This window comes from Natronospirillum sp. (assembly GCF_022565775.1).
GTDB lineage: Bacteria > Pseudomonadota > Gammaproteobacteria > Pseudomonadales > Natronospirillaceae > Natronospirillum.
Map to the genome: position 1 here is coordinate 1 of NZ_JAIUMC010000013.1, position 53,937 is coordinate 53,937.

The window sequence follows — 53,937 nt, forward strand, 5'->3', positions numbered from 1 at the left end:
TGGGCCGGGGTGACGGCCCGGTGGATGCCTGGACCACTGCCATAGCCCAGCATGTCGGCTTTGCGCTGGAAGTGGATGACTATGCCGAGCACACCCTGGGCACCGGCTCTGATGCCAGGGCCGTGGCCTACGTGAAACTGCGCACCGGAAAGCGCACCTGGTGGGGTGTCGGCACCGGTGGCGACATCGCGCGGGCCGCTCTCGATGCGGTCAGCGCCGCGGTCAATCGTGAGCTGGCAGCGCGCAAGGCGGAAGTGCAAGTCGCCTGAACAGACTGAGGCAGATTGCACATTCTGTCATAACTTAAGCTTGATAAAGACTATAAAACTCGCGGTGCAAAGGTCGTAAATAGGATAACCTGTTGCAGGTAGCAGGGCCGCCTTCGGCCCGCCTGAGACAATTTGCCCGTAAGGAAAGGAGCCAATAATGAACAATCACCTCCCCTGGAAGTCAGCCTGTCTGACTGCCGTGCTGGCACTGGGAGTCAGTGCCGGTGCACTGGCTGACAGCCACAGTGCCGATCTCGACCACCTGGCAGACGAAGTGCTGGCGGGTGGATGTGCCGGCTGTCACGGCACTGACGGCGCACTGTCTGGCCTTGTGCCGGCGATTGCAGGACGTCCGGCCGAGGAGCTGGAAGCGCTGTTGCTGCAATACAAGAACGGGGAAGGTAACCCCACTGTAATGGACCGCATTGCAGGTGGATTTACCGATGAAGAACTGACCCGACTGGCTGAATTTTTTGCCAATCGCTGAGCATCTGCAGGGAGTTGATCAATGAGTAATGACAAGAAGAATCTTGGCGCGGTGTCGCGCCGCAGCCTGATCAAGGGCTTGGGGGCGGCCAGTGTGCTGCCCATGGTCAGTGCCTGTGGAACCATGACAGGTCGCGGCAGTGCGGATGCCCGCGTGGTCGTTATTGGCGGTGGTTTTGGCGGGGCTACGGCGGCCAAGTACCTGAAACGGGGTAATCCGAATCTGGATGTGACGCTCGTCGAGCCGGCGGAAGTGTTTTATACCTGCCCGTTCAGCAATCTCTATCTCGGCGGCATCCGGGAAATGAATGAAATTGCCCACAACTATGATGAACTGAAAGACGTCTATGGCGTTCAGGTGATTCACCAATTGGCGCAGGATGTAGACCCTGTTGCTCATACTGTCACGCTGGGTGATGGCACCACGCTGATTTACGACAAGCTGGTGATGTCTCCCGGTATAGATTTCCGCTGGAACGAGATCGAAGGCTACGATCAGGCAGCGCCTCAATATGCACCGCATGCCTGGCAGGCAGGCGAGCAGACTCGGCTGCTGCGCCGCCAGTTGGAAGGCATGGATGATGGCGGTGTTTTTGTGCTGGTGGCCCCCGATAACCCGTTCCGCTGTCCTCCCGGACCCTACGAGCGGGCCAGCATGGTGGCGCACTATTTCAGCCAGCATAAGCCCAACTCCAAAGTGCTGATTCTGGATGCCAAGGACAACTTCTCCAAGCAGGGTCTGTTTACCGCGGGCTGGAACGAGTTCTATGGTAACCGTATCGAGTGGGTCGGGCTGTCCGGTGATGGCCGCGTCATGCGTGTCGATGCGGTGCGTCGTGAAGTGGAAACCGAATTCGGCACCTTGCATCAGGCAGACGTGCTGAACGTGGTACCGCCGCAAAAGGCCGGAATGATCGCCGAGCGAGCCGGAGTAACGGATGACAGCGGCTGGGTGCCGGTCAATCCGGCGACCTTTGCCGCCACCATGGCCGATGACATCTATGTGGTCGGCGATGCCACCATTGCCGCTCCCATGCCAAAATCCGGTTTTTCCGCCAGCTCTCAGGGCAAGGTGGCTGCGGCCGCCATCATTGCCGAAGTGGCTGGTGAAACGCCGCCGCCAGCCTATTTCACCAACACCTGCTACAGCTTGATTGCGCCGGATTACGGTATTTCCGTGGCGGCCATCTACAAGACTGACAGCAGTGGTGAAGTCGAGGTGACCAGCAGTGGCCTTAGCCCGGCCGAGGCTGATCGCAGCACACGGGCGCTGGAAGCCCAGTATGCGCGTGGCTGGTATGAAGCCATTGCTCAGGATACCTGGGGCACGCGTTACTGATGCCTCATACAGAGTGGGTGCTGATCGCTGGTTTGATTCTGGGGCTGTTGTTCGGCGCTGTCGGTCAGCAGACCGGTTTCTGTCTGCTGCGCGGCCTGAAAAACCGGTGGGTCGAGGGTGACGGCCGCAAGTTGCGGGCGTTCGCACTGGCCATGGCGGTCGCTCTGCTGGGTACTCAGGCACTCGCCGTGCTGGCCCCCATCGACCTGGGGGCCTCTGTGCATCCGCAGCGGACTCTTTCGCTGCTGATTCCGATTGGGGGCGTCCTGTTTGGGTTGGGTATGGTGATGGCCAATGGCTGCGGTGCCCGCTCTCTGGTTTTGCTGGGTACCGGCAATCTGCGCTCACTGGTGGTCTTGCTGTGTCTGGGTATCGCGGCCTACATGACCATGTCCGGGGTGCTGGCCAATGGTCGGCTGGCAGTTGAAGGTGCCGTTCAGTTCCGCCTGCCTGCCGCTACCTGGTGGCAGTGGCTGGCCAGTCTCGGCATGGATGGCCAACTGGCCCGCTGGCTGGTTACCGTGGTGCTGGTGGTTCTGTTGTCGGCCTACGCGCTCGCCAATTCGGCGTTCCGCCGCTCCGGTCGTGACCTCGCAGGCGGGCTGCTGATCGGCCTGCTGATTCCGGCTGGCTGGTGGATTACGGGCGTACTCGGTGATGATGTTTTCGATCCGGTCCGCCTGGCGTCGCTGAGCTTCGTCGCACCAATCGGTGACTCCTTGCAGTACCTGATGATTTCAACTGGTATCAGCCTCACGTTTCCGGTTGCCGTGGTTGCCGGTATCGTGGCGGGCAGCTTCGCCCTGTCCCTGATTACTGGCGGTCTGCACTGGCAGGGGTTTGATTCCCCGCGCCATATTCGTCGCTCTGTGCTGGGCGGTGTGCTGATGGGTATTGGCGGCGTGATGGCTCTGGGCTGTTCAATCGGTCAGGGTCTGACCGGCTTCTCGACCCTGGCGATTAGCGCCTGGCTGGCCTTGGGTGGTATCGTTCTGGGTGCCTGGCTGGGTGTCAGACCATTGAAAAGCTGGGTTTCGCCCTGATCTGAAATACAGAACAGCAATCGGTTTGTAGCTAAACTGCGTACTAGAAAGCGCGAATCAAGCATGCCGGGGACCATCCGAGGGGTAACATTAATGCGTAAAATCCAGTTCGCCTTATTGTTTGCACTGTCAGTTCTTCTGGCTGGTGCTGCTGTGGCTGACGGCTCAGGCTGGGATCGGCACGATGCCGTGCGTGAAGCTGTCGGGGATGCCACACCGCAACTCGGCCAACTGCGCATGCAGATGCCCAGTGTGTCGGAAGACGGGTCTGCAGTACCACTGGAAATCAGTATTGATCACCCCATGACGGATGGCGACTACATCGAGAGTATCCGGGTGTTTGCTACGGCCAACCCGAATCCGGAAGTGGTGGACTTCTATCTGACCCCGTTGATGGGGCGGGCAGAAGTGTCTTCTCGTGTCAGAGTCAACGAAAGCCAGACTCTGTATGCCGTTGCGCACAGCAGCAGTGGCGACGTATTCGTGGCCAGTTCAGATGTGCGGGTGACGGTCGGTGGCTGCCTGATGACCAGTGATGACGATATCGCCGAGTTTGGTCAGCCCCGCGTCGCCCCGCCCAGAAACCTTGCGGCCGGGCAGCCCGGAGAAGTTCGTACTCTGGTGACGCACCCGATGGAAACCGGGCTGCGTGAGGGGCCTGATGGCGAGTTGCTGCCGCGGCGCATGATCGATACCCTGATCGTGGAATTTGAAGGTGACACCGTCCTGACGGTCAAGATGCACACGGCCGTCTCGGAAAACCCCTACATGCGCTTCTTCATGGCGCCGGAAACAAGCGGCAATGCCGTGTTCCGCTGGACCGAAGAAGAGAGTGGCGACACCGTTGAAGAACAGATGGCCTTCAATCTGTCATAAGCGCCTTCAGGAAGCGTTCGCGGAATTCGTCAACCGGCATCGGGTGCCCGAACCAGTATCCCTGAAAGCGGGTGCAGCCCGACTGCAGCAAGAACTCGTAGATGTCTTCTGTTTCGACACCCTCGGCCATGACCTCGATATCGAGGTTCTGGCCGAGGCCAATGATGGAGCGCGCGATGGCGGCGTCATTGGCATCAGTGATCAGGTCGAGAACAAACGACTTGTCGATCTTGAGCTGTGACAGGGGCAGCCTCTTGAGATAGGACAGAGACGAGTAGCCGGTACCGAAATCATCCAGGGCAAAGTTGATACCCGTGGATTGCAGCAGCATCATCTCGCGGGCGGTTTCCTCCAGGTGTTCCAGCAGGGCGGTTTCGGTCAGTTCGAACACGATCTGCTGTGGCCGCACTGAATACTGATCCAGCAGTCGGCCGACCTGACGGGTGAAGTCGTGATACAGGAATTGTCGCGGGCTGATATTGATCGACAGCGCAAAGTCTTTCGGCAGGCCACGGGCTGACCACTGCTCCAGATCGGTGAAGGCCTGGCCCAGTACCCAGTGCCCCAGACTGTCAATCAACCCGCTGTTTTCCGCGACCGGAATGAACTGGTCCGGTGGTACCATGCCCAACTCATCGTCATGCCAGCGCAGCAGTGCTTCTGCGCCCACTACCTGTCCCTTGTCGTCAAACTGCGGCTGATACCAGAGTGCCAGCTTGTCGTCCCGGATGGCGGTGCGCAGCGCCTGCTCCATGCCGGTTCTGCGATCCGTTTCGGCCTGCATGTCAGGATCGAAAAAGCGCAGGGTATTGCCGCCACGTTCCTTCGACTTGTACAGGGCCAGTTCTGCCTGGCGCAGGCTTTCTTCGACATTGAATTGCTGACCGTCCAGCAATGCGATACCCAGGCTGGGCGTACAGTGATATTCGAAATTACCCTGCACATACGGCAACCCGAGGCTGCGCCGCACACGTTCCGCCTGATTGGCGGCATGGGCCCGTTTTTGCTGCAGGTCATGGCCGCTGATGTCGCTGAGCACGGCAAATTCATCCCCACCGAGTCGGGCCACGGTATCGCCGGCCTGAGTGCTGTCCAGCAAGCGCGCAGCCACCTTCTGCAGCAGCCAGTCGCCGGCGTCGTGCCCCCGGGAGTCATTGATGTCCTTGAACCGGTCGAGATCGATCAGGGTCAGACAGAACTGGTGCTCTCCCTGTTCGGCCAGGTCCTGCGCGGCGCGCAACCGGTCGATCAGGTATTGGCGATTGGGTAATTGGGTCAGGGCGTCAAAATAAGCCAGCTCATAGGCTTCTTCATTGCGCGCTGTGAGTTCGGTGCGAGCCTTACGGATGCGGCTGAGAATGCGTCGATACTGCACGGCACTGATGCTGAGCAGCACAATGATAACAAGGGCAACCAGCATGCCGCCAAGCGCCATTGCTTGAATGCGCTGGTTTGCGGCCTCAAGTTCAGAAGTGCGCTGCAGGACCAGATCTGCCAGACCTGCCTCATAGGTTTCCAGCGACCGTTCGGCAAGCCGCTGTTCGGTGATGTCCTGAATAACGGAAAACAGGTAGGTCTGGCCATCCAGAGTGATCGGATTGCTGTGCACCTCCACCGTGCGCACCTCGCCGCTGGCCAGGCGGTGCGCAAAAATGAAGTAGTTGCGCTCCTCCTGTGCGGCCCGCTGACGCTCGGCCTGAACCTGAGCGTCCGACAACAGATTGATGTCATCAATGCGCAGTTGTCTCAGGTTGTCCGCTGTATAGCCGTAGAACTCCGCGGCCGCGCGATTGGCACTGATGATCTGGCCGTCTTCCGCTCTGATCAGCAACATCACGGCACTGTGTCCGCTGATCAAGTCATCGAACACCTGCTGCTGCGCCAGGCCGCCACCGGACACGAGGCCGAGAACGACCACCACACAGCAGCGCATCAGGGTTCGTCTGATTCGGTTCAAGGCAACAGATCTCCGCTGAACCCTGCCCTGCAGTAGTACTTCTCAGGCATTGGAGTTGGCCTTTGTCTTGTGTCGGTCACTTGAATTCTTGTCTCTCATGTATACTGAATAGCACTACAGATTACAAACCTGACCGCAGGATACACAGGTGCTCCAACAATGCAGCAAGCGATCTTCAAAATTGAGGCCCGGTACCACAATATGGCAGGGGTTCCGGTACAGCGCATTTTACCCTCCCGGACCTGCCGCGCCATTGGTCCCTTTGTATTTCTCGACCACATGGGCCCTACTGATGAACCCGCACAGGTCGCACCTCACCCCCATATTGGCCTGAGTACGCTGACCTGGCTGTTCAGCGGTGAAATGCGCCACCGGGACAGCCTGGGCAATGACCAGATCATTCGCCCCGGTGAGGTGAACTGGATGACAGCCGGACGCGGTATCGTGCACTCCGAACGCGCCGATTCCGGTGCGCCGCCATTGCATGGCTTGCAATGCTGGGTAGCGCAGTGCCGGGATGAAGAGCAGGGTGAGCCCTCGTTCCAGCATTTGGGAGCGCCCCAATTGCCACGGTTTTCGGATGACGGAGTCGACTGGACGCTGATTGCCGGGCATTGGATGGAGCAACATTCTCCGTTGGCAATCCAGTGGCCCGCTTTCTTTGTCGAAGGGCGCGTGCGAGCGCCGGGCAGTTGGCACTGGCATTATCCGGGGTGTCACGCGCTCGGTATCTATCTGGTGACCGGGCATTTGAGTGTGCGCTGGCATGACGGGCAGTCACTGTCACTGGAAGCCGGTGAGCTGGGCGTATTCCCTCCGTTGCGTGAGGGCGCAGCGCCTGAAATCACCGCCGACAGTCAGACCTGCTTCGTGTGCCTGGGTGGTGAGCCATTTCCCGAAGAGCGGTTTTTCGACTGGAACTTTGTCGCCAGTGACAAGGCGTTGCTGGCGCAGGCCCGCGCGGACTGGATAGCCGGTCGTTTTCCCTCTGTGCCGGGGGACGACAGCCGGATTCCGCATCCTGCGGAATCTTCATAAAGCAGCCACAGATCTGTCACATATCAGTCACATTGTCTCTCTATAGTCACTCTCGCAACAGGGAAATCCCTGACCTGCCTGAATTCGACAATGGAGACAGACACAATGAAAATGAACAAGTTGCTGCTGACTGGCGTGATTGCCGGTATGGCCTCTCTGGGTGGCAATGCCCTGGCCCAGGATGTAGACCCCAACCTGCCGGTTTACGAGCGTGCTTCTGGCGTGTCCGGTAACATCAGTTCTATCGGTTCCGATACGCTGAACAACCTGATGACACTGTGGGCCGAAGAGTTCAACCGCTTCTACCCGAACGTCAATGTACAGATTCAGGGCGCTGGTTCTGGTACTGCACCGCCTGCGGTTACTGAAGGTACTGCGACTTTCGGTCCGATGAGCCGCGGCATGCGCGATTCCGAAATCGAAGCGTTTGAAGAGCGTCACGGCTATGAGCCCTACGCGCTGCCGGTCGCCATCGACACGCTGGCGGTTTACGTGAACCGCGACAATCCGATCGAAGGCCTGTCGCTGCCGCAGGTTGATGCCATCTTCTCTTCCACTCGCTTCAGCGACCATCCGGAAGACATTACCCGTTGGGGCCAGGTTGGCCTGGAAGGTGCCTGGGAGAACCGCGACATCCCGCTGTACAGCCGTAACGCGGTATCCGGTACCTACGGTTATTTCCGTGACAATGCTCTGTTTGGTGGTGATTTCAAGGCCTCTATCAATGAGCAGCCCGGTTCTTCTTCCGTAGTTCAAGGTGTGGCTGAAACCATCAATGGTATTGGTTACTCCGGTATCGGATACATCACCTCTGGTGTGCGCGCCATTCCCTTGGCACGTGAGCACGGTGGTGAGATGTTCGAGCCGAACGCAGAAAACGCGGTCACGGGCGATTACCCGCTGGCGCGTTTCCTCTACGTCTACGTGAACAAGCATCCGAACGAGCCGCTGGAGCCTTCAGTTGCCGAGTTCGTGAAGATGATCTACTCACAGGTTGGCCAGGAAGTTGTCGTACGTGACGGCTTCGTACCCTTGCCCGCCAGCGCTGCAGAAAACGTCCTGCGCGATCTGGACCTGATGTAAACGCTTGACCCTCGATTGATTCAGGGAGCCTTTGGGCTCCCTTTTTTTGTCTGGCGTCCGGGTTGGGGTGCCCCTGTAGGCTGTGGCCGTTGGCCACGCATGCATGGCCGAAGGCCCCTTTCAAGCGCAGCCAAGGCAGCGCCTACAACAGTGGCTTTGCTGTAGGCGCGTGCCTTGGCCGCGCTCAACGAAGAGTAAGTCGTCCGTGACAAAACTGTCATCAAACCGTCATGAATGGCCCTTATGCTCCCCGCCATGACTCCTCCATGTCTTGCAACCGAGTAGCCACCATGACTGATCTGGTTCGTACCGAGGGCGACAACCTGCCCCCTGCACGCTCTCTGCTTCCTGACGCCGAAACCCGCATGCGACGCCGTAAGTGGCGCATGGTTCGGGATGGCATTTCTCGCTGGGGGATTACCGCCGCCGGCTTCGGCGTCATCTTTTCCCTGACGTTGATTTTCGCCTACCTCTTCTACGAAGTCGCGCCGATTCTGCGCGGTGCGCAGGTCAGCCCGCAGATCGAGTATGACATGCCCGGCCTGGCTGAAGGCGCCACTGTCAGCCACCTCGTCATGGAGCGCTACCGAACTCTTGGCGCTATGTATGCCGACGATGGCATGGTTACATTTTTTGAAATGACGGATGGCACAGTTCGGACTGCATTTCCTACCGAGTTTCCCGTAGGCACTCAGTCGACTTCGTTTGCCGCAGCCGAGCCCACACTGAATATCACGGCTTACGGTCTTAGCAACGGCCAGGCTATGGTACTGCAGCACGACTACGAGATCAGCTTTCCGGAAGGCAACGTTCGACATATTGAGCCGCAGATACTGTATCCCTTTGGTGAAGATCCGATCACTCTGGACGAGCAAGGCCAACCGCTGGAGCTCTTGGCGGTGCAGAAAACAGACCGCGGTGCGTCACGCCTTGGCCTGGCCGGGGTGACGGCGGATGAACGCCTTTTGCTGGCCATTCTCTCCACGCAGGAAAACATGATGACCGGCGAGGTCACCGTGAGCAGCAACCGTTTTACGTTGCCTGAAATCCCCGGCACGCCCGTCAAGTTGTTGCTCGACAAGGGCCTGCGCAACCTGTTTGTCGCCACAGACGATGGCATGCTGCACTATTACGACGTCAGCTCGCCAGCTCAGGCGCGACTGGTCAACAGCCTTGATGTGGGCGAGGGTGAAGCCATCACTGCGATGGATTTCCTGGTCGGCTCCATATCGGTCATTACAGGTACCGCCGACGGCCGGCTGATGCAATCTTTCGTGGTCCGGGATGCGGCCAACGAGCGCACGCTCAGGTCTGTACGCACTTTTGACCAGCATCCCGGTGCCATACGGGTGATTACCCCTGAGTACACGCGCAAGGGCTTCATCGTCGGCGACGAGACCGGCACCCTGGGCATTCATTACGGCACCTCGTCACGCACACTGCTCAAGAAGTCGATGTACGAGAATGCGGTCGAGAATATTGCCATTGATCCGCGGGTACGTGCACTGCTGACCGTTGGTGAGACCGGACGCGTGCAGGTCTCTACGCTTTGGAACCAGCACCCTCAGTTGTCGTTCAAGGCACTGTGGAACCGGGTCTGGTATGAAGGTCAGGCCGAGCCGGAGTTCACTTGGCAGTCATCGGCAGCGCGTGACGAGGTAGAGTCCAAGTTCAGCCTGGCACCTCTGACCCTGGGTACCATCAAGGCTGCCTTCTACGCCATGCTCTTTGCCATGCCGCTGGGTTTGCTCGGTGCCATCTATACGGCCTACTTCATGACGCCTAAGCTGCGCGGTGCGGTCAAGCCGGTGATCGAGGTCATGGAGGCGCTGCCTACCGTCATCCTGGGCTTTCTGGCCGGCCTCTGGCTGGCGCCCTTCCTCGAAAGCCATTTGCCGGCAGTGTTTGCCATACTGATCTTTATGCCTCTGTCGATGATCGGCATGGCGGCCCTGTGGAAGTTTGCTCCCGGGCCACTGAAGCGTATTTTCCCGGCAGGCTGGGAGTTTGTGGTGGTGATCCCGATCATCCTGCTGATCGGCTGGCTGTCCGTCTACACCAGTCCGTTTGTCGAGATTGCCTTCTTTGACGGCAGCATGCGTCAGTGGCTGACCGACAACGACATCACCTATGACCAGCGCAACGCCCTCGTGGTCGGAATCGCCATGGGCTTCGCCGTCATCCCGACCATCTACTCGATTGCCGAGGACGCGGTATTCAATGTGCCCAAGCACCTGACTCAGGGGTCGCTGGCTCTGGGGGCCACTTCCTGGCAGACCGTGGTCGGCGTGGTTATCCCCACGGCCAGCCCGGGCATGTTCTCGGCCATCATGATTGGCATGGGCCGGGCCGTCGGTGAAACCATGATCGTGCTGATGGCCACCGGCAACAGCCCCATCATGAATTTCAATATCTTCGAGGGCATGCGCACCCTGTCGGCCAATATCGCCGTCGAGCTACCGGAAACGGCAGTGGGCAGTTCCCACTTCCGCATCTTGTTCCTGGCCGCTTTGGTGCTGTTTGTGCTCACCTTCGTCCTCAATACCGCCGCAGAAATCGTGCGGCAGCGCCTGCGTCGCAAGTACAGCAGCCTTTAAGGAGCATAACGAATCATGAAGAACTGGTTTCGTAGTGGCACCCCCTGGATCTGGCTGACCGGCGGCGCAGTGGCGCTCAGTCTGGTCATGGTCATCGGCGTTGTGGGTCTGATCGCCGTGCGCGGGTTGTCCCACTTCTGGCCCGCGCCAGTAATCGCCGTTGAAATAGAAAATCTGCAGACCGGAGAAATGCGACGCGTTCTGGGTCAGATCTCGCGCTCTGAGACAGTGCCCGCTCAGGTGGCTGCGGATGCAGGCAACTATATCCCCGAAGATCGATTTGACACCCTGGTCACACGCTATCTGTTCAAGGTCGGCAACCGGGATCAGATGGGTGCCGACTTTGTCTGGCATACCGATCTGGGCATGGGTGAGTTTGCCTATCCGGATCAGGCCCTGGTACTGGAGCGCAGGGAGTGGGGTGACTTTTTCGGTTATCCCGAGGCGTTGCTGGTGGATGGCGAGGAAGTATTGACCGCTGACGATCCGGATTTTCTGTCTGAATTACAGGACCTGGTCGAGCGGAGTCTGACGCTGCATGATGATATCCGCCGGATAGAGCGGGGCGAAGTCGGTGAAATCAATCGCCAGTTGGAGCAATTGCGCCGGGATCTGCGCCGCCTTGACATCAACAATGTGACGGGCAATGCCCGCGCCGAGGAAGAGGCCCGGGTGGCCGCCGAGCGGGCGCGGCTCGACGCCGAGTATGATGTGTTGCGGGCCGAGCTGGACGTTCTGTATGCGAGTACCCGCCGCGATACGCTGCGCATGCGCATGAGTGACGATCGCACGGTATCCATACCGCTGGCGCAGATCATGCGCGTGACTCAGCCCAACAATATGTCGGTACCGGCCAAAATGGCCGAATACGCGGACCGTTTCTGGACCTTTGTCTCCAGCGAACCACGCGAGGCCAATACCGAGGGGGGCATCTTCCCGGCCCTGTTCGGAACCGTGACTATGGTGATGGTGATGTCGGTCATGGTGACGCCGTTCGGCGTGCTGGCGGCCATCTACCTGCGGGAATATGCCAAGCAGGGGCCAATTACCCGTGCCATTCGTATCTCGGTTTACAATCTGGCCGGTGTGCCTTCGATTGTATTCGGGGTTTTCGGTCTCGGTTTCTTCGTCTACTTTCTGGGCGGCAATATCGACCAGTTGTTTTTCCCCGAAGCGCTGCCGCGGCCAACCTTTGGTTCGCCGGGTCTGTTCTGGGCGTCTCTGACCCTGGCGCTGCTCACGCTGCCGGTGGTCATCGTGTCGACCGAAGAGGGCCTGGCACGGATCCCCAGCACCATCCGTCAGGGCTCGCTGGCCCTGGGGGCTACCAAGTCGGAAACCCTGTGGAAGGTGGTGGTGCCGCTGTCCACGCCGGCCATGATGACCGGCCTGATTCTGGCCATTGCCCGGGCAGCCGGCGAAGTGGCACCGCTGATGCTGGTGGGTGTAGTCAAGCTGGCGCCGTCGCTTCCCATCGATGGCAACTTCCCCTACATCCATCTGGAACGCCAGTTCATGCACCTCGGGTTCCACATCTATGACGTCGGCTTCCAAAGCCCCAATGTCGAGGCAGCGCGGCCGCTGGTCTATGCCACGGCACTGGTACTGATCCTGCTGATCATCGTGCTCAACCTGACGGCCATCAGCATCCGAAATCACCTGCGCGAAAAATATCGCAGCGAAACTGATTAACGGTTCGACTTCAACGAATTGAGAGATATGACCATGACTGAGAATACGACACCAACCCCCCGTGGGGCTTTTGTGAAGGCTGAAGAACTCAGCAAGCCGCGTGAGAAGCTGAACCTGTCGCGGGAAAAAATCAAGCTGGACGTTCAGGACCTGCGCCTGCAGTACGGCAAGGACGAAGCCTTGAAGGGCATCACCCTGGGCATTCCCGAAAAGCGGGTGACGGCTTTTATCGGGCCTTCCGGTTGCGGCAAGTCGACCTTGCTGCGCTGCTTCAATCGCATGAACGACCTGGTGGATATCTGCCGCATTCAGGGCAAGATCCTGATGGATGGCAACAATATCTATGAGCCTGACGTGGATGTGGCAGAGCTGCGGCGCCAGATCGGGATGGTGTTCCAGAAGCCGAACCCGTTTCCCAAGACCATCTACGAAAACGTCGCCTACGGTCTGCGCCTGCAGGGTGTCAACGACCGGCGCACGCTGGACGAGGTGGTCGAGAACAGCCTGCGTGGTGCAGCACTCTGGGATGAGGTGAAAGACCGCCTGCAGGACAACGCATTCGGGTTGTCAGGTGGTCAGCAGCAGCGCCTGGTGATTGCCCGCGCCATTGCCATAGAGCCGGAGGTGCTGCTGCTCGATGAGCCAGCGTCGGCCCTCGACCCGATCTCAACACTGAAGATCGAGGAGCTGATCAACCAGCTCAAGACCCGGTACACCATCGTCATCGTGACCCACAACATGCAGCAGGCGGCGCGGGTGTCCGACTACACCGCCTTCATGTATATGGGCGACATGGTGGAGTACGGGGTCACCAACGACATGTTCACCAACCCGAAAGAAAAGCAGACCAACGATTACATTACCGGGAGGTTTGGCTGATGGACGCAATGAACCTGAGCACGCACATTTCCTCGAAATTCAACGAGGAGCTGGAGCTGGTCCGCAACGAAGTCCTGGCCATGGGTGGCATGGTCGAACAGCAGGTACGGGACGCGCTGACGGCTGCGGTCGAGTCGGACAACAAGCTGGCGCAGGCAGTACTGTCTTCGGATGCGCGCATCAATGAAATCGAAATGCGCATTGATGAAGATTGCGCACGCATTATCGCCAAGCGACAGCCCACGGCCGGTGACCTTCGCCTGATGCTGGTGATCATGAAGGCTATTGGTGATCTGGAGCGCATCGGTGACGAGGCTGAGCGCATTGCCAAGGTGGCTCTGGAGTCCTTCAGCAACAAACAGCAGAAAGATCTGCTGGGCAATGTCGATAATCTGGGTCGGCTCGTACTGGCCATGCTGCGCGACACGCTGGACGCCTTTGCCCGCATGGATGTGGAAGCCGCCCTGAAAGTGCATCAGGAAGATCAGCGGGTCGACCGTGAATACGAGGCGCTGATGCGTTTGCTGATGACCTACATGATGGAGGATTCCCGGTCGATCCCGAAGATCCTGAACGTCATGTGGGCAGTGCGCTCGCTGGAGCGCATCGGCGACCGTTGCCAGAATGTCTGCGAATATATCATGTACCTGGTCAAGGGTACGGATGTACGCCACATCGAATACGAAGAAATGGAAGAAAAAATGCGCGGAGACGAGGAGGAGTAACCTCCCGGGCCTGTAGGCTGTGAGGTAAGCCACGCGCTGCGTGTGTGATAGGCCAGGGATGTCTCCGGGTTCAGGGCCCGACCGGTCAGCAACCCGCGAACAGTGGTGCCTCGTTCTGTAGGCCAACGACGTCAGTCGTGCCCGGCGCCGTCAGGCGCCCTGTCGGGCACATAGCGTGGCTTACGCCACTGGCCTACAACGCTCAGACATCTGTTCCGCTGATCCTCCGTGGCCTAGCGCGGCCAAGGCACGCGCCTACAAGGTGGCATTGTTGTAGGCGCGTGCCTTGGCCGCGCTCGGCGGCGACAGCCGCCCAAAGGGTGCAAGTGACTCTGAAGGTGCGGCCTGTCTCAGAAAGTTGGCCTTCAGCCTTTGGCGACAACCTGACCACAGCAGATGACATTCCAGTGACGGCCTGTCACATTACTGTCATTAATCTGCGCTTCAATAGACAAAAGAATCCCTCACTGAGGATTGCCCAATGTCTGATCGAACCATACTGGTCGTTGACGACGAACAGCCCATCCGCGAGATGATAGCCTCGGCACTCGAGATGGCAGGCTATGTAGCCCTTGAGGCGGCAGACGCCAAAACCGCTCACAGCCTGATTGTCGACCAGAAGCCGGACCTGATTTTGCTCGACTGGATGCTGCCCAACACCAGCGGCATAGAGTTGGCACGGCGTCTCAAGAAAGACGAACTGACGTCCGAAATCCCCATTATCATGCTCACCGCCAAAGGCGAAGAAGACCACAAGGTCCAGGGCCTGGAAGCCGGTGCGGACGACTACATCACCAAGCCCTTTTCACCCCGGGAACTGGTGGCTCGCCTGAAAGCCGTGCTGCGCCGCACCACACCGGCCGGGGTAGAACAACCGGTAGAGATTCAGGGCCTGCGCCTCGACCCGGTCAGCCACCGGGTCACGTCCAATGGGCGCCATGTGGCCATGGGCCCGACTGAATTCCGCCTGCTGCAATTTTTCATGACGCATCTCGAGCGGGCCTATTCTCGCTCTCAGTTGCTTGATCAGGTGTGGGGCGGTAATGTCTACGTGGACGAGCGTACCGTTGATGTTCATATCCGGCGGTTGCGCAAGGCCCTGGGTGAAGAGCACAGCCGCATGATCCAGACCGTGCGGGGTACCGGTTACCGCTTTTCGGAGCATGTTGAAAACCTGAATGCAGAATGACCGACGCAAGCGCCTGTACCGGCGCCTTATCCTGTTCTATCTGGCAGTACTGGTAACCGGCTACTGGACAGGGTATTTCTGGCCGCTCCTGGCCTGTGTTTTGGGGCTTCATCTCTTCTGGTATATGGTCCAGATCCACTGGCTGCTGGATTGGCTGCACGAGTTCGAAACCACCGAGCCGCATCGAGGGCATGGTGTCTGGGGCGACATTCTCGATTATCTTTGGCGCTTTCGGCGCAGTCAGCGAACCGAATTGCGACGCTTGGAAAAGAACCTGCAGCGGGTCGAAAAAACCGTCGAGAGTCTATCTGACGGACTCATCGTCATTACCCGCCAGGGCGAGCTGCAATGGTGGAATGTCGCGGCCCAGCAGATGCTGGGATTTCGTGGTGACGATATCGGCCAGGCCCTGACCAATCTGGTGCGAGACCCGCGCTTTGTAAACTGGTTCCATCAGAACCGGCGCCATCAAACCTATGTGATGACGCACCCACGGTCGTTGCGGGTGCTGCAGTTTACCAACAACCGCCATGCGGCCGGCAATCGCCTGTTGCTGGTGCAGGATATCACCCGCCTGCGCCAACTGGAGCAGATGCGTCAGGACTTCGTGGCCAATGCGTCACATGAGCTGCGTACGCCCTTGACTGTACTCCAGGGTTATCTGGAGGGCTTCTCCGACAACCGTGAGAGCCTGCCGCCCAGAACCCATCGCGCCATAGACCAGATGCAGAGCCAGACCCGGCGCATGGTCAATCTGGTCAATGATCTGATGCTGCTCACCCGACTCGACAACGCAGATGACCAAGTACCACAGGAAGTGGTGGATGTACCGGAGTTGCTGGAGCAGATCGCCGGCGATGCGCGTGAGCTGTCAGGCGAGAAGGCCCATGAAATTCGCCTGGATTGTGCGACGAAAGCACGTGTGCGCGGCAGCGAGAATGAATTGCGCTCGGCTTTCTCCAATCTGGTGTTCAACGCGGTCAACTATACTCAGCCTGGTGGCGAAATCGTGTTGTCCTGGCGTCAGGAGGGGACCAAGGCCTGCCTGGCGGTCTCCGACAATGGCATTGGCATCGCACCACAGGACATCCCGCGGCTGACCGAGCGCTTCTACCGGGCGGATCCGGGCCGATCTTCAGAAACAGGAGGCACCGGCCTTGGTCTGGCGATCGTCAAGAACACTCTGGCGCGCCACGATGCCAGCCTGGAGATCAAAAGTACCCCGGGGAAGGGCAGCACCTTTACCTGCTACTTTCCGGCAAGTCGCCTGGTGAAAACCGGCCCCATGCCCCAGTATCGCTGAATCGCGTCTGGTGGTCAGGCTGCTCTGGTCTCTTTGCTTTTTTGCCCCTCCTTCATGAAGGTGCGCACTTCCTGCAGCGGTATATGATCGCTGACATTCTGCGCGTACCAGACTCGTCGAATCAGGCCCTGCTCATCAATCAGAAAGTCGGCTGGGACCAGTTTTATGTGGGGGTTGTTGGAAGGCCTGCCGCCAGTGGCCAGGCCCTTGATAAAGGTCGGAAAGCGAAACAGCAGGGCCTTGAGCAGGGCTGAGCCAGAATGCTCGATACCATATTGGTTGTAGATGTCGAGATTGGGGTCAGCGAGCATGGTAAAGGGTCTTGGGTGGCGAGCAACAAATCGCCGCACCTGCTCATCGGTATCACTGAAAACCGCGATAATATCCAGATTCTGCGCTTTCCACTTGGGGTACTGTTGGGTCAGTTCATAGATTCGGAAGTTGCAGAACGGGCATCCGGCATCGCGAAAGAAGGACAGCATGACCCGTCTCCCTGCGTGATCGCTGAGGCGGAACGGGTTGCCGTAAATGTCTGTGGTATGGAAGTCAGTTGCCTGACAGGGGGCCTTCAATTTCATCAATCATTGTCCCTGAATTGTTTTTGCACTGTCTCGTCGTCTACGCATCAGTGGGTGAAGTCGATGATCCGGCTGTGTTAATCAGGTCGAAAGTGTGATCTGAGTCGCACATAAAGCACTCTGCGAACGCGGCAAACCAGTTCACCCTGCTCATCACGCACATAGACCACGAACTCGGGGAAATGTTTCTCGCCACTCGCCGTTGCTTTGCGAATAGAGTGTAAATCCTCGTCCTCGATATGGAACTCGGCAGTCAGGCGCCCCTTGCCGGGGGCTATGTAGTCGATGTCAGCAAACTTGTCCCAGATCAGATAGCGGTCCCAGCCAAGACAGCCGAAGAGCAGCAAGGCAAACATTGGGTCCGTCATCGAAAACAGGCTGCCCCCATATTGGGAATTGTTGACATTGCGGGTCCAGGGGCGCCATTTGAGCTCTACCCGAGCATAGCGAAAGTCGTGGCTCAGCTCGGCAATGCGAATGCCACAGAAGAAAAAGGGGGGCCACAGATTCATGATCAGACGGAACAGAAACGGGTGACGAAAAAACAGACTCTTCATGTGCCGGGCCTCAACCCTCTGTGCTGAATGTGGCTGTGCAGTATAGAGAATGCTGGGCCTGAAGGTCATGCTAAAGCCAGGTGGGTCTGTTCAATCATGAAACCGGGTCATCAATCAGATCTAGTGGTCCCTGACCAGTCTCGCGTAAATCCGGTTGTCGGTGGCAAACCAGATCTTGAAGCCATAGCGGAAATTGACATACCAGGCATAACCGTTGCGGCCGTCAAACTGATTCGATGACCAGAAATGCCCATCCGGAGTCTCCGGGAAGGCATTGAGGTTGATCGTGGGTTTGACACGACAACTTTCCACCAGTGTCAGCAATTCTTCGGTCGAAGGCAGACGCCAGCCATTCAACTGACTGGCCGCCATGGCGGCCTCTTCCCACCTCATTTCGGCAGGATTACCGACACAACTGCGTCCATTCCATTGCTGGCCCAGTGAGCAGCGCTGCCAGACCAGGCCGGTTTGCAGATCTCGGACCATGCTCTGGTCGCCCGCTGCCCTGAAGCGATCAGACGGGGTTGACTCCAGAATGCCAGTGATACATTGGTCAGACGAATCTTCGATGCCAACGGTTTGTGCCATCAAAGAAGCTGCGCACATCAGCGAAAGGCCGAATACAAGGGCTCTGGACTTATTCATACTGCACAAACCCGGATTTTATTGTTTTGCTGGGTTAGAGTTTTGGCGAGATGCCAAGGACTTACAGGCTGTTTTTATAACAGGCGCATTCGGTAAATGCAAATAATGGATAATTGGTATGACCAATAAAGGGCTGGGCGGAATGGTAATGCCTCGGCGCTGTGAGGCTCTTCACCCCGTCCATCTATAGACGGGGTGAGGGAGCTTGATTGCGCGCTATTGCGGGATCAGGTCAACCGCTCCTTGGCGCTGCTTTCTGTCTGGTGTTCAGCCACAGTCTGGCGCATCTCCCGGCGTCTGGCCCAGATGCGCAACTGACCGACAATACCGGAGGGGAAGAAATAGACGCTGGCGACAAACAGCAGGCCAAACCAGAGCAACCAGTGTGAGGGTTCAATCAGTGACCCGACAAAACCGCCGACATTGACAGCTTCACTGAGGGCGCCGAGCACGTCCTGCAGATAGTTCTGCGCCACCACGAACACCACGGCACCGATAATGGCGCCATACAGCGTGCCCATGCCGCCGAGTACACACATCAGCAAGATGAAGATCATCAGCTCGAAATTGAGCGTGTTCTCCGGGTTCACATAGCGATTGAACAGCGCGAACAGGGCCCCGGCAAAGGTGGTCAAAAGGGCGGACAAAATGACCACGGCGGTGCGATAGAACACGGTCCGGTAACCCAGCGCCTGAGCGCGGAATTCGTTCTCGCGAATGGCCTGCAATACCCGGCCGAAGGGAGAATTCACCAGTCGCAGCAGGAACAGGAAGATCACCCCGGCGAACAGGAACAGCGCATAGTACATCAGGGTGCGGCCGGTGAAACGGACAGTAAAGAACGCATCTCGGAAACCGTCCACCAGATTCCAGGGTTGCGTGAAGAGCACACCCAGAAAGCCGAACAGATCAAAGCCGGTGACGCTGTCCAGAGGGCGGAACGCCGGGCCCAGTTCGCGTGGCACCCGAACCCGCAGGCCGTCCTCACCCCCGGTGATGTGATACATCTGTGTCACCACACTGAGAAAGGCAAAGGCCACGGCCAGTGTCACCAGAGCGAAGAAGATCGCCTTGACGCGCAGCGACAGCAGGCCGAGCAACAGGGCCAGGGCCGCGCTGAGCAGCAGCGCGCCCAGAATGCCGATAAAGATGGCGCCGAACCCGGAGCCGAAATGGCCGATGCCCAGAGCTACGCCGTAGGCCCCTATGCCGAAGAACATGGTGTGGGCAAAGGACACGATATGGGTATAGCCCAGCATCAGGTCATAGGCCGCGACCACAATAATGAACACACAGATCATGCCCAGAGTGGCAAACGCGCGGGTACCCGGAAACAGGAACGGACCCAGGGCCAGCGCGATCAGAATGGCGATCAGTGCCACCGACAGCACTCGGCTGCGGGGCAGGTCGCCGGACAGTATGGATTGCAGCATGATGTCCTCTCCTTAAACCTTGATCACCGGAATCAGACCCTGCGGGCGCCACATCAGCACACCCACCATCAGGCCCACTGTGGCGACAGCCGCCAGCCGGGGTTCGATATAGCCGATATAGAGGTTGATCAGGCCGACCAGCAGGGCGCCATAGAAGCAACCGCGAATGGAGCCCAGGCCGCCCAGAATGATGATGACGATGACGGAGATCATCAGCTCTTCACCCATGTGCGCTGTGATGATCTCCCGATACATGCCCCACATGGCGCCACCCAGGCCGGCCAGCGCCGAACCGGCAATAAACACCCCGAGGAACAGCAGGCCGATGCGATAGCCCTGGATTTCGACCATTTCGCGGTTTTCCACGCCGGCACGCACCAGAATACCGAGGCGCGTACGATCGATTACCCAGAGCATCAGGCCATAGACGGTCAGGCCCAGGATCAGTGCGACCATGCGGAACTTTTCCATCACCAGGCCGCCGATCAGCGGCACCCAGTCCTCGATGACAAAGGCACCGCGCAGGGCGCCGGGGCGGGGTACCGGTATCTCGTTGGCGCCCCAGGTCACTTCAATCAACTGGATCAGCACGATGGAACCGCCGACCGTTACCAGAATCTGTTTCAGATGGTCGCCGTACACCGGCTTGATCACGATCACCTCGAATAGCCAGCCGACCACCCCGGCTACCGCCATGGCGGCGAACAGCGCCGGCAGAATGGCCAGCAGATTCCAGCCCAGCGAGGGCGACACTGTATAGACCCCGAGAGCTCCGGTCAGCATAACCGCCCCGACAAAGGCCCCCAGCGATATGAAGGCCCCGTGCGCCAGATTGAGCACACTCATCAGGCCGAAGGTCAGCGTCATCCCGGAAGCCATCAGAAACAGCATGGTACCCATGGCCATGCCGCTGATGGTCAGCACAAACCAGGTGGCCGGGTCCATGGCCAGAAAGGCCAGAAAAAGCATCAGCCCGAGCAGCACCAGGTGCGGCTTGTCGGACTGCAGTTTCAGCAGCCGGTCGCGCCACAGCGCCCATTGACCGACTGAGGGATTGGCTTGCGACATGATCGAAGCTCCTTATTGATGTGCGCCGAGGCCAAGGCCCAGCAGATCCTGCTGGAGTGCCGAGTCCTGCGCCAGTTCGGCCATGGTGCCGCTGTGCACCACCTGGCCATCATTCATCACCGCCACGGTCTGACCGAGACGGCGGGAAAAGCTGAAGTTCTGCTCCACCAGCAGAATGGACACCTCACGCGCCTTGAGTTCTTCGAACGCAGTCGCCAGATCATCGATGATGGCGGGCGCCAGGCCCTTGGTGGGTTCGTCCACCAGCAGCAGATCTCTCGGCTCGACCATGGCGCGCGCTATGGCCAGCATCTGCTTCTGACCGCCGGACAGGTTACCGGCCGGCCGGTCCCAGAATTTCTTCAGCGGCGGAAACAGATCGAACAGCCAGTCCAGTCGAGCCTGATCCAGTGGCCCGTGGGTGCCGGCCAATACCAGGTTTTCACGCACCGTCAGCTGGCCGAAAATACCCATGTTCTCCGGCACGAAGGCAATGCCGGCGCGCGCGATGCGGGACGTGGACCAACTGGTGATGTCCTTGCCGTTGAAGGTGACCGAGCCGCGGGGGACTTTCGTCAGGCCCATGATGGTGCGCAGCGTGGTGCTCTTGCCGGCGCCATTGCGGCCCAGCAGTACGGTCAGTTCACCACGCGGCACCTGCAGCTCTATGCCGTGCAGAATATGGTACTGGTCAATGTCGGCATGGACGCCAGTCAGGGTGAGTATGGGCTCACTCATGCGGAGGCCTCCTCGGTCGGGGCGCCGGCGCTGGTGCCCAGATAGGCTTCCTGCACCACCGGCGACGCGATGATTTCAGCCGGCTCACCGTCGGCGACGAGCTGGCCGTGATGCAGCACCACGATGCGATCCGAAAGCGAACGCACCACATCCATCTTGTGCTCCACCAGCAGAATCAGTTTGTCGTCCTGCTTCTTGAGGTTCGCAATCAGGTCCAGAATCACCGGCACCTCATCCACGCTCATGCCGGCGGTGGGTTCATCAAACATGAAGACGTGTGGCTCCAGCGCCATCAGCAGAGCAACTTCGAGTTTGCGCTGGTCACCATGCGGCAAATAGGACACGGGAGTGTCGGCGCGATGGCCCAGGCGCACGAAATCCAGATAGTGTCGCGCGCGGTCTTCGATGTCCCGGCGCAGGCTAGCGCGCTGCCAGAAAATATGGCCAATGCGGTAGCTCGAGGCGACCGCCAGACGCACATTTTCCAGTGCGCTGAGATTGGGAAACAGATTGGTCAACTGAAAGGCACGCCCCAGCCCCTTGTCGGTTCTGGCTTCGGTCGAGAGGTTGCTAATGTCCTCGCCCGCCAGCAGAACCTGACCGCTGCTGGGCGTCAGTTGGCCCGAGATCAGATTGAACCAGGTGGTCTTGCCGGCCCCGTTGGGCCCGATAATGGTCGTAAGTGTGCCCGCCTGAAAGGCGCAGCTCACTTCATCGACGGCCACATGGCCCCCGAACTGTATGGTCAGGGACCGGGTTTCAAGTACGGCTTGTTGGTCTGCCATGATGTGCTCCTGCCCGATACTGCGGGGCCTGCCACAACCGTGGTCAGACCCCGATACGAAATGGACGAACCGGATTACTGATTCAGAACCGGAATATCCATGTCTTCGAGCTCGATCACACCGCGCAGGTGCGGCACGCCGGCGGTAACCGTGCGATCAGAGAACCAGTCGGAGCGTTCTTCAACCACATTCTCGAAGTGATACATGGCCTGCAGCGCCTGATGGTCTTCAGCCCGCATGTGCATGCGGCCCTTGGGCGTCTCGAAGTCCAGACCGCGCATCGCGTCGATCAGGTCTTCCACATCAGTAGAGCCCCCGGACTTCTCGATGGCGGCGGTGATGGCCATGGCCTGGGCGAACCCCTGAGCGGTAAAGAAGTCGGGTGCTTCGTTGTACTGCTCGAAGTGCTGCTCCACGAACCAGTCGTTCACCTCGTTGTCAGGCAGTTCGTAGTAGTAGAAAGTCGCGCCCTGCATGCCGGGGAAGTCGGCGTAGTTCACCAGGGCCGGCAGGATGTTCCCGCCGCTGGTCAGTTGAATGCCATAGCGTTCCGGCTGCAGATCCTGAATGCGGCCCAGCGGGTTGGCGGCACCGGCCCAGATGGAGAAGATATACTTGCCTTCCTCGCAGCCTTCGCGACCTTCAAGCGAGTTGAACAGACGTTGGGCGGCGGCGGTAAAGTCGGTAGCATCGGTGGGCAGGTATTCTTCGTGTACGATCTCGCCACCCTCAGCCTCCATGGCCTGCTTGTAGGCGGCAACGCCATCACGGCCGAACGCGTAATCCTGGGCAATAGTCGAGACACAGACGCCCGGCTGACCGATGGCCACCGCGTTGGAGATGGCATCCTGCGACGAGTTGCGACCGACACGGAAGATGTAGCGATTCCACTCGGCGCCGGTGATGGCATCAGCGACACCTTCCGGCATCATGATACGCTCGTATTCTTCAGCAATGGGCAGCATGGCCAAAGCCACACCGGAAGCCACTGTTCCGACAACGATGTGCGCATCATCCTCGGCATAAGCCTCTTCTGCCAGGGCGCGGGCCCGGGCGGGATCATTCTGGGTGTCCTTGCGCAGCAGTTCCAGGTCCCGCCCCTGAATCTGCATGGTGCCTTCAGTGGCGTATTCGAAGCCGAGGCGCAGTCCTGCATTGAGCTGTTCGCCATAGGCGGCCAGCGGGCCGGAAAACTGGGATACGTGGGCAACGCGGATGCTGTCGGCCTGGGCAGAAAGACCCAGTGTCAGTGCGGTACTGCCGGCGGCGAGTGCGGTGAGAAGCCTCTTCATGGTGGTGCTCCTTGTCGTGTTGTCTATTTGTTGTTGTCACGGGTTGGCAACCGGTCTGTCGAGTTGTGTTTGTTGGCTTGACAGGTTCGGTACAGCGCCATAACCTATGTGAATGATGATTCATGTTTCATAAAAATACAACCACGGGAATCATTTTTTTATGACTGCCAATGAACAAGGTGCCGGGGAAACAGCGATCCAGGGGCCCCGCAAACCCAAGACCGCACGCGGCAAAAAGACCCGTGCCAAAATCCTGCGGGCTGCCGAGGAGTGCTTTGGTACCCTGGGCTATCACCAGGCCGGCATTACCGACATCACGCGCTATGCCGGGGTCGCCCTGGGCTCCTTCTATTCGTATTTTTCTGGCAAGGAGGATGCGATGCGCGAGCTGGTGCGCGAGATGGGTCACAACCTGCGCGCGCACCTGGCGCAGAATGTCGCCGGAGCGACCGATCGGGTGGATGCCGAGGTACGCGGGCTGCGGGCCTTCCTTGAATACATACGTGACCACCCGTGGATGTACCGGATTCTGCAGGAAGTCCAGTTTGTGGATGAGGCGGTCTACCGCGAATACTACGACACCTTCAGTGAGCACTATGCGAGGCTGCTCAGCGAGGCCACTCAGGCCGGCGAGCTGCGCCCCGGCAACAATCAGGTGCGCAACTGGGCGCTGATGGGTATGGGGCACTTTCTCGGCATGCGCTTTGCCCTGTGGGACGAGGATGTGCCCATGGATGAAATCATCAAGACCATGGATGATCTGCTGCGTCATGGTTTGGCCAGGTCCGATCAATGAGCATCGGTCAGGCAGACAAGGGGCTGGTTTACAGCGAGTTGCAAGGCGATACGTTGCGCCTGACGCTGAACCGGCCGCAGCGCCACAATGCACTGGTTCCGGAGCTGCTCAAAGCGCTCAATCAACACCTGCAGGAGGCACAGCGGTTGCAGCCACGTTGTCTGGTGCTGGCAGCGGCGGGTCGCACCTTTTCGACCGGCGGCGATGTTCAGGCGTTTTACGAGGTGCCGCGAAGCCAGCGGCCCGCCTATGCGCGAGCCTTGGTGGGCGACCTGCATGAGGCCATGCTGCGCCTGATTCAGTTGCCCTGTCCGGTGGTGGCGCGAGTGCAGGGTATGGTTACCGGCGGCAGCTGCGGCTTTCTGCTGGCTTCCGATCTGGTGGCCATGCATCAGGATGCTCATTTGGCGCCCTGGTATACGGTGGTCGGCTTTACCCCGGATGGAGGCTGGTCGACCCTGATGGCCGACTGTATAGGACGCCACCGCACCCTGGCCGTGCACCTGCTCAACCGGCCCATTACGGCGCAGGAAGCCGTGAACTGGGGGCTGGCAGACGCCGCACTGCCGAGTACAGAGGCACTGGACAAGACCCTTGCCGACTGGACGGCTCAGTTGGTCGTGCGCGCGGGTACCGCCACGCAGACGACACTGACACGGTTGCGTCCTTCGGCCGAGCAGGTCCGAGAATGGCTCGATACAGAGCTCGAAGACTTCGTCGCCCAGATTGGCACGGCAGAGGCCGAACGCAGGATGCAGCGCTTTCTGGGCAAAACCACCGCTCACCCCGACGAGGCAGACCATGGAACAGTTTGATCTGACGGCACACCGGGCGCGCATCGCCCCGGAGGCCACTGCATTGGAAGATCTGGCCAGTGGTCAGGTCTACAGTTATGGCGCGCTGAACGAGCGCGCAGCCCGTGTGGCTGCGGCCGCGATCGAGCATTGGGGCCTGCAGCCGGGTGACCGGCTGGCGTATCTGGGTCACAGCAGTGCCGAGTTTTTTGCCCTGCTGTTCGGCTGCGCCAAGGCAGGTCTGATACTGGTGCCGTTGAACTGGCGCCTGGCCGTACCTGAACTCGAAGGGTTGCTGGAAGACGCCCGGCCGGGGGCGCTGCTCTATACCGCCGATTTTGCCGAGCCCGTCCGCACGCTGCAGCCGCAGTTTGCCGATATGGTTGCCGTGGCTATGGAACCTGAACAAACGAATGGCGGCGCGATACGCCCGCGCCGTTATGAGGCAGACCTGGAGGCTGTAACGCCGCACCTGCGGCCGCATCCGCCGTGCGACCCGGACACACCCTGGTATCTGCTCTACACATCGGGCACGACCGGGCGCCCCAAAGGCGTGATCCAGACTTTTCGTATGATGCTGGCCAACTTCTACAACATTGGCCTGAGCATCGAGGTTCGCCAGTCCGATGTGCTGCTGAATGTCCTGCCCATGTTCCATACGGCAGGCATCAATCTGTATTCCACCTGTGTGCTGTTGGTCGGCGGTACCGTGCTGGTCGCACCGGGCTTTGATGCGGCACAGGCGCTGCGGGTACTGGAAGAGCGCGCCACGCTCTTTTTCGGTGTACCTGCCGTCTACCAGGCGCTGCTGGATCAGCCGAAACTGGATGGTCGGCGCCTGCAGCGGGTTCGTTCCTGGGGCTGTGGTGGCGCGCCTTTGGCACTGCCGGTGGCAGAGCGGTTTGTCGATATGGGCATACGGGTACGCACCGGCTACGGCATGACGGAAACCGGCCCTGGGGTCTTCCTGCTGGAAGAGTCCCAGGTGCTGGACCGTCTCGGCTCGGTCGGCCGCCCATTGCTGCTGGCCGAGGTGCGAGTCGTGAATGCCGCGGGTGAGGATTTGCCGGCCGATCAGCCGGGTGAACTCTGGATTCGCGGCCCCGGCGTAACGCCCGGTTACTGGCAGCAGCCGGAAGTCACCCGTCAGGCCATCAGCGAAGAGGGCTGGCTGCGCACCGGAGATGTCGCCTGTTATGACGCCGAAGGCTATTACCGCATCGTGGACCGCTGGAAGGATATGTTCATTTCCGGCGGTGAAAACATCTATCCGGCCGAAGTAGAGCGGGCGCTGGAAACCCATGACGCGGTCAGCGAAGTGGCCGTGGTGGGCGTGCCTGACGAGCGCTGGGGCGAAGTGGGGCGTGCCTTCATCGTGCTGGCGGAAACCCAGCCGACACCGCCAAAGGAGGCCCTGCAGGCCTGGTGTCGAGAGCGTCTGGCCGGCTACAAGGTGCCGCACCATATCGACTATGTGGATGCGCTGCCGCGCAATGCTCTGGGCAAAATCACCAAACAGGAGTTGCGCCGATGACCGCTGCCGACCGAGCTGACCCGATTGTCGAGCAGTTTTTGCTGTCGCAATCCGACTTTGATGCGTTCGCCGAACTGAGCGGCGATGCCAATCCCATTCACGTGGACCCGACGTTTGCAGCCGACACGGTTTTCGGCGCCACGGTGTCTCACGGGATGCTGCTGTTCAGTCGGCTGCGCGGCGCGTTGGAGCGCCACTATCCTGGCTGCCGATTGATCGGTCAGGAACTGGTATTCCGCCACCCGGCCTTTGCGGACAGCCCGCTGAGACTGGTGCTGACGCCTCGTGCTGTCCCCGCCGGGGAGCCACTGTTGACCCTGGGTGCAGAGATCATTCGGGATGACGGTCAGCCTTGCCTCGAGGGCGACTGCCGCCTGGTTCGTCAGCGTCTTGCCAGCCCGGTGCAGCCTGGTGAGGAGATCAGATCATGAATACTCAGTCTGCCAGCCTGTTTGATCGGTTGTCGCTGGAGCAGGCGGCGCATCTGCAGCGCACCTTCTTTTCGGAGCAGGTGGCCCAGTGGTGCCGGCTGGCCGGCGTGGAGCGCTGGCCCGACGAGGTGCCCGAGCCGCTGATTGCCGGACTCTTTTCCTGCCTGCTGGGCATGGAGCTGCCGGGTCCGGGCACCATGTACCTGAAACAGCGCCTGGATTATATGCAACCCGCCCGGTTGGGCGAGCCGTTGATGGCCAGTGTGACCATTACCCAACTTCGACCGGATAAATCACTGGTCGATCTGGACACCCTCTGTACCGGCGCCACGGGGCAGATTATCTGCCGCGGTCAGGCTCTGGTGTTGTTCCGACGTTGAAGGGAAGGCGGGGAAAAGAATTATGACATCACTCAATGCCCAGCTGGAAGACTGGCTGTTGCGCCTCAACCGCCTGGTGGCACAGCAGCGGGCCCAGGGGTCGACCCCGACGGCGGTGAATGCGCGCGAGGGCCTGGCCAATATGACGGCTACTCTGGTTACCGACCGTCCGGAGCTACCCCGGGTCGTCGATGCACTGGTAGAGGGAGGCGATTATCCTGTACCGGTGCGCATCTATGATCCGTCACCCGAGCAGACCAAGTCCGTGTGCCTCTATATCCACGGCGGTGGACACACCGCCGGCGGGATTACGGTTTATGATCCTATCTGCCGCAAACTGGCGGCGGCCAGTCAGCGTCTGGTGGTTTCGGTGGAGTATCGGCTGGCCCCGGAATGCCCCTATCCCATGGGGCTGGAAGACTGCCTCAATGTGGTACGCCATCTGTGGCCCACTCTGGACGAGAAGGGCTGTCGTTACCGACCCGAGCTCGCCGTGGCCGGTGATTCTGGCGGCGGGGCAATGACGGCAACGCTGACGGCAATGCTGCAGGACGAGCCGGAGCCGCCCATTCACCAGCAGATACTGATCTACCCGAATCTGGATTACACCCTGTCGTTCCCGTCGATTCACGAGCTGGCGAGTGGGTATCTGCTGGAGCGTGAGCGTATCCGCTGGTATTACGACCAGTATTTTCAGCAAGGAGAAGATCGGGCCGCGGCCTCACCGTTGCGCATGCCGATCACCCGTGGACTGCCGGAGACACTGATCATCACCGCCGGCTACTGTCCACTCAAGGATGAAGGGATTGCCTATCGCGATGCACTGCAGCAAGCAGGGGTATCATGCGAGCATCGGCATTTTCCGGCGCTGCTGCACGCCTTCCTGAATATGGAGGATCTGGTGGTGGGTGAATGCGCCGAAGCCTATCTGGCAATGGCTGATTTCATGCGGCGCAGTGTTCGCGACGGATCAGAGGGTCTTTAAAGCAGACCAAACGGCTGCTGAGATGTCAGGCTGGCCAGCAACAGGCTGCTGCCGAGCAGCAACAGGATTACCCCGCCGACGCCGGCCAGACCCAGCCCCAGCCCGGACAGAAGCCGGTCGTTCAATCCGAGAAAGCGGGTCGCCGTGGCGCGTGCAGTGACCGCCAGAGTGGCCAGTATGGAGACGGTAAGCGCGGTGCCAAGTGACATGGCGATCACCCCCAGTACGCCCGCCCACCAGAGGCCCAGCAGATTGGCGACCACGAGAATAAGCACAGCACCCGTGCAGGGGCGGGCGCCAATGGACATGACCAGACCGAGGTTCTGAAAGGCAGAGTTGCCGGCCAGTTGATCCGGTGCGATATGATGTTGTTTGCCGCAGGTGGGGCAGGATTCGCCCGGTGCATGGGCATGTGCCGCAAGAATCCCGGTTGCGGGTGTCTGGGCCGCTTGGCCCTCAGGGATACTGAACTGCAGGGTCAATGCAGAGCCCGGTTTTACTGGCGCTGCCGAGGACCGGTTGGCACGGTGCTGTTGATAGGTGCTCCACAGTGGCGAGCCTGCCCGCCACAGCAATACCAGTCCCAGGCCGGCGATCAGGGCAAAACTGACCCGCTCGATCACCTGAACGCTGGATACCGCCTCGCGCGCCAGCATGCCCAGTCCGAACACCACCACCAACACCAGAACAATGGCCGTTATCCCCTGCATCAGCGCCGCCGCCAGAGACAGCAGCAGGCCTCGCTTGAGGTCGGTAGGCTGGGTCAGCATATAGGTCGTTATAACGGCTTTGCCGTGCCCCGGCCCTGCCGCATGGAACACGCCGTAAAGAAAGCTCAGCATGATCAGTGACCAGAACTGCAACAGACTGCTCTCGCGATCAAGGTTCTCCATGCTGGCGGACAGGGCGCGATGCAGGCTGCGCTGATGTGCCATGACCCAGAAGCTGAATTGCTGCAGGGGGCTGGGGATTGCTCTGGAAGCAGACTCGGTGGGTTCGGTGACAGGCTCGACAATCGGTTCCGGCAGTGATTCGGACTCAGTGCTTTCGGATGCCCCCGGGTCAGAGGTCAGGCCGGGCAGGGATGTCGCCGACGCGCCGGTGCCCAGGATCAGGCCCAGCAGGACAAGGAGAGTAAAAAAGGCGTGGCGTGTTATCGGCATTGTATGGATACAGTTTCTGCAAAGTGTTGGCCCAGTGTCGGGTCTTCCGGGACCCCATCCAGGTCTACTTCCGATGCACGACGCAACTGCTCCGCCGTAGGCTCAGGGGTTTCAATGGAATAGTCGCAATCCAGATCGCCGTGGTTCAGCACAATGCCCTCGGCTTCGTCATGCAGCATTTCCATATAGTATGTCGGCTCGAACACCTGATAGCTGAAACCACTGGCGTGCAGGCGTTCAGCCGTAACGACTTCGTCCAGCGGCAGGAAAAAGCTGAATTCCACTCGCCGGCCGTCGGCTTCAAGACGGTGGTCTCCCACGTCACTCAGAGACAAGCGTTCACCATTGACCCTGACCCGAGTGTAGAAATCGTGCTTGCTCAGATTGGCCACAATGTCTTCGATCAGGCGGGCTTTTGCCTCTTCGTCACCGGCGTCCATTTCTTCTATCAGGACTACGCTGTAAAACGTATCAAATTGCCAGCTCTGATGAAAACCCGTGAGCTGGCCGGCCTCGTCGAAGTGCGGGGTGACTTTCATGTCTACCCAGACATGAGGATGCCCCTGGGCGCTGGCCGAGAATCCGGTCAATACGGCAAACAGCAGCAAACTGCCGCCAGTCTGGCTGATAAGTGATGACCAAAGCCTGTTCATGAACCCGCTAGTCTCCCCACAAAAAGGCGCTGGCCCTGAGCCGCAGGCTATTTAATCATTCATCTGCCACTGCCCCAAGGCCGTGCCTGTAAAGTTTCTGATTATACGCTTTGGGGATTCTGATTGCAGGACACGGGTTGGATACTACTGATAGCGGTCCTTGATGGCGTTCAGCGTACCGTCGCTGACCAGATCGGCAATGGCTGCGTCCAGACGCTGCACAAGGTCCGAAGACAAGGCCGGATTGCAGGCCAGCCAGAGTTCCAGCCCCTCGTCGGCAATATAGGCGGGTCGGACTTCCGCGCCCTCCGAAGCAGCCATGAAAGGGCCGCCGATGTGCCCGGCGATCCAGAGGTCAATGCGACCACGCACCAGGCGCTCGACATTGGAACCATCACCCGACATGGCATCTACCTCCAAGCCCTGATCGACCATCCATTGGGTGTAATAATCCCGCTGTTGCCCTCCGATCCGATACTGCTCCGCATCCATCAGTGAAGCGAGCAGAATATCGTCCTCGGCCAGACTGAACAGTGAAATGCGCTCGACAGACAGAGGCCCGGCCCATAGATACATAGGCTCCCGCTCAGTTGTTCTGGCCGCCGAGAAAAGACAGCCGTTGTCGAATTGCAACGACCAGGCCTGCGCCCGAGCCCAGGGCTCGACAAATACTTGCACCTCCAACCCCAACTGCTCGAAGGCTTTCAACAGAAGTTCGGTATTGATGCCGCTGATCCCGGCTTCGGTTTCCATACTGAACGGCGGGTAATGTTCGGTATACAGCCTGACATCCGGCTCTTCTGCATGGGTCAGTCCTGCCAGAAACAGACCGATGGCAACAAGCTTCAAAGGCAGCATAACGGAGCGCCTGATAGTAATATCCATGCCAAGCATAGCATTCTGTATTCCTCTTGCCACGGTTGGCGCCAACAGGGAGGCCAGCTTCTGTCGCTGGCCCGGTACCGGAAAACGCGCCAGACTGGATGCGTCTGGGCTTCCGCGCCCTGTGACTTGTTTCGGAGATGATATGACAACTCTGCACTACCCGCAGCGCATTATCTGCATGACCGAAGAACCGACCGAAACGCTGTATCTGCTGGAAGAGGACTGGCGAATCGTCGGCATTTCCGGTTTTACCGTGCGCCCGGCTAGAGCGCGCAAGGAGAAGCCCAAGGTATCGGCTTTCATCAGCGCCAAGATTGACCGGATACTGGAGTTGCAACCTGATCTGGCGATCGGGTTTTCGGATATGCAGGCGGACATAGCAGCTGAATTGATCCGGCAGGGCATCGAGGTGCATATCTTCAACCACCGCAGTGTGGAAGAAATCTATCGCATGATCGGCACGGTTGGTGGGCTGGTCGGCTGCCAGCAAAAGGCGGAAGCTCTGATCGACGAACTGCGTGCTGGCGTGGAATCGGTTCGCGCCCGGGCTGAGCAACTGCCCCGGCGACCCAGAGTCTATTTCGAGGAATGGGATGACCCCATGTTGTCGGGCATCCGCTGGGTGTCAGAGCTGGTCGAGATTGCCGGGGGAGAGGACTGTTTTCCGGAACTGCGCGACAAGGGGCTGGGCAAGGACCGTATCATTGCTGACCCGGAAACCGTCATTGAACGGCAGCCCGACATCATCATCGGCTCCTGGTGCGGCAAGAAGTTCCGCCCGGAAAAACTGGCCGCCCGGCCGGGGTTCGAGCGCATTCCCGCGGTCCGGACAGGCGACCTGTACGAGGTCAAGTCGGTTGACATCCTGCAGCCGGGGCCGGCGGCACTGACCGACGGACTGCGGCAGTTGCATCAGATCATCGCCGACTGGGCCAACCGGCAGCCCGGCTGACGGGTACCCTTCAGCTCGAACAGCTCAGCACTCTGGCTTCCCAGGGCCTGAGGGTGAGTTGCTCGCCATTGTCACCCTGGTTGCCCAGCAGTTGCTCAGCGTCGGTCAATGCAACCTCGCAAGCGCTGATATCGGCGACCTCGCCACTGAGGTTGCTGACTACCAGGAACTGTTCATTGTCCAGAGTGCGGGTGTAGGCATACACCTGCGGATGGTCTTCCAGCACCAGATCATAGGTGCCATGCATCAGTGCAGGACTGGCCGCCCGCAGTCTTATCAGTTCACGGTAGAAATTCAGGATCGAGTCTGGATCCCGGGCCTGTCGGGCTGCATTCAGGGTCTTGTAGTTGGGGTTGGTCGGCAACCAGGGCTCACCGTCGGTAAAGCCTCCGTTCGCAGTGTTATCCCATTGCATGGGTGTGCGGGCATTGTCGCGTGCACTGTTACGAATGTGATCGAGTATTTCGGCTTCAGTCCAGCCTTCTTCAAGACGCGCCGCGGCGAAATTCTGCACCGCCACATCGTCAAACTGGTCCAGTCGCTCGAACGGGAAGTTCGTCATGCCCAATTCCTGACCCTGATAGATGAAGGGCGTGCCCTGCATCAGAAAATACAGGGCAGCAATGGCAGTCGCGCTTTCCCGCCAATAGTTCTCCGCATCTCCCCAGGTCGAGACAATGCGCGCAATGTCGTGGTTTTCGACAAACAGGGCATTCCAGCCCTGACCTTCCAGGCCTTTCTGCCAGCGGGTCAGTGTCTTTTTCAGGGCCGGGAGATCCAGATCGGCATCGACATCCGAGCCCCAGAGCTTCAACTGCTCGAATTGAAAGATCATATTGAACTTCTGCTGGTCGGCAGCCACCCAGTTGGGTGCATCGTGGATGTCCACACCGGCTGCTTCGCCAACCGTCATCACGTCTTTGTAGCGGGCAAAGGTATTGGTGCACAGGTCAGCGACATACTCCTGAATACCCTCGACATTGCGATGTCCGGCGGAGGAGGGTACAACCGACAGCCCCTTCGGGTTGGGCAGGTCCGGCATGCCGGGCACTTTGCGAATGTGGGTGATGGCATCAATACGAAAGCCATCCACGCCCTTGTCCAGCCACCAGCGAATCATCGCATACAGGGCCTCACGCACTTCCGGGTTTTCCCAGTTGAGGTCCGGCTGACGGGCAGAAAACAGATGCAGGCAATACTGGTCCCGTTCCGGGTAATAGCGCCAGGCGGAGCCGCTGAAGATGCTCTCCCAGTTGTTGGGCGGGCCACCCGCCTTGCCATCACGCCAGATGTACCAGTCGCTCTTCGGATTGTCGCGGGACTGGCGGGACTCCTGAAACCAGGGGTGCTCGTCGCTGGTGTGGTTCAGCACCAGATCCAGCAGGATGCGGATGCCCCGTGCATGAGCCTCCTCCAGAAGGCGATCGAAATCGGCCATGGTGCCGAACTCCGCCATGATGGCCTGGTAGTCGCTGATATCGTAGCCATTGTCGTCATTGGGCGACGGAAAGATCGGGCTGAGCCAGATGACATTGATACCCAGCATTTTCAGGTAATCCAGCCTGCTGATAATGCCGGGTAGGTCGCCAATGCCATCCCCATTGCTGTCCTGAAAGCTCAGCGGGTAAACCTGGTATACCACGGCCTCTTTCCACCAGGCCTGCTCTATTGTCGAACCCATGTTGAACCTGTCCAAACTGTTGCGATTTCATTGGCTGCGCATTATTTCATGCCTGCCAGGCCACTGGGAATCCCGGTTGGTTCCGCTGTATGTGAATGCCGGTATAACGAAATACCCTGTTTTTTTGTTGACGGCAGATTGACGCAGGGCACCGCTTGACGGCACATTACAGAACAGTGACAGCCGCAACCGCGAGCGCGTCCAATTTCAGCAGATAGGAGTTTCCGGTGAAGGCGAAGCTGGCATTCACAAAAAAGGAGTATGTGCAGCGGGTTAACAAGGTTCGGCGGGAGATGCGTCGGCGCAAGGTCGACATCCTGATCGTGACCGACCCGGGCAACATGAACTGGCTGACCGGCTACGACGGCTGGTCGTTCTATGTCCATCAGGGCGTAATTTTGCATGTGGACCGGGAGGAACCTATCTGGTTCGGCCGGCGCATGGACGAGAGCGCGGCACTGCTGCGCTGTTTCATGAAAAAGGAAAACCTGGTCAGCTATCCCGAGGAATATGTACAAAACCTCGAACGGCACCCGATGACCTGGCTGTCCGAGCATGTGTTTATCGAAAACGGCTGGCATGGCGCCACCATTGCCACCGAGATGGACAACTACTACTACACGGCAGCGGCGCATCGCTCCCTGCGCCTGGCCATGCCGGAGGCACGGTTTGTCGACAGCCACAATCTGGTGAACTGGTGTCGGGCCATCAAGTCCGACAAGGAAATCGAGTTCATGCGCATTGCTGGACGCATCACCTCGCGTATCCATCAGCGTATTCTGGATGTGGCGCGGGTGGGTATCCCGAAGAGTTTTGTGGTGTCGCAGATCTATGAAACCGCTATCGCCGGTGTGGACGGCTACAGTGGAGACTATCCGTCCATTGTGCCGCTGCTGCCCTCTGGTCAGGAGGCCTCGGCGTCGCATATTACCTGGGACGAGCGGCCTTTCCGTGCCAACGAGGGTACCTTCTTCGAAGTGTCCGGGTGCTACAAGCGCTATCACGCCCCCATGTCGCGCACACTCTATATGGGCAAGCCAAGCCAGCGTTTTCTGAATGCGGAGAAGGCCCTGCTTGAAGCCATTGATGCTGGCCTGGAACAGGCCAAACCGGGCAACCGGACCTGTGATATCGCCAATGCACTCGACAAGACCATGGAGAAGCATGGTATCGACCGTCAGGGCGCCCGTTGTGGCTATCCGATCGGTGTCAGCTATCCGCCCGACTGGGGCGAGCGCACCTCCAGTCTGCGTGCCTCGGACGACACCGAGCTGCAGCCCGGCATGACCTTCCACTTCATGCCCGGCATCTGGCAGGAAGACTGGGGTATCGAGATTACTGAAAGCATCCTGATCACCCAGAGTGGCGTCGAGATGCTGTGTGATTTTCCGCGCAAGCTGTTCGTGAAATAGCGGCCAGTGTACTGACGGGTTGACAAGGCAGGGCGCCAGGCACAAAAAAGGGCAGCCTGTTATCAGGCTGCCCTTCGCGGCTCGTTCAACAGACCTCAGGCCAGATCGAACCGATCGGTGTTCATCACCTTGTTCCAGGCAGCGACAAAGTCCTTCACGAACTTCGCCTTGGCATCATGCTGGGCATAGACTTCGGCCAGCGCCCGCAGCTGCGAGTTGGAACCGAAGACCAGATCGACGCGCGTGCCGGTCCACTTCACTTGGCCGGACTTGCGATCACGACCCTCATACACGTTGTCTTCACCCGCCTTGGGGGTCCACTCGGTGTTGATGTCGGTCAGGTTGACGAAGAAATCATTCGTCAGCTTGCCGGGGGTTTTGGTGAACACACCATGCTGTGATCCCTTGAAGTTGGCATCCAGCACGCGCATGCCACCAACCAGGACAGTCATTTCCGGTGCGCTGAGTCCCAGTAGCTGTGACTTGTCGAGCAACATCTCTTCATCGGCTACTGTGAAGGCTGCCTTGCGGTAGTTGCGAAAGCCGTCTGCCTCAGGCTTGAGGAACTCGAAGGAGTCTGCATCGGTCTGCTCGGCCGAGGCATCGGTGCGCCCGGGTGAGAAGGGCACTTCAATGCTGTGGCCGGCATCCTGCGCTGCCTTCTCTACCGCAGCGTTGCCACCGAGCACGATCAGGTCGGCCAGAGAAACCTTCTTTCCACCGGACTGAGCCTGGTTGAAGTCGGACTGGACACCCTCAAGAGTCTCCAACACCTTGGCCAACTGCTGGGGCTGATTGGCCTCCCAGTCTTTCTGCGGGGCCAGGCGAATACGGGCTCCATTGGCACCGCCACGCATGTCGGAACCGCGGTAGGTTGAGGCCGAAGACCAGGCCGTGTAGACCAGCTCGGAGACACTCAGACCGGAAGCCAGAATCTTGTCTTTCAAATCCTTGATGTCCTGAGCGTTGACCAGCTCGTGGTCGACCGCTGGCACCGGGTCCTGCCAGATCAGGTCTTCGCTCGGCACTTCCGGGCCGAGGTAACGGGATTTCGGCCCCATATCGCGGTGCGTCAGCTTGAACCAGGCCCGCGCAAACGCATCTGCAAACTCTTCCGCGTTCTTGTGGAAGTGCTGCGAGATCTTGCGGTATTCCGGATCTTCGCGCATCGCCATATCGGCTGTGGACATCATGATGCCCACCTTTTGTGCGGCATTTTCCGCATCTGGTGCCTTGTGCTCTTCCTTTAGGTCTTTCGGTACCCATTGCTGGGCCCCGGCAGGGCTCTTGCTGAGCTCCCACTCGTTCCCGAACAGCACATCAAAATAGGTCATGTCCCACTGAGTCGGCGTCGGGGTCCAGGCGCCTTCCAGACCACTGGTGATGGTGTCCCGGCCCTTGCCGCTCTTGTAACTGCTGATCCAGCCGAAACCCTGCTGCTCGATCGGGGCTGCTTCGGGTTCCGGACCGACATGACTGTCGGGGCCGGCACCGTGCGTCTTGCCGAAGGTATGCCCACCGGCGGTCAGTGCCACGGTCTCGTAGTCGTCCATTGCCATGCGAGCAAAGGTTTCGCGAATATCGCGGGCTGACTTCAGTGGGTCCGGTTCGCCGTCCGGCCCTTCCGGGTTGACGTAAATCAGGCCCATCTGCACGGCAGCCAGTGGCCGCTCCAGATCGCGATCACCGGAATAGCGGCTGTTGGCCTTGTCACTGGTGGCCAGCCATTCTTTTTCGGCGCCCCAGTAGACGTCTTCTTCCGGCTGGAAAATGTCTTCGCGGCCGCCGGCAAAACCGAAGGTCTTGAAGCCCATGGATTCCAGAGCCACGTTGCCGGTCAGGATGAACAGATCGGCCCAGGACAGGCTGTTGCCGTACTTCTGTTTTACCGGCCAGAGCAAGCGCCGGGCCTTGTCCAGGTTGCCGTTGTCGGGCCAGCTGTTGAGCGGTGCAAACCGCTGGTTGCCGGTGCTGGCGCCCCCTCGGCCGTCGCCGGTGCGGTAGGTGCCCGCAGCGTGCCACGCCATCCGAATCATGAAGGGACCATAGTGGCCATAATCGGCGGGCCACCAATCCTGAGAATCTTTCAATACCTCTTCGATGTCCTGCTTGACCTTTTTCAGGTCCAGCTTCTTGAATGCGTCTGCATAGTTGAAATCTTCATCCAACGGATTGGACTTCGGATGGTGTTGATGCAGTATGTTCAGGTTCAACTGGTTTGGCCACCAGTCCTGATTGGCGGTGCCGGTCGTGCCCATCCGAGTTCTGGACCCGTGCATGACCGGACATTTTCCTGCTGTAGTTGTATCGGCACCCATAATGTTCTCCAGTGCTGGCTATCATGAATTTGTTATCCCTTGTCGGGCGGCGACTCTCGTCGGCCCGGAGCCATACTCCAGGCAGTCAGTTTGGAAGCGCGACCTGATAACTAACCTCGTACTGACTTCCGTTGCGCTTTTGACTGACATGACAAGGTATAGCACATGCAGTTATTGATACTAGTTATCTTTAATAACCGATACGATAGCTATTGGCTAATGCCGATCTGTATTCCTGTCTCCCGTCAACTGGTCGCCATTACAGGCCGAAAACCGAAATGCCGACACCACCGAGCGCGAGCAGCAACACCACCTTCAGCGAAGACACTTTCCAGACCGTCAGCAGCAGAAAGCCGGCGAGGGCCAGCGCGAACTGGAAGGGGCCAATGATGGCGCTGGTCCAAACCGGTTGATACAGCGCGGCGCCCAGTATCCCCACCACGGCTGCATTGGCGCCGCGCATGACCGCCTGGGTGGCCGTCCATTGGCGGAACCGATTCCACCAGGGCAGTACGGCGATCAATACCAGCAGCCCAGGCAGGAAGATGGCCGCCAGTGCCAGAATGGCGCCCAGAGCACCAGCGCTGACATAGCCCAGGTAGGCGGCAAAGGTGAACAAGGGTCCCGGCACTGCCTGGGCGGCACCGTAACCGGCAAGAAACTCATCCGGTGTCACCCAGCCTGACATCACCACCTCGGCCTGCAAAAGCGGCAGCACCACATGGCCGCCGCCGAATACCAGAGCACCGGCACGATAGAAAGCATCCACCAGCGCCACCGCATGCGATTCACCCAGCCAGGCCAGCAGTGGAAGCCCGAGCAACAAGGCGCCAAACAACCCGGCACAGAACAGCGCCAAACCGCGTGATACGGGCACATGCAAATCCACGGCGGCGGCATCGTTGGGGCCGCGACAGAGCCACCAGCCCAGCAGCGCACCGGCGACGATGGCGCTGACCTGCCCGAGTGGCCCGGCGACCAGAAATACGATAAAGATTGCTGCCAGAGCAATACCGGTGCGCGTGCGATCCGGGCACAGATTGCGCGCCATGCCCCACACCGCATGGGCGACTATGGCTACCGCAACAATTTTCAGACCATCCACAATGCCGGTGCCCACGGGTCCCGCCAGCCAGGCCGCGCCGAGGGCGAACAGCACTAGCGCAATGGCCGACGGCAGCGTGAACGCCGTCCAGGCCGCTGCGGCGCCCAGCGGGCCGGCGCGCATCAGACCCAGGGCAAAACCGACCTGGCTGCTCGCCGGGCCGGGCATGAACTGGCATAGCGCCACCAGGTCTGCATAGGCCTTTTCGTCCAACCAGCGACGTCGCTCGACAAATTCGGTGCGGAAATACCCCAGGTGCGCGATAGGCCCGCCAAAGGAGGTCAGCCCCAGCATCAGGAAGGCCGTGAAGACCTCCAGTGCGGAACCTTTCGCATGCGGCTGCCCGGGAGATGCAGTCGTGTCAGTTGACCGGGAAGGGGTCATGGTGCTGATCCTTCTATTTGCGGAGGCAGAGAGCGTCGCGTCCCGTTTCAGCAGCCCGGTCGATGTTAATGGCGGGCACAGGGTCGCCTCTGGCACACTAAGACAATATGCGGAACCCATGGCAATTCTGTGAATCAGAGTTCCGACCACCGGACAGGGAAAATACCATGAGCGCACAGAGACAGAAACTGACGTTTGACAATGCACAGGGCCATACGCTGGCCGGCCTGCTCGAGCTGCCGGCCGGCCCGGTGCTGGGGTATGCGCTGTTTGCCCACTGCTTTACCTGCGGCAAGGATATTCGCGCGGCCTCGCGCATTGCCCGTGCTCTGGCCGGGCAGGGTATCGCCACGCTGCGCTTTGACTTTACCGGCCTCGGCAACAGTGACGGAGACTTCGCCAACACCAACTTTTCCTCCAATGTGGAGGATCTGGTAGCCGCCGCAGAGTATCTGAAAACCCATCATCAGGCACCGGCGCTGCTGATCGGCCACAGTCTTGGCGGGGCTGCCGTGCTGGCCGCAGCCGGGCAGGTGCCCTCGGCAAAAGCCGTGGTGACCATTGGCGCGCCCTCCGAGCCGGACCATGTGGCCCACCTGTTCGAGGGCGACCGTGATGAAATTGAACAGGACGGCGAAGCCAACGTCTGTCTCGCCGGGCGCCCGTTTCGGATCCGCAAGCAGTTTCTGGAAGACATCGAGGCGCATAACCTGGCCGAGCACATTCGCAAACTGCGCCGGCCGCTGCTGGTCTTTCATGCCCCGATGGACGAGACGGTATCGATCAATGAAGCGGCCGTGATCTACCAGCACGCCCTGCACCCCAAGAGCTTTGTATCGCTGGATGATGCCGACCACTTGGTGACCCGCGATGCCGACGCCGCCTATATTGCCGATACGCTGGTGGCCTGGGTGAAGCGCTACTTGGAAGTGGACAACGAGGGTGATGACAGGCCCTCGGTACAAAAGGGCCATGTCATGGTGACAGAGCAGGACAAGGCCTTCACGCGGCTTGTTTATGCCGACCAGCATCACTGGCTGGCCGACGAGCCCACAGCCATGGGTGGCAAGAATCTGGGACCTGACCCGTATGAGCACCTGCTGGCGGCGCTCGGTACCTGCACGTCCATGACCATCCGCATGTACGCCAACCACAAAAAGTGGCCGGTGGAAGACATTCAGGTTTCACTCACCCATGACCGGGAACACTGTGCCGACTGCGCAGCCTCGGGCCTGCCCACGGACAGCAAGGGCAAGATCGACATAATCCGGCGTACCGTACATATCGACGCTCCAGAGCTGGATGAAGAGCAACACCAGCGCCTTTTGGAAATCGCGGATCGCTGCCCGGTGCACAAGACGCTGACCAACACCATTCGCATCGAAACGGTTGCCGGCGACTGACCATCCCGGCGGTGAGGACCAGAGACAACGTCTGCTGTTTCGGTTAGCTTACGAGACTGAACAGCAGCACTCAGGAAGCAAGATGAAAGTTCTCTTCGCTGCCCCAGAAGATGCCTGGGGCGGGATTCTGGGTCATTTCCGCACGGCGCTGCCGGATGTCGAATTCATCGCCGGGGGTTTGAACCCAGCGGATCTGTCCGGTTATGACGTGGTGATTCCCACCATGAGCCGCATTGATCAGGCCTGCATCGAGACGGCCGACCAGTTGCGCCTGATTCAGCAGATCGGCGCCGGCCTCGAGGGCGTGGATCTCGATGCCGCCAGGGCCCGGCAGATCGCTGTGGCCAATGTGCCCACGGATGTGTCCGGCAATGCCGACTCGGTGTCGGAGATGGCCCTCTACTTCATGCTGGCGCTGATGCGCCGCACCAGTGAGCATGCAGCACAACGTGAGGCCCGCCAACTGGGTCTGCCGGTGGGACGCAGTCTGCATGGCGCCACTGTAGGTATTGTCGGGTTTGGTGCCATCGGGCAGGCCATCTGCCGGCGACTGGATGGCTTCGGCGCGCGCTGCCTGGCGCTCAAGACTCGCGTCGATCAGGCCCTGGTGGAACGCCACGGGCTGGCCGGCATGGGCACGCTGGCGGATTTGCCCTGGCTGCTGGCGGAGTCCGATATTGTCGTGCTGGCGGTGCCGGATACCGAGGCCACACACCAGATGATGAACCGGAACAGCCTGGCGCAGATGAAACCGGGCAGCTATCTGATCAATATCGGTCGTGGTGGCCTGGTATCGCGTGATGCCCTCCATGAAGCCCTGCACAGTGGCCATCTGGCCGGCGCCGGGCTGGATGTCTTCTGGGAGGAACCGCCCGATCCGGCCGACCCGCTGTTTCAACTGAATGTGCTGACGTCACCCCATGTCGCCGGCCTGACCGATCGCTCGGTGACCGGCATCATGCAGGTTGCGGCGGACAACATCAGTGCTCTCAGTAATGACGAGCCCCTGCTGTACCGAAAAGTGTAAGTGTGGTTGATTGAGCTGCGTCAATGGCTCCGGTGAACGGGCCTGTTATTTTAGCACTATGTAATGTTTGTCCCGGAAAGTCGGGCACAGGCTGTATAGACATCAGGAGGGAGCCATGTTCACAGACTTGCCAAAATACGTTTTTTTCACCGGCAAAGGCGGTGTGGGCAAGACCTCACTGGCCTGTGCCACCGCCGTCAACCTTGTGGAGCAGGGCAGGTGTTCGAGACGACGCTGGGCAATGAGGTGCGGGCCATCACGGCAGTGCCCGGGCTGGATGCCATCGAAGTGGACCCGGAAGCCGCAGCGCAGGCCTATCGTGATCGCATTCTCACGCCTTTGGCGGAAACCGCCAGCGAGGAAGAAATGCGCAGCGCCACTGAGCAGCTGTCCGGTGCCTGCACGACCGAAATAGCAGCATTCGATGAATTCACTTCCCTGCTGACCGATCCGGATCTGGTCGACCGGTATGACCACGTCATCTTTGATACCGCGCCCACCGGCCACACCATTCGTTTGCTGAAACTGCCCGGTGCCTGGTCCGGCTTCTTGTCCACCGGGAAGGGGGATGCATCCTGCTTGGGGCCTCTGGCGGGGCTGGACAAGCAGAAGGCCCGCTACGCCGAGGCCGTGGAACGCCTGTCCGATGCCCAGGAAACCCGGCTCATTCTGGTAGCGCGACCACGCACGTCGGCCCTGAAGGAGGTGGCTCGCACCGCGGAGGAACTGGCGGCGATCGGGCTGCGCAATCAGCATCTGGCCATCAATGGTGTCATGCCGACCATGGAGGGCGACGATGCACTGGCACAGGCCCTGTACAACAAGGATCAGGCGGCGCTGGACCAGATGCCGGAAGTCATTCGTCAACTGCCGCGCGAGGACTTTCCGCTGCGCCCGGAAAACCTGGTCGGTCTGGACGCCCTAAAGCGCTTTGCACGTAGTCAACCGGCGCCGGCAGACGCTGCTTCGACGCACGCTGCCACGGGCGATTATCCCGACCTGAGCACGCTGGTGGATGATGTGGAAGTCAGAGACAAGGGGCTGCTGATGTTCATGGGCAAGGGCGGGGTCGGCAAGACCACCATGGCCGCCGCGTTTGCTGCAGAGCTGGCCAGGCGAGGCCATGAAGTGCTGCTGACCACCACCGACCCGGCGGCTCATCTGAATGAAACACTGGGCGATGTATTGCCGAACCTGACCGTCAGCCGCATTGACCCGGCGGTGGAAATCGAGCGCTACAAGGACGAGGTCATGAAGCGCAAGGGCAAACACCTGGACGCGGAAGGCCTGGCGATGCTGGAAGAAGACCTGCGCTCACCCTGCACCGAGGAAATTGCCGTGTTTCAAGCGTTTTCGCGAGTCATTCGCGAAAGCAGCAAACACTTTGTGGTCATGGATACCGCGCCCACCGGGCATACGCTGCTATTGCTGGACACCACTGGCTCCTACCATCAGGACATGATGCGCCACAGCGGTGACGACAAGTCAGTGCGCATGGTCACACCCATGATGCGGTTGCAGGACCCGGATGCCACCCAGGTCATGATAGTCACCTTGGCCGAAACCACGCCCATCCTTGAGGCAGAAAAACTGCAGCAGGACCTGCGCCGAGCCGGCATCGAACCCTGGGCCTGGATTATCAACGCCAGCCTCGCCGCCGCCGACACCCGGCATCCACTGCTGGCGCAACGCGCCCGTGCCGAACACCCGCAGATCGAGAAGGTCGCCTCCGACCTGGCCGCCCGCTTCGCCGTGGTACCCATGCAGGCGGAAGACCCAGCCGGAGCAGACCGTCTGCTGTCACTGGTTCAGCTTTAGACTCGGCGCTGCGTCACCGTAAGCCCAAAGAACTTGCCTGAACATATAGTACGATTTCGTACTTGTATAGTACGAAATCGTACTATATAGTGATGCCACATCACACAGGAGAGGCCTTGTCATGACTGTCGAGAAAACTGGTCGCAAATTGTCCCGAAGAAACTTCATCGCGCTGGCAGGCGGCGGCGTGGTGCTGGCTGTGGGTGCCGGTATTGGCGCCTTTTCACTGACGCGTACACCCAATGCCGCGCTGGCCCCCTGGGCGCAGGCCGGTCAATACACGGAGCCGCGTCGCTTTGCACTGTCACATGCCATACTGGCACCCAATGCCCATAACCTGCAGCCATGGATGGTGGACTTGAGCGAGCCAGGTATCGTGACGCTGCTTCCGGACCCGACGCGCCGTTTGCCCGCGACTGACCCCTTTGATCGACAACTGACAATCAGTCTGGGGTGCTTTCTGGAGCAGATGACCATAGCGGCCTCGGCGGCCGGCTACCGGGTGGAGACGGAGTTGTTTCCCGAGGGCTCGTCTGCCGAGACGCTGGGGGACAGACCGGTGGCCCGCTCCCGGTTCATCGAGGCTGACATCGCCACAGATCCTCTGTTCGCGCAGATTCCCCACCGCCGTTCCACCAAGGATGCCTTTGACATGCAGCAACCGGTAGCGGCGAGTCTGCTCGGTGAACTTGAACCCGAGGTGTCCGGCATACGTTTCGACGGCACGGTAGAGCAGGCACGTGTGGACAGGCTGCGCACCCTGATCTGGGAGGCCTGGGAGACCGAGTACAGCACGCCGGCTGCGCATCATGAAAGCGTTGGTCTGATGCGTCTGGGCAAGACTGAAATCAACAGCAATCCGGATGGGATCAGTGTGGGCGGCATGCCACTGGAGGCACTGATCAGCACCGGCGTGGTGACGCGAGAAGCGTTGGCAACGCCGGGTACCATGGCCTATCAGGCCGGTATCGACATGTATCAGCCCGTGCTTGAGGCTACGCCGGCCTTTGTCTGGCTGACCAGTGTCGACAATACGCGCGAGAGCCATATCTCGGCTGGCAGAGCCTGGTTGCGTCTCAACCTGCTGACCACCGCCAATGGGCTGGCCCTGCATCCGGTCAGTCAGTGTCTGCAGGAGTATCCGGAAATGGAACCGCACTACCAGTCTGCCCACCAGTTGCTGGCACAGGAGGGTGACACTGTTCAGATGCTGGGTCGTTTGGGGTATGCTGCGCCTCCACCGCCAAGCCCTCGCTGGAGTCTGGATGACAAGATCAAACACGCCTGACAGTGAACAACCTGCCGACGGGCGGGTCATGTTCGAGTTGCTGAATGAGGTGGGCATTATTGCCCAGCTCAGCCGCAGTATGCTCGAATCGCGCCTAGAAGACGGGCTGACCATGCATCATTTCACGGCGCTGAATCATCTGGTCAGGCTGGGTGACGGCTGCACACCGAAAGACATGGCGAAGGCGTTCCAGGTACCCAAGACCAGCATGTCGCACACTCTGGCCGGGCTGGAGAAAAGAAGGCTGGTGCGCCTGGTACCGAATCCGGAAGACGGGCGTGGCAAGCGGGTCATCCTGACCGAAGCCGGGCGGGCGCAGCGCGAGCGTTCGATTGAAGCGCTGGCGCCGGACATCTCTGCCCTGCTGCCCAAACTGGGGGCGGAGGAAGCCCTGGCCATTCTGCCCACCCTGCGCAAACTGCGGGCTCTGCTCGACAGGTCCCGGGACAGCTGAGCCTTGGCGACGCTGCTCAGATTCTCCTGACCCGTACCGAGCGCCCCTTGATCTTGTCCTGACTCAGTTTCGCCAGCGCCTGTTTGGCGCTGGCGCGCTGCACTGCGACATAGGCGGTCTGGTCAAACAGGGCGATCTTGCCGACTGACTTGCCATCAATGCCTCCCTCTCCGGTCAGCGCCCCGAGAATATCACCTGGCCGTAGCTTCTGTTTGCGGCCGGCATCCAGTTGCAGGGTCACCATGGGTGGTTTGGGGATATTGGTGGCCTTTGGTTCCGGCAGAGGCTGCTCGACAAACTGCGTATCCATATAGGACTCCAGATCCGCCAGACGGTGCCGCTCCTTGTCACTGAACAGGGTAGCGGCTCTGCCCGATTGATCGGCCCGGCCGGTTCGACCGATGCGGTGCAGATGCACTTCGGTGTCCAGCGCCATCTGGTAATTGACCACCAGATCCAGCGCTTCGATGTCGATGCCGCGGGCGGCCACATCGGTGGCGACCAGAATGGACACACTGCGATTGGCAAAGCGCACCAGCACCTGGTCCCGCTGCTTCTGCTCCAGATCACCGTTCAGCGCGACTGCGGTGAATCCTTCCGCCTTCAGCGCCGCAGCGACATCAACGGTCATCTCCTTGGTGCGACAGAAGACAATGGCACTCTCCGGCAATCGTGCGCGCAGCAGCTTCACCAGAGCCTGCAGTCGTTCGTCTTCGTTCGCCACCCAGTGAAAGGATTGCTCGATGCGCGGTGCGGTCTCGGTCTCTTCGACGCGGGCCATGACCGGCTGCTGCATGACGCGATCCGCCAGTTGCCGGATGTGCTTCGGATAGGTGGCGCTGAACAGCAGCGTCTGCCGCCTGGCAGGCACCTGCTCCAGAATGGCATCCAGTGAGGGCTGAAAGCCCATGTCCAGCATGCGGTCGGCCTCGTCCAGTACCAGCAGACGCAGATGGCTGAGGTCCAGCTTGCCCTTGCGCACATGCTCTTCGACCCGCCCCGGCGTGCCGACAATGATATGTGCGCCATGCTCCAGTGAGCCCACCTGGGGGCCGAACGGCATGCCGCCGCACAGTGTCAGCACTTTCACATTGTGCTGTGTCCGCGCCAAAGCGCGCAGGCTCTTGGTGACCTGATCGGCCAGTTCCCGGGTCGGGCACAGTACCAGCGCCTGCACCCGCCAGAACGCCACATCCAACTGGTTCAGCACCCCAAGACCAAAGGCCGCGGTTTTGCCCGAACCGGTTTTCCCCTGACCGATCACATCCTTGCCGGCCAGTACCGGGGGCAGGCTGAGCGCCTGAATCGGCGTCATCTGGTGGTAGCCCAGGCTGTCGAGGTTCTGCAGAAGTTCGGGCTTCAGGGGCAACTGGGTGAAGTCGGTCGAGGTCAAAAGGGCGCTCCGTTATCTGTTGGCAGCGCATTGTACAGCATCGGGCGCCAGATTTTGCTCATTCCGGAGACGCACTGGCTGTCCTGTTTTTCTGTCGATCTCGCCTTATTTTGCGTTACTGCCGTCCGTGTGCTTTATTTAGAATCATGACACGGATTCGTTTCAGGGTTATCCGGTTACCTGCCTTCGTACCCTCCCGCGCAGACAAGCGCCAGCGGGCCTGGATTGGCTGCGAGAGTCCGCCAGCCAGGCATCATTGAATTCACAGGTTCAGCGGTGAGCCTGTCTCTGGAACAGACACCATGGTTGCAGTTCAACTCGGGTTGTCATCCTGGCAACGTCTGCTCGGCATCAGTCTGCTGCCATTGGCGCTGCTGTTGGCCGGCTGTAATGGATCTTCCTCGTCCTCCTCTTCTTCGTCATCCTCGGCAAACCAGGAGTCGGAGACATCAGAGGTAGAGTTCGAAGCCGCGGATCCTCCGCAGGAGGTCAGTGGCGGATTGACGTTTGTGTCGTCCGATGAATGGACAGAAGGTGCGGTCAGACGTGTGCTCCACCTGTTCGCCTTTGGTGGCCATGCCTCCGATGAACAAATCAATGCCTGGGCTGCAATGCCGCCGGCTGAAGCCATTGCTGAGATTCTGGTGGTGGATGAGTTTCATCCGTTGCTGTCGCCGATAGAGAGCGCTGACCATGTCGGTAGCGACGGTACTCTGTCCGGTCTGAGTGATTATTGGTCCAGCGACGCCGCGAGCAACCCGCTGCGGGAGATGCGCGGCCATTATGCTCTTGCCGGAGACGATAGTTGGCGCTCACCGGCGCGGCTCTGGTATCAGGCCACGATGACTCGCGGTTTGAATCCCGTGCGACAGAAAATCGGCTTGTATCTGACCAATTACCATCTGGCCGTGAATCTCAATGCCAATGGCATGATCAATCACCAGGTCGTGCGCTACTACGACGACATCATGACCGCAGTAGAAGAGGGCCGTTCATTTGATGAAGTGCTCACTGTCGCCGCTGCCAGTTCGGCCATTGCTCAGCAGTACAACCACCGTGTGGCCACCTTTGACAATGGCGTCTTTCGAGGCAATGAAAATTTTGCGCGGGAATATTTCCAGCTCTTCTTCGGTATTCTGAACAGCAGCAACAACCCGTCCGATTTCGACGGGGACGAGACATACCACGAGGAAGTCACCATCCCCAACATGGCGCGCCTGCTCACTGGCATACAGTTGGGTGGTGACGCCTGGGACAGTCCTGAAAAGGCGGATGTCACCTACGACCAGGATTCCCATCACCGGGCTGACCTGGAGATTCTGGGGCATCAGATTGCCGGCAACAATGCGCTCGAGAAGCTGGAGCAACTCGGGCCTCTGGCCATCGAGCATCCACAGAGCCTGCACAATCTGCCGGTGATGATCATCCGCTGGCTGGCCGACGACGAGATCATGGACAAGCCGGAGATGAAAGACCGCCTGCGGGCGCACTGGGCCGGTATGGACGAGAAGGAACTGATGGCGTTCCTTCGGGCCTATGCCATCAGCACCGATTTCCACACGGCGGATCGGGTCAAGTACTACAGCATTTTTGACCGTCTGATGACCGTCCACAACCTGCTGTCCACGCGCAACGACGATGTCTTCCGGCTGGACTACAACGAGGACAATGATCAGTGGAACTATGTGTATAACCACGAATGGGATCTGTGGGAGCAGGGTTTCTCAGTCTTTGTGCCCTACCATGATGTATTTGGCGGGCAGACCGGGCTGGACGCCTACACCAGTACGGATTATTTCCGTCAGACCTACAACATGGTCACCCAGCATACCTGGCGCTATATCCGCAACGAGCTGGAGGGCCCCGACGGTGATGTGATCTGGCGCAAGCGCTGGGAAACCGCACTGCCGGAGTCTTCCAACGACAGCTATTACACGGTCAAAGAGCTGTCGGAATGGCTTTGGCAGCGATTTATCGCTGATGATCTGGCCAACTTCGGCCCTCTCGAGCGTGTCTATGTGTATGCCTTTGTGGCCTCAGGGCAGGACCCAGTTCCAGGATCTCGCCAACCAGACGATCGACAACACCATGACGCCGGAGCACGAAGCCTTGCTGGCCAATCGCCTGGGTCAGGCGATCAGCTTTATCGTATCGACACCCTATATGTATTATCAGGAGGGGCGCTAATGCAGCGGCGTGAATTTCTGAAAGGGGCAGTCTCTTCCCTGGCCGGCGCACGCTGGCTGGCCGGGGGCGGAGCCCTTGCAAGCGGGCTGGTGATGTCGGCACCGGCGCTGGCCAGTCCACAGGACTCGAAACTGGTCATTCAATTGACCCTGGATGGCGGGCCTGACTTCCGCCATCTTTTTGTGCCCCAGCCCTCGACCAGCAGTGGATTCGGCAAAACCTACTGGGCGCAGAATTTTCGCACGCACGGTCTGGAGAACGGCACCTACGATAAAGCCATGACCCGCTGGGATCAGGATTATGTGCCGGTCACACTGAACGGCGAGACTTTCGGCGTCTTGAAAAAAGCCCAGTGGCTGGCCGATCTGCTGGCGGACGACAAGTCGGTCGGTGCTGCCCTGATCAACAATATGGTGGGCTCCACCTCGCGGGACCATGTTCATGCGCTGCTGGCACTGGACTATGGACGTCACGATACGCTGGCCAGCGAGTATGGTCGTTCGGGATGGGGCGGTCGTTTGGCAGACACCCTGGGTGGCAGGGTGGCTTCTTTGACCCGCACACCACGCAACCTCTGTTTTGCCCCGGCCAGCACGGGCAGCAACCAGCGGGCGGAAACCGACAGCATGCTGACGCTGGGCAATGCGCGAAATGCCGGCCTGTTCGATCAACGGCGCCAGAGCGACGATGAGCGTCACTGGAATGCCGGCCAGTCCAGAGCCTTGGGCGGTTACTATTCGGCACTCCAGGACTCGAACACCAACCCCAGAATGTCGCGGCTTCTGGAGCATGAACAGCAGTTGCGGTCACTGGGGCAGTCCCTTGAAGAGCGGCTGCAGGACGTTGCGGTGCCGGAAGCCATCGCCCGTCTGTCAGACAGCAGCAGTTCGGTAACCCTGCATCGTTCCGACTTTGCCCGCCAGATTGCCAGTGCGCATGATCTGATCAATCACAGCGCAGACCTGATGGGCATGCGGTTGATCTCGATGGATTATCACGGCTGGGACAGCCACGATAACCAGAAAACCATGATCGAGCCCAACTTCGAGGACCTCTTTGACCCGGATCGTGGCCTGGAATCCCTGTTCGACAGCATGGATACAACTGCGCGGCAGAATGTCGTGGTGGTGATCAATGGCGAGTTCGGTCGCCAGACCCGCAGCAATCGTGACGCCGGTACCGATCACGGGCGCGGCAACAGCATGCTGGTACTCGGCGAAAAAGTTCAGACCGGGATATATGGCGAACTGTTTCCGGAGTCTGAGGTGGATCGTATGGTCGATGCCGTATTGCCCGACATAGAAGGGCGGACCACCATCGAGCACCTGCACAAGGCGCTGGCGGACTGGGCTCTGGGCGCTGACAGCGGGTCGAATGTGGTGAACCGGGATCTGGGCCAGTTGATTCGAGAGACAGGCCTCGATCTGGACAGCCTGTTCACCTCCTGATCGCAGACGGTGCCGGGTCCGATCAAGCGCTGACGGTGGGTTATCAGGTTTCCAGAATTGGATCTCCGTGACGGGAGAGCTTCTGCGCCATGTCGATACCCAGAATATTCTGCATGGCGTTTTTCAGGTTCGGGTGTTTGCGATAAAGGCGCTCCAGGTCCTCACGCTGCCAGATCAGGTATTGTACGGGCTCGGTAGTGACGACATCGGCACTGGTCGGATTTCCGGTGGCGAAGCTCATTTCACCGATAAAGTCTCCGGGGCCGACATTGGCGCGGAAAATCCCGTGCTTTCTGACTTCGGCCCGCCCCTGATGGATCAGCATCAACTGGCCAAGGCGCACACCGTGCTCGATCAGAGTGTCGCCCGACTGCGCTTCGGACCACTGTGCGGGCTTGAGCACATGCAGCATTTCGCGTGGGGTCAGGGTGCGAAAGGTGGAAATATGCAGTTGTTGCTCCGCTTCGGTCAGTTGAACGGGCCGGCGTTCCAGCAGCAGCACCGTCAGGTTGATGCTGTTGATGATGATAAATGCCACCTGCCAGCCCATGGCCGAATAAAGAGGCTCAGACTGGGCGAAGAAATAGGGCAGTGTCAGGCTGGCTGCGAGGATGGTGATGGCACGCAGCCAGGCCATATCCCGAACCACATAGGCCAGGCAGAATAACAGGTTGGCAACAAAAAACAGGCCAAGATAGAACATCGCACAACATCCCTGTAGACAGCTTGAAAGGGGCGAGCCTACATCATGACAATGGATACGACCACCAAGCGTGCCACTGACTTGCAACGATGTTCCAAATGAAGTCGAGGATGCCCAGTCTCAAGGCGAAACCCGACGCTCGGGCCTACTTTAATCCAGTGCGCGATAGCCGTTGAGCCCGCCCGCAATAACACTGACATCGCGGTAGCCCATGCTCTGCAGCGCTGCAGCGGACAGTGAGCCCCGGTTGAGGGCATTGCAGTAGCACAGGATCGGTGTGTCCAGATCCGGTATCTTGTCTTCCACCAGCATCTCCAGCTTGCCTCGGCTGATATTCACGGAACCGGGTATATGGCCCTTGGCGTGCTCTTCGCTGTCGCGAATATCCAGTACGACGGCTCCGTCGGCAGCCAAACGGTCAACGTCCTCAGGTGCCACCTCTCTGACTTGAGCGCGAGCGGCATCCGCCATGGCCTGAAACTTTTGTGAGTACTGCATGACTTGATCCTCAATATATTAGAAAGAACTAATATTAAAGTTTGAAACCTGAGCCGTCAATCAGTTGCGCGGTATTGGACTTCGGAAAGCAGGACGAATGGTTGGCCTTTGTACCATTTGGTAGATGCCAGACCTCGCATCAGCGTTTAGCGTGCAGCCATGGGTGAAGTGCCGCCTCGAACCAGTCTGGCACTTCGTTGTAAGCCAACCATTATGTGGATAATCAATGAACAAACTAATCATGACACTGGCGTTGGTCAGCGGCGCCATGCTGTTGAGTGCATGTAACAGCAGCTCCAGCAGTAACTCCGGCAGTGGCTCCAACACCACGGGTGATAATGGCAACACGGGTGGCAACAACACTGGTACAGATGTTGCGGTCGATACCTCCAATCTGGCAGTACGCACCCAGCCCATGCGAGGAAGCGTCCTCGTTGATTTTGAAGCAATCAACGGTGCCGACACCTACCTGGTCTACACCAGCACCAGCGATATCAGCAGTTCAAGCCCGTCAGCCGGCGCTAGCGCCGTGTTCACCTGCCCAGAATCGCCCTGTTTAGTCTCCGGCCTTGAAAATGGCCGCTTACTGAACTTGCGCTTGGAGGCGGCCTCTGGTTCCAGCCAGGTGGACATCAGCTCACAACTGGCCGTGGTGGCTGGGGCTATCAACGATTCGGGCGAAAGTAGCTGTATCACCGTCGGCAACGATGCTTTCTCGGAAGCGATCGCGGGCTGCACCCAAATACCCACCGGATCAGACATTTGGCCCACAGCTGTCTTCAATGGTGCTGTTGAATTGCCGGCAGGACGGGTGGCACAACAAGATGGCAACTCGGGCCGTGATGCCAATGGCCAGCTCATCAAGCTGGGCTCTGGTGAGGCGAGCTTTGATTACACCAAGTTGGATAGCAACGGCAACCCCGTCAGTGCATCCAGCACTGCCTTCGAATGTTTGAGAGACAATGTAACCGGCCTTGTTTGGCAAACAAACCGCCCCTCAGGCCAGGATTGGCAGGGTCTTAAACGTGACTATGGTGCTGCCGAGAGTCACTCTGAAGAATATAGCCGCTGTGGATTAACCAGCGGCTGGCGCTTGCCCACCAAAGCAGAGGCCGAAAGCCTGCTGCACTACAGCCGAACCGGTGTCAGCGCCGATACCACTTTCTTCACCGACCTGGAAGACGACTGGTATTGGACAAGCTCGGCTTACCCAGCTGCGTTGTCAGGGCCAGATGCCGATCTTGGTGTTCAGAACGATAGTGTTGGCTCCAACTTCCATCACTGGGTCATAAATTTTACCACGGGGCAGCGTTCAACCTTCGACTTTAATGGTGCAGGCCCTGAAAGCCAGTCTTTGACGATGTACGTTAACTCAACGGCCAACCAATAAGGAGACAACACATGAAAAAAACTATCTTAGCGATTGGCCTAAGCACTTTGGTTACGAGTCATGCTTTCGCGACTTGTCAACCCAGCACACCGACCAGCGACTTTTTGCGCTATACCGATGGCGTGGTGATCCACAAACCGACGGGTTTGATGTGGCAGGCCTGCAGCGTCGGGCAGACATGGGAGTGGCAGGGCGGCGTGGGTGTATGCACCATGCCTTCTGATTTAGGCGATACCCGAGTAACCTTTGAGGATGCGCTGGCCTATATGGAATTTGACAGCGATATTGATCTGGAAGCCATCTTTGGTGCCGAGGTTCTGGCCGAGAATGGGTTCCCCTCTACGTTGCCCAGCCCACTGGAAAGCGCGTCTCGCTTGGCAGGATATGATGATTGGCGCATTCCCAACGCACGAGAAATGCTCTACCTGTTCGAAACTTGCGCCACACCAAGCAGTAACGGCAACAGCTATGTCAACAACGAGGTGTTCCCCAATCAATTTGTCGATGCCAGTGATTACCAGCATGATATCAACCGCAACAACGATTTGACGGCTGAAACCCGCCCTTACCGCATCTATTCGCGCGATGCTGCCACCGTCAACACGCAAGCCGGCCTTTATGACAATAATGCTGCGAAGAACTTTTTCTTTAACACCTTTTTAACAGCCACTTTAGGCGGTCAAAGGCCAAATGCAGGCGCTGAAACCTTTGCCGAGATGATCCACGTAGCGCATTTCCACCCCATCAGTGCCGAGGGTAATATTCCGGGACCTGCAGGGTCTGCCACAATGTACGCGCCAGGCCAACGTTTGGGTACGACCAGCCGGGTTGATTACAGCTATGGTGGCATGGGCTTGTTCAATCAGCTTCGCATAACACCTTTGGGTAGAAGCAACCCATTAGACTTGTACGAAGTAGCCTGTTCTGATCCCACAATCAGTCATTGTGAACCCCTGGGCAGTAATGCAAATAGCCAAAGAGTTGATCTAGGCCTCCGCCTCCGCCCGGTGCGCACCGCGCAGCCCACCGATTACAGCCGCGAAGGTTTGATCGACTGAACCATCCCCTGCAGGCCGTGGAGGGTCGGCATCAGAGCATGCGATAAATGGCTTCGGGCTCACTCAACGCCAGGGTGAGCCCACTTTTTTCGAACCCCCGAATCTGAACCTTTGGATTCAACTCCGTAAAGATGTTGAGATACTCAAAGGGCGTGGTCGGATTGTCTTTCCCATGCAGCAGTGTCAGAGGTATATCGCATTCACTGACGTAGTGCCCCCAGTCTT

The 53,937-nt window shown here is 59.3% G+C and carries 47 protein-coding genes and 1 pseudogene; 29 read left to right on the forward strand and 19 right to left on the reverse strand.

Features of this window, described 5'->3' with window-relative positions:
• The 5 genes from LAT62_RS04695 to LAT62_RS04715 form a co-directional block, all read left to right on the forward strand.
• Positions 1-269, forward strand: a 269-nt coding sequence (locus LAT62_RS04695) for an alpha-isopropylmalate synthase regulatory domain-containing protein (protein ID WP_293379696.1), incomplete at its 5' end; no start/stop codon positions are given.
• Between the two features lie 157 nt (positions 270-426).
• Positions 427-756 (forward strand): c-type cytochrome, encoded by a 330-nt coding sequence (locus tag LAT62_RS04700; RefSeq protein WP_293379699.1) that lies wholly within the window; start codon positions 427-429, stop codon positions 754-756.
• 21 nt (positions 757-777) lie between these two features.
• Positions 778-2,094, forward strand: a complete 1,317-nt coding sequence (locus tag LAT62_RS04705) for an NAD(P)/FAD-dependent oxidoreductase (RefSeq protein ID WP_293379702.1) — start codon at positions 778-780, stop codon at positions 2,092-2,094.
• Positions 2,094-3,137, forward strand: a complete 1,044-nt coding sequence (locus LAT62_RS04710; RefSeq protein WP_293379705.1) for a YeeE/YedE family protein — start codon at positions 2,094-2,096, stop codon at positions 3,135-3,137. Before LAT62_RS04705 ends, LAT62_RS04710 begins: the two co-directional genes overlap by 1 nt.
• A 93-nt stretch (positions 3,138-3,230) precedes the next feature.
• A complete protein-coding gene (locus LAT62_RS04715; protein WP_293379708.1) occupies positions 3,231-4,013 on the forward strand; it encodes a thiosulfate oxidation carrier protein SoxY in 783 nt (260 codons plus the stop codon).
• On the opposite strand, the gene LAT62_RS04720 is transcribed toward LAT62_RS04715, so the two are convergent.
• Positions 4,000-5,970 carry an EAL domain-containing protein gene (locus tag LAT62_RS04720; protein WP_293379711.1) on the reverse strand — a complete coding sequence of 657 codons (1,971 nt, stop codon included), beginning with the start codon at positions 5,968-5,970 and terminating at the stop codon, positions 4,000-4,002. The two genes, LAT62_RS04715 and LAT62_RS04720, sit on opposite strands and share 14 nt — an antisense overlap.
• A 159-nt stretch (positions 5,971-6,129) precedes the next feature.
• On the opposite strand from LAT62_RS04720, the gene LAT62_RS04725 reads away from it, so the two are divergent.
• From LAT62_RS04725 to phoR, 8 genes are all read left to right on the forward strand, one after another.
• On the forward strand, positions 6,130-7,008 hold the full coding sequence (locus LAT62_RS04725; RefSeq protein ID WP_293379714.1) for a pirin family protein: 879 nt from the start codon (positions 6,130-6,132) through the stop codon (positions 7,006-7,008).
• A 111-nt stretch (positions 7,009-7,119) separates the two neighbouring features.
• Positions 7,120-8,091: a phosphate ABC transporter substrate-binding protein PstS family protein gene (locus tag LAT62_RS04730; RefSeq protein WP_293379836.1), complete on the forward strand. Its 972-nt coding sequence runs from the start codon at positions 7,120-7,122 to the stop codon at positions 8,089-8,091.
• 290 nt (positions 8,092-8,381) lie between these two features.
• Positions 8,382-10,688 (forward strand): ABC transporter permease subunit, encoded by a 2,307-nt coding sequence (locus LAT62_RS04735; protein WP_293379717.1) that lies wholly within the window; start codon positions 8,382-8,384, stop codon positions 10,686-10,688.
• A 15-nt stretch (positions 10,689-10,703) separates the two neighbouring features.
• Positions 10,704-12,380 carry a phosphate ABC transporter permease PstA gene (gene pstA / locus LAT62_RS04740; protein ID WP_293379720.1) on the forward strand — a complete coding sequence of 559 codons (1,677 nt, stop codon included), beginning with the start codon at positions 10,704-10,706 and terminating at the stop codon, positions 12,378-12,380.
• Between the two features lie 33 nt (positions 12,381-12,413).
• A complete protein-coding gene (gene pstB / locus LAT62_RS04745) occupies positions 12,414-13,259 on the forward strand; it encodes a phosphate ABC transporter ATP-binding protein PstB (RefSeq protein ID WP_293379723.1) in 846 nt (281 codons plus the stop codon).
• Entirely contained in the window at positions 13,259-13,984 is a 726-nt protein-coding gene (gene phoU / locus LAT62_RS04750; protein WP_293379726.1) for a phosphate signaling complex protein PhoU, read from the forward strand. Before pstB ends, phoU begins: the two co-directional genes overlap by 1 nt.
• A 481-nt stretch (positions 13,985-14,465) precedes the next feature.
• Positions 14,466-15,173: a phosphate regulon transcriptional regulator PhoB gene (gene phoB / locus LAT62_RS04755; RefSeq protein WP_293379729.1), complete on the forward strand. Its 708-nt coding sequence runs from the start codon at positions 14,466-14,468 to the stop codon at positions 15,171-15,173.
• Positions 15,163-16,476, forward strand: coding sequence for a phosphate regulon sensor histidine kinase PhoR (gene phoR / locus LAT62_RS04760; protein ID WP_293379732.1), 1,314 nt, complete (start codon positions 15,163-15,165; stop codon positions 16,474-16,476). The genes phoB and phoR overlap by 11 nt, the downstream gene beginning before the upstream one ends.
• Positions 16,477-16,490: 14 nt before the next feature.
• Here the strand turns inward: phoR and LAT62_RS04765 are convergent, their stop codons facing one another.
• The 8 genes from LAT62_RS04765 to LAT62_RS04800 form a co-directional block, all read right to left on the reverse strand.
• Entirely contained in the window at positions 16,491-17,054 is a 564-nt protein-coding gene (locus LAT62_RS04765; protein ID WP_293379735.1) for a peroxiredoxin, read from the reverse strand.
• Positions 17,055-17,131: 77 nt separating this feature from the next.
• Complete coding sequence (locus LAT62_RS04770) at positions 17,132-17,611, reverse strand: DUF4442 domain-containing protein (RefSeq protein WP_293379738.1); 480 nt, start codon at positions 17,609-17,611, stop codon at positions 17,132-17,134.
• A gap of 120 nt (positions 17,612-17,731) precedes the next feature.
• Positions 17,732-18,199 carry a DUF1566 domain-containing protein gene (locus tag LAT62_RS04775; protein ID WP_293379741.1) on the reverse strand — a complete coding sequence of 156 codons (468 nt, stop codon included), beginning with the start codon at positions 18,197-18,199 and terminating at the stop codon, positions 17,732-17,734.
• Between the two features lie 284 nt (positions 18,200-18,483).
• The gene (locus LAT62_RS04780) at positions 18,484-19,689 is read right to left on the reverse strand and encodes a branched-chain amino acid ABC transporter permease (protein WP_293379743.1); all 1,206 of its coding nucleotides are present in this window, start codon (positions 19,687-19,689) and stop codon (positions 18,484-18,486) included.
• A gap of 12 nt (positions 19,690-19,701) precedes the next feature.
• A complete protein-coding gene (locus LAT62_RS04785; protein ID WP_293379746.1) occupies positions 19,702-20,757 on the reverse strand; it encodes a branched-chain amino acid ABC transporter permease in 1,056 nt (351 codons plus the stop codon).
• A gap of 12 nt (positions 20,758-20,769) precedes the next feature.
• The gene (locus tag LAT62_RS04790) at positions 20,770-21,495 is read right to left on the reverse strand and encodes an ABC transporter ATP-binding protein (RefSeq protein ID WP_293379749.1); all 726 of its coding nucleotides are present in this window, start codon (positions 21,493-21,495) and stop codon (positions 20,770-20,772) included.
• Positions 21,492-22,280, reverse strand: a complete 789-nt coding sequence (locus LAT62_RS04795; protein ID WP_293379752.1) for an ABC transporter ATP-binding protein — start codon at positions 22,278-22,280, stop codon at positions 21,492-21,494. Before LAT62_RS04795 ends, LAT62_RS04790 begins: the two co-directional genes overlap by 4 nt.
• Before the next feature lie 74 nt (positions 22,281-22,354).
• On the reverse strand, positions 22,355-23,572 hold the full coding sequence (locus LAT62_RS04800; protein WP_293379755.1) for a substrate-binding domain-containing protein: 1,218 nt from the start codon (positions 23,570-23,572) through the stop codon (positions 22,355-22,357).
• 160 nt (positions 23,573-23,732) lie between these two features.
• On the opposite strand from LAT62_RS04800, the gene LAT62_RS04805 reads away from it, so the two are divergent.
• Genes LAT62_RS04805 through LAT62_RS04830 form a run of 6 tightly spaced genes read left to right on the forward strand, consistent with a single transcriptional unit; the run spans position 23,733 to position 28,492 of the window.
• Entirely contained in the window at positions 23,733-24,368 is a 636-nt protein-coding gene (locus LAT62_RS04805; RefSeq protein WP_293379758.1) for a TetR/AcrR family transcriptional regulator, read from the forward strand.
• On the forward strand, positions 24,365-25,183 hold the full coding sequence (locus LAT62_RS04810; RefSeq protein ID WP_293379761.1) for an enoyl-CoA hydratase/isomerase family protein: 819 nt from the start codon (positions 24,365-24,367) through the stop codon (positions 25,181-25,183). Before LAT62_RS04805 ends, LAT62_RS04810 begins: the two co-directional genes overlap by 4 nt.
• A complete protein-coding gene (locus tag LAT62_RS04815) occupies positions 25,170-26,696 on the forward strand; it encodes an AMP-binding protein (protein WP_293379764.1) in 1,527 nt (508 codons plus the stop codon). The genes LAT62_RS04810 and LAT62_RS04815 overlap by 14 nt, the downstream gene beginning before the upstream one ends.
• Complete coding sequence (locus LAT62_RS04820) at positions 26,693-27,127, forward strand: MaoC/PaaZ C-terminal domain-containing protein (RefSeq protein ID WP_293379767.1); 435 nt, start codon at positions 26,693-26,695, stop codon at positions 27,125-27,127. Before LAT62_RS04815 ends, LAT62_RS04820 begins: the two co-directional genes overlap by 4 nt.
• Entirely contained in the window at positions 27,124-27,507 is a 384-nt protein-coding gene (locus LAT62_RS04825) for a hypothetical protein (protein ID WP_293379770.1), read from the forward strand. Before LAT62_RS04820 ends, LAT62_RS04825 begins: the two co-directional genes overlap by 4 nt.
• A gap of 22 nt (positions 27,508-27,529) precedes the next feature.
• Positions 27,530-28,492, forward strand: coding sequence for an alpha/beta hydrolase (locus LAT62_RS04830; RefSeq protein ID WP_293379773.1), 963 nt, complete (start codon positions 27,530-27,532; stop codon positions 28,490-28,492).
• Here LAT62_RS04830 and LAT62_RS04835 read toward each other — a convergent pair.
• The 3 genes from LAT62_RS04835 to LAT62_RS04845 form a co-directional block, all read right to left on the reverse strand.
• Positions 28,489-29,655, reverse strand: a complete 1,167-nt coding sequence (locus tag LAT62_RS04835) for a nickel/cobalt transporter (protein ID WP_293379776.1) — start codon at positions 29,653-29,655, stop codon at positions 28,489-28,491. The genes LAT62_RS04830 and LAT62_RS04835 overlap by 4 nt on opposite strands.
• Positions 29,646-30,308, reverse strand: coding sequence for a DUF1007 family protein (locus LAT62_RS04840; RefSeq protein WP_293379779.1), 663 nt, complete (start codon positions 30,306-30,308; stop codon positions 29,646-29,648). The genes LAT62_RS04835 and LAT62_RS04840 overlap by 10 nt, the downstream gene beginning before the upstream one ends.
• A 144-nt stretch (positions 30,309-30,452) precedes the next feature.
• Complete coding sequence (locus tag LAT62_RS04845) at positions 30,453-31,166, reverse strand: ABC transporter substrate-binding protein (protein WP_293379782.1); 714 nt, start codon at positions 31,164-31,166, stop codon at positions 30,453-30,455.
• A 169-nt stretch (positions 31,167-31,335) separates the two neighbouring features.
• Here LAT62_RS04845 and LAT62_RS04850 point away from each other — a divergent pair, with 169 nt between their 5' ends.
• On the forward strand, positions 31,336-32,145 hold the full coding sequence (locus LAT62_RS04850) for a cobalamin-binding protein (RefSeq protein ID WP_293379785.1): 810 nt from the start codon (positions 31,336-31,338) through the stop codon (positions 32,143-32,145).
• A 10-nt stretch (positions 32,146-32,155) separates the two neighbouring features.
• On the opposite strand, the gene LAT62_RS04855 is transcribed toward LAT62_RS04850, so the two are convergent.
• Positions 32,156-33,826 (reverse strand): alpha-glucosidase, encoded by a 1,671-nt coding sequence (locus LAT62_RS04855; protein WP_293379788.1) that lies wholly within the window; start codon positions 33,824-33,826, stop codon positions 32,156-32,158.
• Between the two features lie 227 nt (positions 33,827-34,053).
• Between LAT62_RS04855 and LAT62_RS04860 the strand changes: the two genes are divergently transcribed.
• Positions 34,054-35,238: a M24 family metallopeptidase gene (locus LAT62_RS04860; RefSeq protein WP_293379791.1), complete on the forward strand. Its 1,185-nt coding sequence runs from the start codon at positions 34,054-34,056 to the stop codon at positions 35,236-35,238.
• Between the two features lie 95 nt (positions 35,239-35,333).
• On the opposite strand, the gene katG is transcribed toward LAT62_RS04860, so the two are convergent.
• Positions 35,334-37,556 carry a catalase/peroxidase HPI gene (gene katG / locus LAT62_RS04865; protein ID WP_293379794.1) on the reverse strand — a complete coding sequence of 741 codons (2,223 nt, stop codon included), beginning with the start codon at positions 37,554-37,556 and terminating at the stop codon, positions 35,334-35,336.
• 259 nt (positions 37,557-37,815) lie between these two features.
• Positions 37,816-39,045: a chromate efflux transporter gene (chrA, locus tag LAT62_RS04870; RefSeq protein WP_293379797.1), complete on the reverse strand. Its 1,230-nt coding sequence runs from the start codon at positions 39,043-39,045 to the stop codon at positions 37,816-37,818.
• 167 nt (positions 39,046-39,212) lie between these two features.
• On the opposite strand from chrA, the gene LAT62_RS04875 reads away from it, so the two are divergent.
• The 5 genes and pseudogenes from LAT62_RS04875 (at position 39,213) to LAT62_RS04900 (ending at position 45,035) form a co-directional block, all read left to right on the forward strand.
• A complete protein-coding gene (locus LAT62_RS04875; protein ID WP_293379800.1) occupies positions 39,213-40,448 on the forward strand; it encodes a bifunctional alpha/beta hydrolase/OsmC family protein in 1,236 nt (411 codons plus the stop codon).
• An 82-nt stretch (positions 40,449-40,530) separates the two neighbouring features.
• Positions 40,531-41,475 (forward strand): 2-hydroxyacid dehydrogenase, encoded by a 945-nt coding sequence (locus tag LAT62_RS04880; RefSeq protein ID WP_293379803.1) that lies wholly within the window; start codon positions 40,531-40,533, stop codon positions 41,473-41,475.
• Positions 41,476-41,590: 115 nt separating this feature from the next.
• Positions 41,591-43,293 (forward strand): annotated as a pseudogene (gene arsA / locus LAT62_RS04890) (arsenical pump-driving ATPase).
• Positions 43,294-43,414: 121 nt separating this feature from the next.
• On the forward strand, positions 43,415-44,581 hold the full coding sequence (locus tag LAT62_RS04895; RefSeq protein WP_293379809.1) for a twin-arginine translocation pathway signal protein: 1,167 nt from the start codon (positions 43,415-43,417) through the stop codon (positions 44,579-44,581).
• On the forward strand, positions 44,559-45,035 hold the full coding sequence (locus LAT62_RS04900) for a MarR family transcriptional regulator (protein WP_293379812.1): 477 nt from the start codon (positions 44,559-44,561) through the stop codon (positions 45,033-45,035). Before LAT62_RS04895 ends, LAT62_RS04900 begins: the two co-directional genes overlap by 23 nt.
• A gap of 16 nt (positions 45,036-45,051) precedes the next feature.
• Here LAT62_RS04900 and dbpA read toward each other — a convergent pair whose 3' ends face one another.
• Positions 45,052-46,428, reverse strand: a complete 1,377-nt coding sequence (dbpA, locus tag LAT62_RS04905; RefSeq protein ID WP_293379815.1) for an ATP-dependent RNA helicase DbpA — start codon at positions 46,426-46,428, stop codon at positions 45,052-45,054.
• 302 nt (positions 46,429-46,730) lie between these two features.
• Here dbpA and LAT62_RS04910 point away from each other — a divergent pair, with 302 nt between their 5' ends.
• A complete protein-coding gene (locus LAT62_RS04910) occupies positions 46,731-50,063 on the forward strand; it encodes a DUF1800 family protein (protein WP_293379818.1) in 3,333 nt (1,110 codons plus the stop codon).
• 43 nt (positions 50,064-50,106) lie between these two features.
• On the opposite strand, the gene LAT62_RS04915 is transcribed toward LAT62_RS04910, so the two are convergent.
• Together LAT62_RS04915 and LAT62_RS04920 are read right to left on the reverse strand one after the other, a co-directional pair.
• Positions 50,107-50,766: a cyclic nucleotide-binding domain-containing protein gene (locus LAT62_RS04915; RefSeq protein ID WP_293379821.1), complete on the reverse strand. Its 660-nt coding sequence runs from the start codon at positions 50,764-50,766 to the stop codon at positions 50,107-50,109.
• Between the two features lie 150 nt (positions 50,767-50,916).
• Positions 50,917-51,264, reverse strand: coding sequence for a rhodanese-like domain-containing protein (locus LAT62_RS04920; RefSeq protein ID WP_293379824.1), 348 nt, complete (start codon positions 51,262-51,264; stop codon positions 50,917-50,919).
• A gap of 226 nt (positions 51,265-51,490) precedes the next feature.
• Here LAT62_RS04920 and LAT62_RS04925 point away from each other — a divergent pair, with 226 nt between their 5' ends.
• The gene (locus tag LAT62_RS04925) at positions 51,491-52,654 is read left to right on the forward strand and encodes a DUF1566 domain-containing protein (protein ID WP_293379827.1); all 1,164 of its coding nucleotides are present in this window, start codon (positions 51,491-51,493) and stop codon (positions 52,652-52,654) included.
• Positions 52,655-52,665: 11 nt separating this feature from the next.
• Positions 52,666-53,712: a DUF1566 domain-containing protein gene (locus LAT62_RS04930; protein ID WP_293379830.1), complete on the forward strand. Its 1,047-nt coding sequence runs from the start codon at positions 52,666-52,668 to the stop codon at positions 53,710-53,712.
• A gap of 31 nt (positions 53,713-53,743) precedes the next feature.
• On the opposite strand, the gene LAT62_RS04935 is transcribed toward LAT62_RS04930, so the two are convergent.
• Positions 53,744-53,937 (reverse strand): hypothetical protein (locus tag LAT62_RS04935; protein ID WP_293379833.1); only part of this gene is annotated, 194 nt, incomplete at its 5' end.

Bases quoted from the DNA above. Each gene is read 5' to 3' on its own strand.
- LAT62_RS04850 (WP_293379785.1), top strand. From the start codon at position 31,336: ATGACAACTCTGCACTACCCGCAGCGCATTATCTGCATGACCGAAGAA.
- LAT62_RS04770 (WP_293379738.1), bottom strand. From the start codon at position 17,611: ATGAAGAGTCTGTTTTTTCGTCACCCGTTTCTGTTCCGTCTGATCATG.
- LAT62_RS04880 (WP_293379803.1), top strand. From the start codon at position 40,531: ATGAAAGTTCTCTTCGCTGCCCCAGAAGATGCCTGGGGCGGGATTCTG.
- LAT62_RS04805 (WP_293379758.1), top strand. From the start codon at position 23,733: ATGACTGCCAATGAACAAGGTGCCGGGGAAACAGCGATCCAGGGGCCC.
- LAT62_RS04895 (WP_293379809.1), top strand. From the start codon at position 43,415: ATGACTGTCGAGAAAACTGGTCGCAAATTGTCCCGAAGAAACTTCATC.
- phoU (WP_293379726.1), top strand. From the start codon at position 13,259: ATGGACGCAATGAACCTGAGCACGCACATTTCCTCGAAATTCAACGAG.
- LAT62_RS04775 (WP_293379741.1), bottom strand. From the start codon at position 18,199: ATGGCACAAACCGTTGGCATCGAAGATTCGTCTGACCAATGTATCACT.
- LAT62_RS04815 (WP_293379764.1), top strand. From the start codon at position 25,170: ATGGAACAGTTTGATCTGACGGCACACCGGGCGCGCATCGCCCCGGAG.
- pstB (WP_293379723.1), top strand. From the start codon at position 12,414: ATGACTGAGAATACGACACCAACCCCCCGTGGGGCTTTTGTGAAGGCT.
- LAT62_RS04820 (WP_293379767.1), top strand. From the start codon at position 26,693: ATGACCGCTGCCGACCGAGCTGACCCGATTGTCGAGCAGTTTTTGCTG.
- phoR (WP_293379732.1), top strand. From the start codon at position 15,163: ATGCAGAATGACCGACGCAAGCGCCTGTACCGGCGCCTTATCCTGTTC.
- LAT62_RS04800 (WP_293379755.1), bottom strand. From the start codon at position 23,572: ATGAAGAGGCTTCTCACCGCACTCGCCGCCGGCAGTACCGCACTGACA.
- LAT62_RS04730 (WP_293379836.1), top strand. From the start codon at position 7,120: ATGAACAAGTTGCTGCTGACTGGCGTGATTGCCGGTATGGCCTCTCTG.
- LAT62_RS04915 (WP_293379821.1), bottom strand. From the start codon at position 50,766: ATGTTCTATCTTGGCCTGTTTTTTGTTGCCAACCTGTTATTCTGCCTG.
- LAT62_RS04840 (WP_293379779.1), bottom strand. From the start codon at position 30,308: ATGAACAGGCTTTGGTCATCACTTATCAGCCAGACTGGCGGCAGTTTG.
- LAT62_RS04825 (WP_293379770.1), top strand. From the start codon at position 27,124: ATGAATACTCAGTCTGCCAGCCTGTTTGATCGGTTGTCGCTGGAGCAG.
- LAT62_RS04845 (WP_293379782.1), bottom strand. From the start codon at position 31,166: ATGCTGCCTTTGAAGCTTGTTGCCATCGGTCTGTTTCTGGCAGGACTG.
- LAT62_RS04810 (WP_293379761.1), top strand. From the start codon at position 24,365: ATGAGCATCGGTCAGGCAGACAAGGGGCTGGTTTACAGCGAGTTGCAA.
- LAT62_RS04855 (WP_293379788.1), bottom strand. From the start codon at position 33,826: ATGGGTTCGACAATAGAGCAGGCCTGGTGGAAAGAGGCCGTGGTATAC.
- LAT62_RS04875 (WP_293379800.1), top strand. From the start codon at position 39,213: ATGAGCGCACAGAGACAGAAACTGACGTTTGACAATGCACAGGGCCAT.
- LAT62_RS04925 (WP_293379827.1), top strand. From the start codon at position 51,491: ATGAACAAACTAATCATGACACTGGCGTTGGTCAGCGGCGCCATGCTG.
- LAT62_RS04830 (WP_293379773.1), top strand. From the start codon at position 27,530: ATGACATCACTCAATGCCCAGCTGGAAGACTGGCTGTTGCGCCTCAAC.
- LAT62_RS04700 (WP_293379699.1), top strand. From the start codon at position 427: ATGAACAATCACCTCCCCTGGAAGTCAGCCTGTCTGACTGCCGTGCTG.
- LAT62_RS04920 (WP_293379824.1), bottom strand. From the start codon at position 51,264: ATGCAGTACTCACAAAAGTTTCAGGCCATGGCGGATGCCGCTCGCGCT.
- katG (WP_293379794.1), bottom strand. From the start codon at position 37,556: ATGGGTGCCGATACAACTACAGCAGGAAAATGTCCGGTCATGCACGGG.
- LAT62_RS04715 (WP_293379708.1), top strand. From the start codon at position 3,231: ATGCGTAAAATCCAGTTCGCCTTATTGTTTGCACTGTCAGTTCTTCTG.
- chrA (WP_293379797.1), bottom strand. From the start codon at position 39,045: ATGACCCCTTCCCGGTCAACTGACACGACTGCATCTCCCGGGCAGCCG.
- LAT62_RS04910 (WP_293379818.1), top strand. From the start codon at position 46,731: ATGGTTGCAGTTCAACTCGGGTTGTCATCCTGGCAACGTCTGCTCGGC.
- LAT62_RS04790 (WP_293379749.1), bottom strand. From the start codon at position 21,495: ATGAGTGAGCCCATACTCACCCTGACTGGCGTCCATGCCGACATTGAC.
- LAT62_RS04900 (WP_293379812.1), top strand. From the start codon at position 44,559: ATGACAAGATCAAACACGCCTGACAGTGAACAACCTGCCGACGGGCGG.
- LAT62_RS04780 (WP_293379743.1), bottom strand. From the start codon at position 19,689: ATGCTGCAATCCATACTGTCCGGCGACCTGCCCCGCAGCCGAGTGCTG.
- LAT62_RS04705 (WP_293379702.1), top strand. From the start codon at position 778: ATGAGTAATGACAAGAAGAATCTTGGCGCGGTGTCGCGCCGCAGCCTG.
- phoB (WP_293379729.1), top strand. From the start codon at position 14,466: ATGTCTGATCGAACCATACTGGTCGTTGACGACGAACAGCCCATCCGC.
- LAT62_RS04835 (WP_293379776.1), bottom strand. From the start codon at position 29,655: ATGCCGATAACACGCCACGCCTTTTTTACTCTCCTTGTCCTGCTGGGC.
- pstA (WP_293379720.1), top strand. From the start codon at position 10,704: ATGAAGAACTGGTTTCGTAGTGGCACCCCCTGGATCTGGCTGACCGGC.
- LAT62_RS04710 (WP_293379705.1), top strand. From the start codon at position 2,094: ATGCCTCATACAGAGTGGGTGCTGATCGCTGGTTTGATTCTGGGGCTG.
- LAT62_RS04795 (WP_293379752.1), bottom strand. From the start codon at position 22,280: ATGGCAGACCAACAAGCCGTACTTGAAACCCGGTCCCTGACCATACAG.
- LAT62_RS04735 (WP_293379717.1), top strand. From the start codon at position 8,382: ATGACTGATCTGGTTCGTACCGAGGGCGACAACCTGCCCCCTGCACGC.
- LAT62_RS04725 (WP_293379714.1), top strand. From the start codon at position 6,130: ATGCAGCAAGCGATCTTCAAAATTGAGGCCCGGTACCACAATATGGCA.
- LAT62_RS04765 (WP_293379735.1), bottom strand. From the start codon at position 17,054: ATGAAATTGAAGGCCCCCTGTCAGGCAACTGACTTCCATACCACAGAC.
- LAT62_RS04930 (WP_293379830.1), top strand. From the start codon at position 52,666: ATGAAAAAAACTATCTTAGCGATTGGCCTAAGCACTTTGGTTACGAGT.
- LAT62_RS04785 (WP_293379746.1), bottom strand. From the start codon at position 20,757: ATGTCGCAAGCCAATCCCTCAGTCGGTCAATGGGCGCTGTGGCGCGAC.